Origin of the sequence: Kamptonema sp. UHCC 0994 (assembly GCF_029167235.1) — a bacterium.
Classification (GTDB): Bacteria; Cyanobacteriota; Cyanobacteriia; order Cyanobacteriales; family Microcoleaceae; genus Kamptonema.
The window spans coordinates 1-50,331 of the sequence record NZ_JARFTR010000302.1 but is presented as its reverse complement, the minus strand read 5'-3'; the positions used below and the strand labels follow the sequence as shown (position 1 = coordinate 50,331).

General features: G+C 44.0%; 57 protein-coding genes and 3 pseudogenes. 12 read left to right on the top strand and 48 right to left on the bottom strand.

What is annotated here, in order from left to right:
* Positions 1 to 154 precede the first annotated feature (154 nt).
* Positions 155 to 400: pseudogene (locus PY364_RS27570) on the top strand (transposase); the annotation flags it as partial.
* A 32-nt stretch (positions 401 to 432) separates the two neighbouring features.
* Here PY364_RS27570 and PY364_RS27565 read toward each other — a convergent pair.
* Positions 433 to 567 carry a hypothetical protein gene (locus tag PY364_RS27565; RefSeq protein ID WP_275570895.1) on the bottom strand — a complete coding sequence of 45 codons (135 nt, stop codon included), beginning with the start codon at positions 565 to 567 and terminating at the stop codon, positions 433 to 435.
* A gap of 17 nt (positions 568 to 584) precedes the next feature.
* Positions 585 to 953 carry a formylglycine-generating enzyme family protein gene (locus tag PY364_RS27560; protein WP_275570894.1) on the bottom strand — a complete coding sequence of 123 codons (369 nt, stop codon included), beginning with the start codon at positions 951 to 953 and terminating at the stop codon, positions 585 to 587.
* 64 nt (positions 954 to 1,017) lie between these two features.
* On the opposite strand from PY364_RS27560, the gene PY364_RS27555 reads away from it, so the two are divergent.
* Positions 1,018 to 1,191, top strand: coding sequence for a hypothetical protein (locus tag PY364_RS27555; protein WP_275570893.1), 174 nt, complete (start codon positions 1,018 to 1,020; stop codon positions 1,189 to 1,191).
* 2 nt (positions 1,192 to 1,193) lie between these two features.
* Here the strand turns inward: PY364_RS27555 and PY364_RS27550 are convergent, their stop codons facing one another.
* On the bottom strand, positions 1,194 to 1,847 hold the full coding sequence (locus tag PY364_RS27550) for a hypothetical protein (protein ID WP_275570892.1): 654 nt from the start codon (positions 1,845 to 1,847) through the stop codon (positions 1,194 to 1,196).
* Positions 1,848 to 2,058: 211 nt separating this feature from the next.
* On the opposite strand from PY364_RS27550, the pseudogene PY364_RS27545 reads away from it, so the two are divergent.
* The 4 genes and pseudogenes from PY364_RS27545 to PY364_RS27530 form a co-directional block, all read left to right on the top strand.
* Positions 2,059 to 2,412, top strand: a pseudogene (locus PY364_RS27545) (response regulator); the annotation flags it as partial.
* A gap of 245 nt (positions 2,413 to 2,657) precedes the next feature.
* On the top strand, positions 2,658 to 4,070 hold the full coding sequence (locus tag PY364_RS27540) for a sensor histidine kinase (RefSeq protein ID WP_275570890.1): 1,413 nt from the start codon (positions 2,658 to 2,660) through the stop codon (positions 4,068 to 4,070).
* Between the two features lie 147 nt (positions 4,071 to 4,217).
* Positions 4,218 to 5,669: a DUF697 domain-containing protein gene (locus PY364_RS27535; protein ID WP_275570889.1), complete on the top strand. Its 1,452-nt coding sequence runs from the start codon at positions 4,218 to 4,220 to the stop codon at positions 5,667 to 5,669.
* Between the two features lie 443 nt (positions 5,670 to 6,112).
* Complete coding sequence (locus PY364_RS27530) at positions 6,113 to 7,534, top strand: DUF697 domain-containing protein (protein ID WP_275570888.1); 1,422 nt, start codon at positions 6,113 to 6,115, stop codon at positions 7,532 to 7,534.
* A 237-nt stretch (positions 7,535 to 7,771) separates the two neighbouring features.
* Here PY364_RS27530 and prfA read toward each other — a convergent pair whose 3' ends face one another.
* From prfA to PY364_RS27360, 34 genes are all read right to left on the bottom strand, one after another.
* Complete coding sequence (gene prfA / locus PY364_RS27525; protein ID WP_275570887.1) at positions 7,772 to 8,869, bottom strand: peptide chain release factor 1; 1,098 nt, start codon at positions 8,867 to 8,869, stop codon at positions 7,772 to 7,774.
* Between the two features lie 325 nt (positions 8,870 to 9,194).
* On the bottom strand, positions 9,195 to 9,515 hold the full coding sequence (rpmE, locus tag PY364_RS27520; RefSeq protein ID WP_275570886.1) for a 50S ribosomal protein L31: 321 nt from the start codon (positions 9,513 to 9,515) through the stop codon (positions 9,195 to 9,197).
* 172 nt (positions 9,516 to 9,687) lie between these two features.
* Positions 9,688 to 10,101, bottom strand: coding sequence for a 30S ribosomal protein S9 (gene rpsI / locus PY364_RS27515; RefSeq protein ID WP_007356144.1), 414 nt, complete (start codon positions 10,099 to 10,101; stop codon positions 9,688 to 9,690).
* Entirely contained in the window at positions 10,101 to 10,556 is a 456-nt protein-coding gene (rplM, locus tag PY364_RS27510) for a 50S ribosomal protein L13 (RefSeq protein WP_275570885.1), read from the bottom strand. The genes rpsI and rplM overlap by 1 nt, the downstream gene beginning before the upstream one ends.
* A gap of 172 nt (positions 10,557 to 10,728) precedes the next feature.
* The gene (gene truA / locus PY364_RS27505; RefSeq protein WP_275570884.1) at positions 10,729 to 11,568 is read right to left on the bottom strand and encodes a tRNA pseudouridine(38-40) synthase TruA; all 840 of its coding nucleotides are present in this window, start codon (positions 11,566 to 11,568) and stop codon (positions 10,729 to 10,731) included.
* A gap of 27 nt (positions 11,569 to 11,595) precedes the next feature.
* On the bottom strand, positions 11,596 to 11,946 hold the full coding sequence (gene rplQ / locus PY364_RS27500; RefSeq protein ID WP_275570883.1) for a 50S ribosomal protein L17: 351 nt from the start codon (positions 11,944 to 11,946) through the stop codon (positions 11,596 to 11,598).
* 89 nt (positions 11,947 to 12,035) lie between these two features.
* Positions 12,036 to 12,977 (bottom strand): DNA-directed RNA polymerase subunit alpha, encoded by a 942-nt coding sequence (locus PY364_RS27495; protein WP_275570882.1) that lies wholly within the window; start codon positions 12,975 to 12,977, stop codon positions 12,036 to 12,038.
* Positions 12,978 to 13,091: 114 nt separating this feature from the next.
* Positions 13,092 to 13,487: a 30S ribosomal protein S11 gene (rpsK, locus tag PY364_RS27490; protein WP_007356149.1), complete on the bottom strand. Its 396-nt coding sequence runs from the start codon at positions 13,485 to 13,487 to the stop codon at positions 13,092 to 13,094.
* A gap of 81 nt (positions 13,488 to 13,568) precedes the next feature.
* On the bottom strand, positions 13,569 to 13,952 hold the full coding sequence (rpsM, locus tag PY364_RS27485; protein ID WP_272030898.1) for a 30S ribosomal protein S13: 384 nt from the start codon (positions 13,950 to 13,952) through the stop codon (positions 13,569 to 13,571).
* Between the two features lie 86 nt (positions 13,953 to 14,038).
* A complete protein-coding gene (gene rpmJ, locus PY364_RS27480) occupies positions 14,039 to 14,152 on the bottom strand; it encodes a 50S ribosomal protein L36 (RefSeq protein ID WP_015178722.1) in 114 nt (37 codons plus the stop codon).
* A 109-nt stretch (positions 14,153 to 14,261) separates the two neighbouring features.
* On the bottom strand, positions 14,262 to 14,486 hold the full coding sequence (gene infA / locus PY364_RS27475) for a translation initiation factor IF-1 (RefSeq protein ID WP_006276978.1): 225 nt from the start codon (positions 14,484 to 14,486) through the stop codon (positions 14,262 to 14,264).
* 208 nt (positions 14,487 to 14,694) lie between these two features.
* Complete coding sequence (locus PY364_RS27470) at positions 14,695 to 15,252, bottom strand: adenylate kinase (RefSeq protein ID WP_275570881.1); 558 nt, start codon at positions 15,250 to 15,252, stop codon at positions 14,695 to 14,697.
* Positions 15,253 to 15,254: 2 nt separating this feature from the next.
* Entirely contained in the window at positions 15,255 to 16,562 is a 1,308-nt protein-coding gene (gene secY / locus PY364_RS27465; protein WP_275570880.1) for a preprotein translocase subunit SecY, read from the bottom strand.
* A gap of 130 nt (positions 16,563 to 16,692) precedes the next feature.
* Positions 16,693 to 17,136, bottom strand: coding sequence for a 50S ribosomal protein L15 (gene rplO, locus PY364_RS27460; RefSeq protein WP_272030893.1), 444 nt, complete (start codon positions 17,134 to 17,136; stop codon positions 16,693 to 16,695).
* Between the two features lie 182 nt (positions 17,137 to 17,318).
* The gene (rpsE, locus tag PY364_RS27455) at positions 17,319 to 17,870 is read right to left on the bottom strand and encodes a 30S ribosomal protein S5 (RefSeq protein ID WP_007356154.1); all 552 of its coding nucleotides are present in this window, start codon (positions 17,868 to 17,870) and stop codon (positions 17,319 to 17,321) included.
* 118 nt (positions 17,871 to 17,988) lie between these two features.
* Entirely contained in the window at positions 17,989 to 18,351 is a 363-nt protein-coding gene (gene rplR / locus PY364_RS27450; RefSeq protein WP_275570879.1) for a 50S ribosomal protein L18, read from the bottom strand.
* A 2-nt stretch (positions 18,352 to 18,353) separates the two neighbouring features.
* Entirely contained in the window at positions 18,354 to 18,899 is a 546-nt protein-coding gene (gene rplF, locus PY364_RS27445) for a 50S ribosomal protein L6 (protein ID WP_275570878.1), read from the bottom strand.
* Positions 18,900 to 19,044: 145 nt separating this feature from the next.
* Entirely contained in the window at positions 19,045 to 19,446 is a 402-nt protein-coding gene (rpsH, locus tag PY364_RS27440; protein WP_275570877.1) for a 30S ribosomal protein S8, read from the bottom strand.
* 21 nt (positions 19,447 to 19,467) lie between these two features.
* On the bottom strand, positions 19,468 to 20,010 hold the full coding sequence (rplE, locus tag PY364_RS27435; protein WP_007354592.1) for a 50S ribosomal protein L5: 543 nt from the start codon (positions 20,008 to 20,010) through the stop codon (positions 19,468 to 19,470).
* A gap of 101 nt (positions 20,011 to 20,111) precedes the next feature.
* Positions 20,112 to 20,471 (bottom strand): 50S ribosomal protein L24, encoded by a 360-nt coding sequence (gene rplX, locus PY364_RS27430; protein ID WP_007354591.1) that lies wholly within the window; start codon positions 20,469 to 20,471, stop codon positions 20,112 to 20,114.
* Positions 20,471 to 20,839 carry a 50S ribosomal protein L14 gene (rplN, locus tag PY364_RS27425; RefSeq protein WP_007354590.1) on the bottom strand — a complete coding sequence of 123 codons (369 nt, stop codon included), beginning with the start codon at positions 20,837 to 20,839 and terminating at the stop codon, positions 20,471 to 20,473. Before rplN ends, rplX begins: the two co-directional genes overlap by 1 nt.
* 74 nt (positions 20,840 to 20,913) lie before the next feature.
* A complete protein-coding gene (rpsQ, locus tag PY364_RS27420) occupies positions 20,914 to 21,162 on the bottom strand; it encodes a 30S ribosomal protein S17 (protein ID WP_007354589.1) in 249 nt (82 codons plus the stop codon).
* A gap of 66 nt (positions 21,163 to 21,228) precedes the next feature.
* Positions 21,229 to 21,468 (bottom strand): 50S ribosomal protein L29, encoded by a 240-nt coding sequence (gene rpmC / locus PY364_RS27415; RefSeq protein WP_007354588.1) that lies wholly within the window; start codon positions 21,466 to 21,468, stop codon positions 21,229 to 21,231.
* 1 nt (position 21,469) lies between these two features.
* Positions 21,470 to 21,889: a 50S ribosomal protein L16 gene (rplP, locus tag PY364_RS27410; RefSeq protein ID WP_019487908.1), complete on the bottom strand. Its 420-nt coding sequence runs from the start codon at positions 21,887 to 21,889 to the stop codon at positions 21,470 to 21,472.
* Positions 21,890 to 21,944: 55 nt separating this feature from the next.
* Positions 21,945 to 22,673: a 30S ribosomal protein S3 gene (gene rpsC, locus PY364_RS27405; RefSeq protein ID WP_272030890.1), complete on the bottom strand. Its 729-nt coding sequence runs from the start codon at positions 22,671 to 22,673 to the stop codon at positions 21,945 to 21,947.
* Positions 22,674 to 22,774: 101 nt separating this feature from the next.
* The gene (rplV, locus tag PY364_RS27400) at positions 22,775 to 23,131 is read right to left on the bottom strand and encodes a 50S ribosomal protein L22 (RefSeq protein ID WP_275570876.1); all 357 of its coding nucleotides are present in this window, start codon (positions 23,129 to 23,131) and stop codon (positions 22,775 to 22,777) included.
* Between the two features lie 59 nt (positions 23,132 to 23,190).
* Entirely contained in the window at positions 23,191 to 23,469 is a 279-nt protein-coding gene (gene rpsS / locus PY364_RS27395; RefSeq protein WP_019487907.1) for a 30S ribosomal protein S19, read from the bottom strand.
* Between the two features lie 67 nt (positions 23,470 to 23,536).
* On the bottom strand, positions 23,537 to 24,400 hold the full coding sequence (gene rplB / locus PY364_RS27390) for a 50S ribosomal protein L2 (RefSeq protein WP_275570875.1): 864 nt from the start codon (positions 24,398 to 24,400) through the stop codon (positions 23,537 to 23,539).
* Positions 24,401 to 24,485: 85 nt separating this feature from the next.
* On the bottom strand, positions 24,486 to 24,794 hold the full coding sequence (locus tag PY364_RS27385; protein ID WP_272030888.1) for a 50S ribosomal protein L23: 309 nt from the start codon (positions 24,792 to 24,794) through the stop codon (positions 24,486 to 24,488).
* On the bottom strand, positions 24,787 to 25,422 hold the full coding sequence (rplD, locus tag PY364_RS27380; RefSeq protein ID WP_007354581.1) for a 50S ribosomal protein L4: 636 nt from the start codon (positions 25,420 to 25,422) through the stop codon (positions 24,787 to 24,789). The genes PY364_RS27385 and rplD overlap by 8 nt, the downstream gene beginning before the upstream one ends.
* 157 nt (positions 25,423 to 25,579) lie before the next feature.
* Positions 25,580 to 26,215, bottom strand: a complete 636-nt coding sequence (rplC, locus tag PY364_RS27375; protein ID WP_275570874.1) for a 50S ribosomal protein L3 — start codon at positions 26,213 to 26,215, stop codon at positions 25,580 to 25,582.
* A 567-nt stretch (positions 26,216 to 26,782) separates the two neighbouring features.
* A complete protein-coding gene (locus tag PY364_RS27370) occupies positions 26,783 to 28,405 on the bottom strand; it encodes an adenylate/guanylate cyclase domain-containing protein (RefSeq protein ID WP_275570873.1) in 1,623 nt (540 codons plus the stop codon).
* Between the two features lie 167 nt (positions 28,406 to 28,572).
* Positions 28,573 to 29,427, bottom strand: a complete 855-nt coding sequence (gene ylqF / locus PY364_RS27365) for a ribosome biogenesis GTPase YlqF (RefSeq protein ID WP_275570872.1) — start codon at positions 29,425 to 29,427, stop codon at positions 28,573 to 28,575.
* Between the two features lie 292 nt (positions 29,428 to 29,719).
* Complete coding sequence (locus PY364_RS27360; RefSeq protein WP_275570871.1) at positions 29,720 to 30,133, bottom strand: universal stress protein; 414 nt, start codon at positions 30,131 to 30,133, stop codon at positions 29,720 to 29,722.
* A 187-nt stretch (positions 30,134 to 30,320) separates the two neighbouring features.
* Here PY364_RS27360 and PY364_RS27355 point away from each other — a divergent pair, with 187 nt between their 5' ends.
* The 3 genes from PY364_RS27355 to PY364_RS27345 are packed head-to-tail and all read left to right on the top strand — an operon-like array spanning position 30,321 to position 32,891.
* Positions 30,321 to 31,520, top strand: coding sequence for a phosphoglycerate kinase (locus tag PY364_RS27355; RefSeq protein WP_275570870.1), 1,200 nt, complete (start codon positions 30,321 to 30,323; stop codon positions 31,518 to 31,520).
* Between the two features lie 52 nt (positions 31,521 to 31,572).
* Positions 31,573 to 32,154 carry a Uma2 family endonuclease gene (locus tag PY364_RS27350; protein ID WP_275570869.1) on the top strand — a complete coding sequence of 194 codons (582 nt, stop codon included), beginning with the start codon at positions 31,573 to 31,575 and terminating at the stop codon, positions 32,152 to 32,154.
* A 20-nt stretch (positions 32,155 to 32,174) separates the two neighbouring features.
* Complete coding sequence (locus PY364_RS27345) at positions 32,175 to 32,891, top strand: pentapeptide repeat-containing protein (RefSeq protein ID WP_275570868.1); 717 nt, start codon at positions 32,175 to 32,177, stop codon at positions 32,889 to 32,891.
* 93 nt (positions 32,892 to 32,984) lie between these two features.
* Here PY364_RS27345 and rppB read toward each other — a convergent pair whose 3' ends face one another.
* The 4 genes and pseudogenes from rppB to PY364_RS27325 all read right to left on the bottom strand — a co-directional run.
* Positions 32,985 to 34,331: a two-component system sensor histidine kinase RppB gene (rppB, locus tag PY364_RS27340; RefSeq protein WP_275570867.1), complete on the bottom strand. Its 1,347-nt coding sequence runs from the start codon at positions 34,329 to 34,331 to the stop codon at positions 32,985 to 32,987.
* Positions 34,328 to 35,026, bottom strand: a complete 699-nt coding sequence (rppA, locus tag PY364_RS27335; protein ID WP_275570866.1) for a two-component system response regulator RppA — start codon at positions 35,024 to 35,026, stop codon at positions 34,328 to 34,330. Before rppA ends, rppB begins: the two co-directional genes overlap by 4 nt.
* A gap of 288 nt (positions 35,027 to 35,314) precedes the next feature.
* A complete protein-coding gene (locus tag PY364_RS27330; RefSeq protein WP_275570865.1) occupies positions 35,315 to 36,247 on the bottom strand; it encodes a hypothetical protein in 933 nt (310 codons plus the stop codon).
* Between the two features lie 112 nt (positions 36,248 to 36,359).
* Positions 36,360 to 36,701 (bottom strand): annotated as a pseudogene (locus tag PY364_RS27325) (transposase); the annotation flags it as partial.
* 416 nt (positions 36,702 to 37,117) lie between these two features.
* On the opposite strand from PY364_RS27325, the gene PY364_RS27320 reads away from it, so the two are divergent.
* The gene (locus tag PY364_RS27320) at positions 37,118 to 38,947 is read left to right on the top strand and encodes an ATP-binding protein (RefSeq protein WP_275570863.1); all 1,830 of its coding nucleotides are present in this window, start codon (positions 37,118 to 37,120) and stop codon (positions 38,945 to 38,947) included.
* Between the two features lie 43 nt (positions 38,948 to 38,990).
* Here PY364_RS27320 and PY364_RS27315 read toward each other — a convergent pair whose 3' ends face one another.
* Positions 38,991 to 40,862 (bottom strand): serine/threonine-protein kinase, encoded by a 1,872-nt coding sequence (locus PY364_RS27315; RefSeq protein WP_275570862.1) that lies wholly within the window; start codon positions 40,860 to 40,862, stop codon positions 38,991 to 38,993.
* A 77-nt stretch (positions 40,863 to 40,939) separates the two neighbouring features.
* Positions 40,940 to 42,028 carry a Rho termination factor N-terminal domain-containing protein gene (locus PY364_RS27310; protein ID WP_275570861.1) on the bottom strand — a complete coding sequence of 363 codons (1,089 nt, stop codon included), beginning with the start codon at positions 42,026 to 42,028 and terminating at the stop codon, positions 40,940 to 40,942.
* Positions 42,029 to 42,143: 115 nt separating this feature from the next.
* On the opposite strand from PY364_RS27310, the gene PY364_RS27305 reads away from it, so the two are divergent.
* Complete coding sequence (locus PY364_RS27305; protein ID WP_275570860.1) at positions 42,144 to 42,293, top strand: hypothetical protein; 150 nt, start codon at positions 42,144 to 42,146, stop codon at positions 42,291 to 42,293.
* Between the two features lie 3 nt (positions 42,294 to 42,296).
* Here PY364_RS27305 and PY364_RS27300 read toward each other — a convergent pair whose 3' ends face one another.
* The 4 genes from PY364_RS27300 to PY364_RS27285 all read right to left on the bottom strand — a co-directional run bounded on the left by PY364_RS27300 (position 42,297) and on the right by PY364_RS27285 (position 46,394).
* Positions 42,297 to 43,148, bottom strand: a complete 852-nt coding sequence (locus PY364_RS27300; RefSeq protein ID WP_275570859.1) for a hypothetical protein — start codon at positions 43,146 to 43,148, stop codon at positions 42,297 to 42,299.
* Between the two features lie 7 nt (positions 43,149 to 43,155).
* Positions 43,156 to 44,604 carry an AAA family ATPase gene (locus PY364_RS27295; protein WP_275570858.1) on the bottom strand — a complete coding sequence of 483 codons (1,449 nt, stop codon included), beginning with the start codon at positions 44,602 to 44,604 and terminating at the stop codon, positions 43,156 to 43,158.
* A gap of 210 nt (positions 44,605 to 44,814) precedes the next feature.
* On the bottom strand, positions 44,815 to 45,864 hold the full coding sequence (locus PY364_RS27290; RefSeq protein WP_275570857.1) for a fatty acid desaturase: 1,050 nt from the start codon (positions 45,862 to 45,864) through the stop codon (positions 44,815 to 44,817).
* 242 nt (positions 45,865 to 46,106) lie between these two features.
* Complete coding sequence (locus PY364_RS27285) at positions 46,107 to 46,394, bottom strand: hypothetical protein (protein ID WP_275570856.1); 288 nt, start codon at positions 46,392 to 46,394, stop codon at positions 46,107 to 46,109.
* Positions 46,395 to 46,523: 129 nt separating this feature from the next.
* On the opposite strand from PY364_RS27285, the gene thrC reads away from it, so the two are divergent.
* Positions 46,524 to 47,627: a threonine synthase gene (gene thrC / locus PY364_RS27280; RefSeq protein WP_275570896.1), complete on the top strand. Its 1,104-nt coding sequence runs from the start codon at positions 46,524 to 46,526 to the stop codon at positions 47,625 to 47,627.
* Between the two features lie 127 nt (positions 47,628 to 47,754).
* Here the strand turns inward: thrC and PY364_RS27275 are convergent, their stop codons facing one another.
* Entirely contained in the window at positions 47,755 to 49,914 is a 2,160-nt protein-coding gene (locus PY364_RS27275) for a lipoxygenase family protein (protein WP_275570855.1), read from the bottom strand.
* Positions 49,915 to 50,331: the final 417 nt, after the last annotated feature.

Sequence of the window (50,331 nt, the reverse complement as noted above, 5' to 3'; positions counted from 1 at the left end):
ATCGTGGTATTAGTAGATTTAGAAACACATAAACTTTTAGGGTTGGTGTCAGAAAGAAAACAATCATCAATCGAAAAAGTTTTGCTAAAATGGGGAGAAGAAGTCTTAGAGCAAATAGAAGAAGTCAACAAAGAGTAAAAATTTAAGTGCAGGAATATTAGAACTAATCGATTGGTTGAAAAAAGCAGAACCGTACTATAAAAAGAGCGTAAACACCATTAAAAGGTGGTTTGGAGAGGTAGCAGGATATTTTGAACAAAGAACAAATAATGGAATAGTTGAAGGTATTAATAATAAGTTAAAGCTGTTAAAACGCAGTGGATTCGGGTTTAGAAATTTTAAAAACTTTGAAATACGAGCTTTGCTTTTTTGGCATTTTCCTAAAGAATTAGCATACTAAGTACGGAAGAACCGAGCGGCGACGCTTGAACCTTACCCGACAGAGATAGAGGTAGCAATGCCTCTATCGACTCTAACAGACTGCAACGTAGAGCCAAGAGCTACCACGCTCCACTCGGTATTCAGATGTAACTGTTTCCCAGGAACTTCAGTCAGTTGGTGCGCCATTGTAGTTATCGTGCCATTTATCGCTCATAATTAACTAAATCCGGGGTAATTGTTTCGCCAAAATAGAAAGGTGTTTTAGTGCCAGCGCGACAAGCATATTCCCATTCCGCTTCTGAAGGTAAGCGATAATTCTTGCCTGTTTTTTGACTCAGTTTTTGGCAGAATGCCACAGCATCATCCCAGCTTACTTGTTCTACAGGACGTTTCGCGCCTTTGAAATTAGAAGGGTTGTTTCCCATCACGGCTTCATATTGTTCTTGAGTTACCTCATATTTACCCATAAAAAAAGGGGCGACAGTAACATTATGCTGCGGCCCTTCATCGTTATCTCGCCCTGCTTCTGTATCGGGGGAACCCATCACGAAACTACCCCCTGGAATTGACATCGTATCTATGCTGATACCATTGCCGAGATTATCTGTAAAATATTCTGCTTGACTTTGGCGGCGATTGGCAATTTGCCCCGTTGAATTAAGTGTTACTATTTCAAAATTAAAGGTTTTTAGGGAACTTGAAGGTGATGGAGACGATGGATTTTCTGGTGGTGGTAATTCTTCTTCTAGTGAAGGTGATGGAGATGGCGAATTATCATCTGGTGGGAGTGAAGGACTTGAAGAAGGTTGAGGCTATTTATTACCCAAATTTTGACTCACTAATCCACCCACTACCGAAGCCACAAACCCAACTCCAGCAAAAACCGCTAATTGTAAAAAACCTCGCCTTGTCGTATTAGTTGGTGGTGGTGGTGGTGGCGGTGGCGGCGGTGACAAAGATAAAATTGCTTGCAATGCTTCATTTGCATTTTGATAACGCTGACTAAAACGATCGCACACCATTTGATCTAAAACATTCGCTAAATTATTACTAACTTTCGCCTGATTTCGCCAAACTACTTCCCCCGTCTGCCGATCTTCTGGTAAATTAAAAGGATGTTCACCCGTTAACGCTTGAATCCCAATCATTCCCACTGCATAAACATCGCTAGCAAGTTGAGGTTTCCCCTTCGCTTGTTCGCTAGGCATATAACCAGCAGTCCCGATTACAATTGATACGGTTGTTTGCCCTTGGGCATTCACAACCATTGTGCTAATTTCCTTAACTGCCCCAAAGGTAGGTGTCGCCAAATCCACCACTTCCCAGTAGTTCGATGATATGATAGCGATCGCGCAGCTTTTGACCAAGCATAGTTTTCTGACGATGCAGTGGAGATTAGGATTTATTTTGGCATAAAATAGCGACCCCTGCCTCATCGTAAAAGGCAGGCAAGATGCCTGCTCCACAGGAGTTATTAGAGAATTATTAGATTACAAGTTGTTCTGCATACAATTTGACAGTCAATTTTTGTGAAATTATTGTGGGACGCTGCACCCTGCCCGTCCCTTGATTTGATTTATATACAAAACAGCTTATTCTTGAGCTTTATTCCTAAAGGGGGATACTTCAAAAGCGAGACTGTGGCAGTCTCAAAATAAGAGTTAGCGGTAAGAAACAATGCCTCAAATCTTATTAGTAGATGACGAACCAGCCCTGCGCGATAGCCTTACCTACACGCTGCAAAAAGAAGGTTATGAAGTGATGACAGCAGTAGATGGCTTGAGCGCGATCAAACAATTCCACAAACAAGTACCAGATGTGATTTTACTAGATTTAATGCTGCCAGAAGTGAGCGGTATGGAAGTCTGCTGGCGGATTCGGGCATTTTCAAATGTGCCAATTGTGATGCTGACTGCTAAAGACCAAGATATTGATAAGGTTTGGGGTTTAGAGGCGGGAGCAGATGACTATGTAACAAAACCGTTCAATACTCGCGAACTTTTAGCGCGGATCAAAGCAGTGTTACGCCGCCGTTCTACGGAGCAGTCTTTAGAGAGTAAATAAATAAAATTTTACAGCTTTTCTCTGTCTGCTGAGGTACAATAACTCTACCCCCAACCCCCTTAGAAAGGGGGCTTTTTCGGTTCCCCAACCCCCTTAGAAAGAGGGCTTTTCCGGTTCCCCCCCTTAACAAGGGGGGCTAGGGGGGTGCTTTTGTACCTCATATAATTGAGAAATGCTATAGGTTTTTTCATAAATCTAAAATCTATTAAGAAATGAAATGGTTGCCCAAAATTAAATTAAATTCTATTCATTCCAAGCTGTTAGCTACCTATCTGCTGCTAACAACGCTGGGAACTTCGCTGATGGCGGGGTACATTCTGTGGTCGTTTTATGATTATTTCATGCAGGCGCGACAGACAGATTTAGAAAATTGGACTGCGGCTTTGAGCGAGAGTGTGGCGGATGCTTTGGAGGAAGGCAAAATTGAGCGAGTAAAACTGGTGGTGGAACGCTACGGAGCACCAGAAACCGTTACGCTGCGGGTTTTTGACCCTAAAGGTCGCTTGCTGGCTACTTCCGATCCTCAGTTAGATAAACTGATTACGAACTGGTACGAGGTGGCTGGGATGAAGGAGGCGTTCCAAAATCGCTCGGCGCGAGGGATCGCAAAAGGGGTTTTGTCCGGGGAGGATCGACTCTACATTGCTCGACCGATCGATCGGAATGGTGAGATGCTAGGTGTGCTGCGGATGTCGATTACTTTGAAACAGTTTCAGCGCCAGTTTGCGAAGGTGATTTGGACGGTTTGGGGGAGTTTGATGCTGACGCTGTTGCTGTGTGCGGTAATTAGCGATCGCTTTGCGCGAAGTCTTTCTAAACCTGTCGAAACAATGCGGAATTTTGCGATCCGCCTGGGAAGCGGTCATTTTGGTGATAAGCTGGTGATTCGTCAAAGCAATGAGTTGGATCAGTTGGCCTCGGAACTTAATCGGATGAGCGAAAGGCTGGCTTCGCTGGATCAGGAACGTAGAGCTTTTCTGGCAAATGTTTCTCACGAGCTCCGCACTCCTATTAGTAATGTGTTGGTGACGGTGGAGGCGCTGAGAAGTGGTGCTGCTTATGAGCCGGAATTGCGCGATCGCTTCTTTCAAACTGTAGAGGATGAAACTAAACGCCTGTCTCGTCTGGTTCGCGATTTGCTGGATTTGGGACGGTTGGAGGCGGGTGTCACTCAATTAGAACAGCAAAGTTTGGTACTCAGCAATTTAATTAACCGCGCTGTTGGTGCTGTCAAACCCCGGATGGAAGCGCGAGGTGTGTCTGCGATCGTGGATGTGGCTGATATTATGTTGTTTGGCGATCCAGAACGGCTGTTGCAGGCAATTTTGAACGTACTCGACAATGCGATTAAGCATTCCCCAGCGGATTCTCAGGTGTTGATTTCTGGATGTAAGGAAGGAAAACAAGCTGTTATTAAAGTTGAGGATCGGGGGCCTGGGATTAGTTCTAGCGATTTACCGCGCATTTTTGAGCAATTCTATACTACAGATCCCTCGCGTTCGGGTAGCGGTACGGGTTTGGGGTTAGCGATCGCTAAGCGGATTGTAGAAGCACACGGCGGTAGCATTACGGCTGAAAGTAGAATTGGTAAGGGGGCAATTTTTACTATTTGCTTGCCCCTTTGAGTGTTATAGATTTGGAAAAATTTTGGTCTGGGAATTGAGAAGTTTTTTGCGATCGTTTGTCTTACCAGAGATTAGCATAGAGAGAGGGATGGATGCCAAGCTTTGGGTTGTTGAAGCTGGGCCTTAACTACCTAAAGGAAGGGACAAATGACACTTAACTTGCGGCGACCGATTTTAGTTGGCGGGATTGGCTTATCGTTAGCGCTTTGGCTGTTAGATAGCCTTCAGCACTCTGTTGCAGAACTCGGTGAAGTGGCGCTGTTGGGCGTGGCTGTAGCTGGTGCGGGGTGGTGGTGGTGGCAAGGGCGATCGCCCTCTATTGACTTTACACCTGCATCTGCACCTGTGGATCGGGAAATGGCGCTGAAGGCGATCGCGATCGCTAAAACTGCGATTAATTTACTAGCAGCAGAAGCACCAAATTGTGATGCTAATTCCAGTTTAAAACAACAACTCAGCCAGTTGACAGCAGAATTAGATCGGCAAGATTTACACCTCTGCGTTGCTGGTGGTAAAGCTGTCGGCAAAACTGTGTTAATTCAAGAGTTACAATCTAACTGGAAAGAGCAAGACTCCCAACAGTTAAGTTTTTGGGAAGCAGCACCATTATTTATCAGTAAAGATGAGGCGAAAATCTCCTCCGATTTAGTCTTATTTGTCACCGCTGGCGATATCACCGATCCAGAATTTCAAATATTATCGCAGCTCATTGCCGCAGGTCAGCGCTTAGTCCTAGTTTGGAATAAACTTGACCAATATTTGCCAGAACAAAAAGCACAGGTGTTGCAGCAATTACGGCAAAGAATGGCGGGAATATTAGCAGCAGAAGATATCGTTGCGATCGCATCTTCCCCAAGTCCAATTAAAGTCCGACAACACCAACCAGACGGCACAATTAAAGAATGGAACGAGCCACAAACCTCACAAATTCAACCTTTGACTGACAGATTAAGTCAAATCTTAACTCAAGAAAGTCAAAAGTTAGTCTGGGCTAATACTATTAGAGCTGTAGATAATCTAAAATCTCAGGTAAAAACGGCATTAAATGGAGTGAGACGCGATCGCGCTTTACCCATAATTGAACAATATCAATATATTGCCGCCGCCGCCGCTTTTGCCAACCCCATAGCCGCCTTAGACTTATTAGCAACCGCCGCCATCAGCACCCAAATGGTAATCGATATCGGAGCAATTTATCAGCAAAAATTCTCCGTAGATCAAGCTAAAACAGTAGCAGGCACTTTAGCAAATCAGATGCTAAAATTGGGATTGGTAGAACTTTCAACCCAGACTATTACTACTCTTCTCAAAAGCAATACAATCACCTTTGTTGCAGGTGGAGTTGTCCAAGGTGTGAGTGCTGCTTATTTTACCCGAATAGCAGGTTTAAGCTTAATTGAGTATTTCCAAACTCAAGATATAAGTACAGACACAACAGATGTTAATAATCTGAAACTGAATCTGACAAAAACTCTACAAACCGTATTTCAACAAAATCAGCAAGTCACCGTTTTGCAAACCTTCATTAAGCAAGTTATGCAGCGAATTGTGCCAGAATCGCCTAAGCCTGAAAACGCAATTGCGGCTGAAGTTTCTTAAATTCCTTGACTTTCTGAACCAATTATTGTTTGATTGTGGGGTAAGCTGAAAAGCCTACCCCAATTTTTTTTGCAAGTGCCAGAATTTTTTGGTAGGATCGGCTTAAAATTAGCTCATTCAGGGTAAATACGGCATCTCTTTCTGGATTTATGTTATTTCCAACCTATCAATTTTTAGTGTTTTTTATCATTATTTTTAGCTTGGCAATTTCTTTAAACAAGTTTCTTAATCTTACTGCTGTCATCTCGCTTTGCATTTGTCTTGAGATGAGAGTGTTTGGATTGACGAATTCAACATCTGCTAGAGTTGGCTGTTTCTTAGATTGTTGAGTTTGGTCTACGATTTTTGGCTCTGGTGTTGTCTTAATTTTTAATTAGTAACTAGCTACACCAAAATCACGAAGATTCGCTAAACTAACAATAGTTTCTCCCCCTGATTAAACCTTGACTCATTCTCCCCCTTCTCAACCTCATAAGGTTCTTACGCCTGAAACACCCTCAGCGCGGCCAAATCAACAAGGCGAACTGCACTTATCCCTCGCTCGTGCTAGTTTAAGACAAGCATTAGCGCGGTATTCTCCTCTTGAGCGCAGACAACAGACTGCGAATACAGAATTACAAGCAGAATTACAAACTCAATTAGATGTCTTAACTTCAACCTTAGAAAAGCTTGACCAGAATGTAATTCGCATTGCTACTTTTGGCCTTGTCAGTCGCGGTAAATCGGCAGTTTTAAATGCTCTTTTAGGTCAGAAAATTTTGCAAACTGGCCCTCTCAATGGTGTCACCCAGTGGCCAAGATCCGTGAGATGGACGCTTCCTCAAAACCTTCTCAAGGGAGATATACAAGTTGAATTAATTGATACTCCCGGACTTGATGAAATTGGCGGTGAAGTGCGAGGTGAAATGGCGAAACAAGTGACTCGCCAAGCTGATTTTATTTTGTTTGTGGTGGCGGGTGATATTACTAGAACTGAATATGACGCTATCCGAGAACTACAAAAATCTCAGAAACTATTGATTTTAATTTTTAACAAAATTGACCTCTATCCAGAGGTAGATCGGCAAGCTATTTACCAAAATTTACAAGCATTAGGGAATGACAAAGAAGGAGAACAAAAGGGAGAATTTCTCAATCCTAAATCCCTAGAAATTGTGATGGCGGCCGCTGAACCAGCACCAGTTCAAGTACGAGTTGAATGGCCTGACGATCGCGTTACTTATGAATGGGAGTCGCCGCCATCTCAAGTAGATGAACTTAAGCAAAAATTGATTACAATTATCAACAGGGAAGGACGATCTATCCTTGCTCTCAATGCGCTAATTCAAGCCAGAGAATCCGAGGTAAATATTGCCCATAAAACTATTAAGTTACGGCAATCAGAGGCGGAAAATTTGATTTGGCAATTCGCAAAATATAAGGGTTTAGCTATTGGCTTAAATCCTATTGCTTTTTTAGATATACTAGCAGCGCCTATGGCGGACTTAGCTCTAATTCGGTCTTTAGCTAGACTTTATGGTTTACCGATGACTGGTTACGAAGCTGGCAAACTTTGGAAGACAATTATTTTTAGTGCGGGTGGTGTACTTTTTGGTGAATTGGGCAGTGGTTTAATTTTAGGTTTGGGGAAAAGTACAGCGGGAATTGTCGCCGATTTTTCTACGTTTGCGGGAGTTGCTGTTACTCAAGCTAGTTTAGCTGCTTACGGAAGTTATGCTGTAGGTCGCGCTTCTCAGGTTTATCTGGAAAAGGGTTGTACTTGGGGGCCTTTGGGGCAAGATAGAGTTATTCAAGATATTCTTAACCAAGTTGAACGGAATTCTATTATCTATCGCTTGCAACAGGAATTTATAGCTAAGGACTAGGAGCTAGGGGAAGAAGGGAAGAAGGGAATAGAATCAATGTAGGACTTACGCACGGACAACATAATTCTGTCATTGCGACCGTAGGGAAGCAATATTCTGTCATTGCGACCGTAGGGAAGCAATCTCAAATCTAGGTTGATGTTACAGTACGTAAGTCCTGTGAAGTAAGAAGGAAAAGACAAGAAAGATAGGGAACAAAAGCTTAGTCAAAAATATCCCTAGTTCCCTATCAATCTATTAGTTAGAAGTCGAAGCAGCTAATTCCGCTAAACGTTCTTGCTGATCCAGAGAAATACAAGCCTGAATCACATCATCAATATCCCCCTCTAAGATCGTAGTTAGAGAGAAATTCTCACCCAAACGGTGATCTGTAGCTCGATTATCCTTATAGTTATAAGTCCTAATCTTCTCCGATCGCGAACCAGTACCAACCTGCGATCGCCGCCTCGAAGTCACCTCATCCTGCTGCTCTCGCAACTTCATCTCATAAAGCTTAGCCCGCAGAATCTGCATCGCCCGCTCCTTATTCTGCAACTGACTCCGCTCCTCAGTACAAAAAATCCGAATCCCCGTCGGCTTGTGGAACAAATCAGCCGCAGTCTCCACCTTATTCACATTTTGACCGCCAGCCCCACCAGATCGAGCCGTACTCATCTCAATATCCTTCGGATCGATGTGAATCTCCACATCATCCACCTCCGGCATCACCGCCACCGTCGCCGTCGAAGTATGCACCCGGCCACCCGCCTCCGTCACCGGCACCCGCTGCACCCGATGCACTCCTGCCTCAAACTTCAACTTACTATAAACACTGTCACCTTGAATTTCCAGAATCGCCTCTTTAAAACCCCTACTCTCCCCCACTGACTCACTCAGCATCTTCACTTGCCAATTCTGACTTTGAGCATAGCGAGAGTACATCCGAACCAAATCAGCCGCCCAAATACTCGCCTCATCACCGCCAGTACCCGCCCGAATTTCTAGCATAATATTCTTATCATCATTCGGATCTCGCGGCAGCAACAAAACCTTCAAACGGCTTTCCAAATAATCTGACTTATCCTCAAGTTCACTCACTTCTAAAGATGCCATCTCCTGCATCTCAGGATCGCTCGCCGACTCCTTTAAAATCTGACGCGCACCAGCTAAATTATCCTGAGTCTCCTTCCAAAGCTCAAAAGTATTAACCACTTCCTCCAAAGAAGATCGAGCCTTAGCCACTCGTTGAAACTCATTCGGTTCCTTCGCCACATCAGGATCGGCCATCCGTCGAGTCAACTCATTAAAAGTTTGCTCAACGGACTTCAACTTATCCAGCAAATAAGATTCAGCCATTGTACTTGTCCTTTGTCCTTTGTTAGTTGGCAGCACAGGCCTTTAAGCCTGCTTTATTAACACCACAGACCAAAAAGCCTGTGTTATTTTGCAACACAGGCTAGAAAACCCGTGTCATTTTGCGCCGATTTTCGATCGAGAACTTGAGATTTTGGATTTAGATTAAATATTCGCGATACTTACCATTAGCTTCGCCTACGCAGACTTCTTAAATCGCCCACCAACCCGTCAATCTAAAATCCAAAATCTTCGCTTCCCAATCCCACAGAGGTATGTTGTCGGTAGAAAAAACCACCCTCAACAGACTGCGGACAAATGACAATAGCTACTTCTTCTTTTTGCCGCCCTTACCACCCTTAGCAGGAGTCGCATCTGTTTTGGGAGCCTCTACAATCGGCCCACTCGCTTGAGGATCGACTGGTGGGGGCATTTGACCGCCATCCATCATCCCGTACTTACGTAAGAACCTTTCAACTCGTCCTTCCGTGTCAATAATCTTCTGAGTCCCAGTGTAATAGGGATGATTGCCAGACCAGACATCAACATTAAGTTGTGGCTTCGTCGAGCCAACCGTCATTACCATTTCCCCGTTACAGTAAACCTTCGCTTCGGGATACCACTTGGGATGAATACCATCCTTTGCCATTTTTTTCTACTCTCTAATCTTGCAAATCTACTACTATTTTAGCTGACCTATGGAGCAGGGGAGCAGGGGAGCGGGGGGGCAGGGGAGCGGGGGAGCAGGGGAGATTTTCTTCTTCCCTTTTCCCTCTTCCTTCTTCCTTCTTCCTTCTTCCTTCTTCCTTCTTCCTTCGCGCCTACCGTTTCGAGTATTGAGGAGCCTTACGAGCTTTCCGTAAACCGTACTTCTTCCGTTCTTTAGCACGGGGATCGCGAGTCAAGTAACCCTCACTCTTTAAAGGCTTGCGGTTTTCTGGGTCTAATTGACACAAAGCTCTAGCAACACCTAAGCGAATAGAGTCAGCCTGGCCAGTCAATCCACCGCCCTCAGCCTTCACCAGAATATCGTACTCATTTTCCAGGCCCAAAGTTTCCAAAGGAGCCTTAGCAAGAGCTAAATAACCTGCATTAAATTGCAGATAAAGATCGCCCTTTTTACCATTGATCGTCAATTCACCTGTACCCGGTACTAAACGCACCCGTGCGATCGAAGATTTGCGGCGGCCTGTACCCCAGTACATAGCGCGACCTGATGTATCTACAACTTGCATTAATCATTTCCTCCCGGAATCGTATTAATAATTAACTGTTCTGGTTTTTGAGCTGCGTGGGGATGGTCAGGGCCAGCGTACACTTTTAACTTAGTAAATAGCTGTCTTCCCAGAGAATTATGGGGTAGCATCCCACGCACAGCTTCTTCAACAATTCTTTGGGGTAAACGGACTTGCAATTTAGCAAAAGTTTCCGTTTTCATACCACCTGGTCTTCCAGAATGGCGGCGATAGATTTTCTGGCTACGTTTTTTGCCAGTAACAGCTACCTTTTCGGCATTGATCACAATTATGAAATCGCCGGTATCCATGTGGGGAGTAAAAGTAGGCTTATTTTTTCCCCGAAGGCGGGAGGCAATTTCAGTGGCAAGACGACCTAGACGCTGATCCGTCGCATCTACGACGTACCAGTTATGTTCTAGGGTATTTACAGGAGGGACATAAGTTGTGTTCATCGGTAATTGTTAGTTGTTAGTTGTTAGTTGTTAGTGGCTAATTGCTAATTGCTAATTGCTAATTGCTAATTGCTAATTGCTAATTGCTAATTGCTAATTGCTAATTGCTAATTGGTGAAACAACCAACAACTAACCGTTATCAGTTAACAGTTAACAGTTAACAGTTAACAGTTAACCAAAGACAAATTTAGGTTGGGTGTCGTACCAGACTTGGGGGGGAAATGGAAATTCTGGATAGCCAACTCGCAGCAGGCATAAACCATGAGCAGGGGCAGAATATTTTACCATTTCTCGACGTTCTTGAACCCAGATGTCTTTAAAATTCTCAAGCGATCGCTCTCCTCTACCCACCTGCACCAGCAGCCCCACTAGCAGCCGCATCATCCCGTACAGAAACCCACTCGCCTGAACTTCTATGTGAATGAACGACCCAAATCGCTGACACTCTGCTACTTGCACGTCTACCCAGGAATGAGGGCGTGACGACCCAGCGCGGTGAAAAGCTGCCAAGTGAAAGCGCCCAATCAAGGGAGTCAAAGCCGCCTGGATTAAAGATTCATCCAGAGGTGCATGATAATAGTGCCAAGCAAAGGGACGGACAAACAAGTTAGGTACTGGGTCTGTATAAAGGGTGTAGCGATAGCGCCGCCAAGTGGCTGAAAACCGAGCGTGCCAGGTGGGTTCCACCTTAGCGGAGGCTCGAATTAAAATATCTTTAGGCAGTCGCGAGTTGAGAATATCTTTCCAGCGATGGGCTGGAACTGGGCCTTCGGCATCAAAGTGGGCTACTTGAGCAGCGGCATGAACTCCAGAGTCGGTTCTTCCGGCCCCATGCAGCGTTACCGGACGTTGCAGCACTGTTGAGATAGTTGTTTCGATCTCTTCCTGTACTGTACGCTGATGCGGCTGCCGCTGCCAACCGTGCAGATCTGTGCCGATATATTGGATGACTAAAGCAATGCGCTGCATCGATTTGGGATTTTCGACTGTCAATTTTGGATTGTCAATCATAAAATCTCAAATCCTTGCTGCACTGCATCAGACTAATTCAATAATGGCCATTTCGGCATGATCTCCAGTCCGGGGGACAGTCCGCAGGACGCGGGTATATCCACCGTTACGATTGCCATACCGTTCTTGAGCTTGTTCAAACAGCGCGTGTACTAGCTGTTTGTCGTAGATATAGCCCATAGCCCGCCGACGAGCCGCGAGGGAGCCATCTTTTGCCAAGGTAATCATCCGATCCACTTCCGGCCGCACAGCTTTGGCGCGGATCAGAGTGGTGGTGATTTTACCGTGACGGATTAATTCTGTTGTCAGCGATCGCAGCAGGGCTTTGCGCTGGTCAGCAGGTTTACTTAGTTGTGGAACACGACAACGGTGACGCATATCAATTGATTAATGGTTATTTGTTGGTTGTTAGTGGTTAGTTGTTAACAGTTAACCGTTAACAGTTAACCGTTAACAGTTAACCGTTACTAAGTTTTAGCCTTTTCTTGAGGCAAAGTAATGCCCAAGCGTTTCTGCAAAGCTTCTATTACTTCTTCTGCGGACTTTTGACCAAAGTTCTTGATTTCTAACAAGTCTTCTTGGGTATAGTCCAACAAATCCGCAACTGAATTGATTTGCGCCCGCTTTAGACAGTTGTAAGCCCGGACTGACAACTGCAACTCTTCAATAGGAATCTGACTGGTGGGATCTGCATCTGAGCCAGTATCGCTTCTGAGTGACTCTAAAGTGATGTCTTTCAGAGGAGAGAACAGATCGACCAAGATGCTAGCAGCTTGACTGAGAGCCTCTTGAGGTGTCAAACTGCCATTAGTCCAGATTTCCATGATCAGCCGATCTTTCTCTGTAGAACCGCCTACGCGGGCATCCTCAACGCTGTAGTTGACTTTGCGAACCGGCATAAAAATCGCGTCAATCGCGAGAAAATCTAGAGCTCCCCCATCGTCACGGCTTCGATCTACTGCCCGATACCCTACCCCTCTTTCAATGCGGAATTCCATTTCCAGCGTTGAGCCTGGGGACAGAGTAGCTATGTACTGGCTGCGGTCGATCACGTCAACCTCAGAGGGTACATCGAAGCGGTCTGCGGTGACTGTTGCAGGCCCTTCTACTCGCAGTCTGCCAATTTGCGGCTGGGAAGAATGGCTTTTAAGGACAACCTCCTTCATGTTGAGCAGGATCTCTAGAACATCCTCCCGTACCCCCTCAATTGTGGCAAACTCGTGATTGACTCCGGCAATACGGACTGAAGTTACAGCCGTCCCTTCTAGGTTTGACAGCATCACGCGCCTGAGCGCATTTCCAACAGTCGTTCCTTGACCCCGGTCGAGCGGTTCAAGGATAAATTTTCCGTACTGACTTCGGTCTTTATCAGTGTTGGACTCTATACACTCAATCTGAAATTGCGCCACAGAGTGACCTCCCTTTTCCATTGAACCCCACAGTGAATTAAAAATTAAAAATTAAAAATGCAAAATTTAATTATTGCGTTTATTTTTAATTTTTAATTTTGCATTTTTAATTAATTAGACTCGTCGCCGTTTGGGAGGGCGGCAGCCATTGTGAGGAATGGGGGTGACATCTCGAATCAGAGTGATTTCCAGACCCGCACCCTGGAGAGCCCGAATTGCTGTTTCGCGACCTGCTCCCGGCCCGCTAACCATGACTTCAACTTGGCGCATACCTTGGTCGTTGGCGCGGCGAGCCGCACTTTCGGCTGCTGTTTGAGCTGCGAAGGGAGTGCCCTTCTTGGCTCCTTTAAAGCCGCTCGAACCTGCTGAAGCCCAAGAAATCACTTCGCCGTTGAGATCGGTGATAGTGACAATCGTATTGTTAAAGGTAGACTGGATAAAGGCTTGGCCGTTGGGTACATTCCTTTTTTGCTTTTTGGCTCCAGCTTTTTTGGTTGTTTGTCTCGCCATATGAGTCTCTTTAACGGCATTTGAATTTGACTGCCTGCTGGCTTTGTGCCAGCCTGCACGGAAAGTAGATTGAAAAAAAGGTTACTTCTTGGAAGGTGCCTTTTTCTTGCCTGCAACAGTGCGGCGAACGCCCCGACGAGTCCGGGCATTGGTACGGGTTCGCTGACCCCGCACGGGCAAGCCCAAGCGATGCCGTCTACCCCGGTAAGTCCCGATATCCATCAAGCGCTTGATGTTCATGGACTCCAAGCGCCGGAGATCCCCTTCAACTTGATAGTTGGTTTCTACCTCTCCCCGCAGAGCCGTCACGTCAGCGTCGCTTAAATCCTTAACGCGAGTGTCAGGATTTACGCCTGTGGCGCTTAGAATCTCTTGGGATCTGGTTAGTCCAATTCCATAAATGTATGTCAGACCAATCTCTACGCGCTTATCGCGTGGAAGGTCTACCCCGGCAATCCGTGCCACGCTTTTACTCCCTACTGAATGCTAATTAGCTACAATGTTGTTGAATCAGGCAGCAGATTGCTCCGATGCCTGGGATAAGAACCCTCCTAACCCTGGCGTTGCTTATGTTTCGGGTTAGTACATATCACCATCACTCGACCGCGACGGCGGATGACGCGACACTTTTCACAAATCTTCTTAACAGATGCTCGAACTTTCATGCCTTTCTGGGCAACACTACAAACGTAGCATTATAGCATTTACTTGGGTGAATTTACAACAATCTATCTAACTAAATTGGAATTTAGTATTTAGAAAGTTTATCTAAGGCTACTTTTTCCGCAGGCGATAAGTAATTCGCCCTTTGGTCAAGTCATAAGGGGTTAACTCGACCTTGACGCGATCGCCTGGAAGGATTTTGATGTAATTACGGCGGATCTTGCCAGAAATGTGAGCCAGAACATTAAACCCATTATCTAGGTCAACGCGGAACATCGCATTGGGCAGTGATTCCGTCACCGTCCCTTCCATTTCAATTAAATCTTGCTTAGACAAGTGGTAGTTTCCTCAACTCAACAACTAATTCACTCAGAGAGCCAAGCCTTGAACTCTCTTGAGTACCCGTTCAACAATTGGCATTTTTACCTACTCGCTGTAACGGGCAGACTTAACATCAAGCCAACTAGCAAAAAGGTTCCTAGTTAACATATCTTAGCAAAAGTTGTTAGCGCCAAGAGGTTCAAAGCAAGAGGCAATACCAAAACTATAGGGAAGGAGAAGCAGGCTCAAGCAATTTTTTAAGCTCTACCGTGACTGTTTCCAGAGAGCGATCGCCATCAACAGTAATTAACTGGTTGCGATCGCCATAAAAGCCAATCAAAGGGGCAGTTTGTTCCCGGTAAACCTCCAGGCGACGGCGGATCGTCTCCTCGGTGTCATCCTTGCGGCCCCTTGCTAACAAGCGCACCACCAAAATTTCATCGGGAACATCCAAATTAACCGCCCGCAGCCCTCCCCCATCCAACAATTCCTCTAAAAAAGTTGCCTGGGGTACAGTGCGAGGAAAACCATCCAAAATCCAGCCATCGCTAGCATCTGGTTCCTTCAGGCGTTCCTGCACCATATCCATCAGCACTCGATCCGGCACCAACTCCCCGCGATCCATATAGGCTTGCGCCTTTAGACCCAAATCAGTTTTGGCGATCGCACAGGCCCGTAAAATCTCACCCGTAGAAATATGGGGAATTTTCCAGAAAGCCGCTAAAAGCTGAGCCTGAGTTCCCTTTCCGGCCCCTGGAGGCCCCAAGAAAATCAATTGCATTGCTATTGCTTGACCATTCCTTCATATCGCTGGGATATGACGTAAGTTTGAATTTGTTTAGCCGTATCGATCGCCACCCCGACCAGAATCAACAGCGAAGTCGCCCCCAACCCTCTAAAAGTCGTAACATTAGTAGCACTTTCCACAGCCGTAGGCACGATCGCCACTAAGCCCAGAAAAATCGCTCCCAAAAATGTCAGCCGATTCAAAACCTTCTCTATATAATCGCTCGTCTGTTGACCGGGGCGGATACTTGGAATACTCGCGCCCATTTTCTTTAAGTTCTGAGACATATCTACAGGGTTGACAATCAACGAAGCGTAGAAATAGCTAAAGAACAAGATCAAAACCAGATAAACGATCGCATAGAGCCAAGGCATAGAGCCATTTGGGTTCAAAGCATTAGCCACCTGCACCAAGATCGGATTATTTGTAAACTGCCCTAGGGAAGCTGGCAGAATCAAAACAGCCGAAGCAAAAATAATCGGCATCACCCCACCTTGGTTCAACCGTAGCGGCAAATAGCTGCTTTTTTCCCGGTAAACCTTGCGACCAACTTGGCGACGAGCTGAAATAATCGGGATGCGGCGCGTTCCTTCCTGAACGAAAACAATCCCAACAATCATCACCAAAAAAACCAGCAACAAAACGATAACTTGACCGACAATTTGGCTATTACCGCTCTGAGCCAACTCCACAGTTTGACCCAAAGAACGGGGCAAAACCGCCACAATGTTGATAAAGATCAGCAGAGATGCACCATTGCCAATTCCCCGTTCCGTCACCAACTCCGACACCCACATGACAAACATCGACCCCGCCGTTAAAGCTAAGGCAGTCTGAGCAATGAATAAAGGCGATGGTTCCTGTGCAAACGGGCTGACCCAGATCGCAATCCCTACACTTTGAAGCACCGCCCAACCCAGTGCCACATAGCGAGTAATCTGAGAAATCTTACGCCGCCCCGCTTCCCCTTCATTCTTCTGCAACTCCTCTAAACTGGGGAGAGCCGCAGTCAGCAATTGAATGATAATTGAAGCATTAATATAGGGCAAAATCCCTAGGGCAAAAATCCCTAAAGCAGATAGACCTCCGCCAGAGAAAAGATCCAAAAAGCCAATTAAAGGGCTATTCTGAACGTTTTGGGCAAAAGCAACGCGGTCAATGCCGGGGACTGGCAAATGGACACCCAAGCGGACTAAAATCAGCAAGCCGATTGTCACCAGGATGCGCCCCCGCAAACCAGCAGCTTGAGCCATCTGCAAGAATGTCTCTTGTGCAGTTGGCGCTTTATCTCGACTAACGTCCATAAACAAGTTTTAAGTTGTGAGTTTGAGTCTTAAATCAGTTTTATAGAGGGGCGACTTGGCGCAGTTGGATTTGCCAATCTCAACGCATCGCGATGCTTACGGCTGGCGTAGCCTACCCAAGAGCGCACCCCTAAACCACTTCACAGCTTCCGCCTGCGGCCTCAATTTTGGCGCGGGCCCCGGCTGTAAAACCAGCAGCTTTCACTTGCAGGGCCACATTTAATTCCCCATCTCCTAAGATTTTCAGCGGCCCATCATCAGTAGTGACGATTTTTGCCTCGATCAAAGAAGCTAAAGTTACTTCTGTGTTTGGTGGCAGTTCGGCAAGTTTACTTACATTAATCGTAGTGTACTCTTTCCGGTTAACGCGGGGAAAACTCTTTAACTTGGGTAAGCGGCGGTACAGAGGATTTTGACCGCCTTCAAAACCCGGTCGAGTGCCACTCCCTGACCGAGATTTTTGACCGCGCATCCCCTTACCTGAGCTAGCGCCTTGACCGGCGGAAATACCCCGACCTAAGCGGCGGGGGCGCTTTTGGGAGCCTGCTTTTGGCAGAGCGTCTTGTAATCTCATAGTTTTGGTAATAGGTAATTGGTAATCGGTAATTGCTACTTGCTAACTGCTAATTGCTAATTGCTAATTGCTAATTGTTAGTCTTTGGTTTTCAGTTGTATTTTCCTACTAACCACTAACCATTAGCTATTAACCATTAGCTATTAGCCATTAGCTATTAGCCATTAGCTATTAGCCATTGACTAAGCATAAAGGTGTTCAACAGGAACTCCTCGCTCTTGGGCCACCTCAGAAAAGGTTCGTAGAGAGGAAAGAGCATTGACGGCGGCTCTAGCGTTGTTTAAAGGATTGCCAGAACCTAGTTGTTTGGCGAGAATATTGCGAACGCCTGCTAATTCAAGCACTGTTCGCACTGCTCCCCCAGCAATTACCCCAGTACCGGGAGATGCTGGTCGCATCATTACTTTGGCTCCGCCACCTTCGCCGTTGACAGGATGGGGGATGGAATTAGCCTTAGTCAGAGGAACTTCTATCAGGTGCTTTTTGCCATCGGCAACGCCCTTTTTAACTGCTCCAATTACGTCACTGGCTTTGCCAACACCGACTCCAACTTGACCCCGTTCGTTACCAATGATCACGATGGCGCGGAAGCTAAGCTTTTTACCGCCTTTGACTACTTTGGTAACGCGGCGAATTTGAACGACGCGCTCTTGCCATTCGGGTTCTTTGTCGCGAGATTTGTTGCTTTTTTTCTTGTTGGTGTTGCTGTTGCGCTGCTCTTTTTGTTCTGCCATTATTTTGTCCTTTAGAAATTGTTAACTGTTAACTGTTAACTGTTAACCGTTAACCGTTAACTGGTAATTACTAATTAGCAATTAGCTATTAGCAATTAGCCATTAGCAAATGACCGCTCTAAAAGTCTAAACCCGCTTCGCGAGCTGCTTCTGCTAGAGCTTTTACGCGACCGTGATAGAGGTTGCCTCCCCGGTCAAAGACAACTTTGGAGATACCAGCGCTAGAGCAGCGCTTGGCAATCAATTGACCGACTTGGACGGAAGCGTTACAGTTACCGCCGCTCTTGAGGTCAGATTTTAATTCGGGATCGAGGGTTGACGCAGATACCAAAGTGTGCTGCTTGGTGTCGTCAATGACCTGTGCATAGATATGCTGGTGAGATCGAAACACCGCCAACCGGGGGCGTTCGGGAGTACCAGATACCTTGCGCCGCACTCGGCGGTGACGGCGCTCTATTGATTCTTTACGAGTAAGTTTCATTTTTACTTCTTCTTCCCTGCTGTCTTGCCAGCCTTGCGTCTGACTACTTCGCCGGTGTAGCGAATGCCTTTGCCTTTGTAGACTTCAGGTGGGCGGACTGCCCGGATGCGGGCGGCGGTGTTTCCCACCAATTCTTTATCAATACCGCTGACAATCACGTTGACGTTGCCTTCAACTGCCACTTGAATGCCTTCTGGGGGCGGCATTTCGACGGGTTTGCTGTAACCCACGTTTAAGATCAGGTTGCGACCTTGAACTTGAGCCCGATAGCCCACGCCTTGAATTTCCAGACGACGCTGAAAGCCGTTTGAGACTCCCTCTACCATATTAGATACGAGGGTGCGGCACAGACCGTGCAACTGGCGGGCGGCACGGGATTCATCCCGGCGTGTTACTAGCAAGGTTTCCCCTTCAAGTGCTAAGACGACTTCCGCCGGCAAGAGTCGAGAAAGTTCACCTTTAGGCCCTTTAACTGCAACGTGCTGACCGTCAATGGTGACGGTTACTTTACTAGGTATGCTAATTGGGCGCTTACCAATTCGAGACATAATTTTTTGTCCTTTGTCTTTTGTCCTTTGTCTGTTGGTAATTAGTAATTGGTAATTGGTAATTGGTAATTGGTAATTGGTAATTGGTAATTGCTGTTAACAACTAACAACTAACAACCAACAGTTAACAGTTAACTGTTAACAATTACCATACATAACAAAGCACTTCACCGCCTAAACCTTGCCGTCTGGCTTCTCTATCGGTCATAATGCCGCTGGAGGTGGAGATGATGGCTATGCCAATTCCGCCTAAAACTCGCGGCAATTCTTTGCGATTAGAGTAAACACGCAAGCCGGGTTTGCTGACTCGCTTGAGGGCGGTGATGATCGGGCGGCGAGTTTTGCCTTTGTACTTTAAAGAGAGCACTAAATGCCGATTGATGCCTTCGCCTGCCTCTTCAATTTCAGCGATAAAGCCTTCACTTTTAAGGACTTCAGCAATGCTGCGAGTCATTTTTGTGGAGGGAATCTCAGTAGTTTGGTGCCGCGCCATGCAGGAGTTGCGAATGCGCGTCAGCATATCTGCAATAGTATCGTTAGCTGCCATCTGTTGTTCTTTACTTTACTACTAATACCTGAATGGCATACCCATTTCTTTGAGCAATGCGCGACCTTCTTCGTCGGTGTTGGCTGTGGTGATGATTGAAATGTCCATCCCGCGAATTTGATCGATGCTGTCGTATTCTATTTCGGGAAAAATTAACTGTTCTCTCAATCCCAAGCTATAGTTACCGCGCCCGTCAAAACTTTTGGCGCTAACGCCACGAAAGTCGCGAATGCGGGGCAGAGTAAGATTGATCAACCGTTCCAGAAAAGCATACATCCGGTCTGAACGCAGCGTGACCATCACGCCGACGGGTACTCCTTTACGGATTTTGAAGCCTGCGATCGCTTTTTTTGCTCTTGTCACTACAGGTTTTTGACCTGCGATGATGCCAATTTCAGTGATTGAGGATTCGAGAGCTTTAGCGTTTTGAGATGCTTCGCCCAATCCTCTGTTTATAGTGACTTTCACCACTTTGGGGACTTGATGGATATTAGTGTATTTAAACTGATCCATCAGTTTCGGGACAATTTTTTCTTGGTACGTGGTCTTGAGTTGTATTGCCATAATTGCTTTGTGTCTTTGCTGTTCCTGGGCGTGGTCAGGAAATTGCTAATTGTTAATTGTTAACTGTTAACTGTTAACTGTTAACTGTTAACTGTTAACTGTTAGTCGATGATTTCACCAGTTTTCTTGAGCTTGCGGACTTTGCGACCATCTTCGGTGAAGGTGAAGCAAACGCGGCTAGCTACTTTTTCTTTGGTGGAATAGAGCATTACATTGGAGCTGTGGATGGGGCCTTCAAAGGTAGTAATTTTACCTGATTCGCCTTCCTGCTGGGGTTTAACGTGCTTAGTTTTGACGTTAATTCCTTGGACAACTACTTTGCTAGCTTGAGGATATGTCTTTAAGATTTCACCGACTTTGCCCTTATCTTTGCCAGTAATGACTTGAACGGTGTCGCCTTTTTTGACGTGCATTTTGTGGCGGACTTGGGTGCCACTTTTTTTGCCTTGTTTGCTGTACATTAAAGTACCTCCGGCGCTAAAGAAACGATTTTAGTAAAGTTTTTGTCGCGCAATTCGCGGGCGACAGGGCCGAAAACGCGAGTGCCTTTCGGGTTGCCGTCAGCGTTGATAATCACAGCAGCATTGTCATCAAAACGGATGCTCATGCCGCTGTCCCGGCGCTCACCTTTGCGAGTACGGACAACGACGGCCCGGACGACATCGGATTTCTTAACTGCCATGTTAGGAATGGCATCTTTGACAACGGCGATAATGACATCGCCGACTCCAGCGTAGCGGCGGTTGCCTCCACCTAATACGCGGATGCACATTAATTTTCTGGCTCCGCTATTGTCGGCTACGTTGAGGTAAGTTTGAGGTTGAATCATGATTTCGATTCCTGCTAATTGCTAATTGCTAATGGTTAACCGTTAACTGTTAACTGTTAACTGTTAACAATTTGTCACCCGTTTTTTGTGGTGAGAATTTCGGCAACGATCCAGTGTTTGGTTTTGCTCAGGGGGCGCGTTTCGGTAATGCGGACGCGATCGCCTGGTTTGCACTGATTCTCTTCGTCGTGAGCTTTATATTTTTTGGTGTTCACGACGGTTTTGCCGTATTTGGTGTGGGAAGCGCGGTTTTCGACTGCTACCACTACCGTTTTATTCATTTTGTCGCTGACGACTAAGCCAACTCTTTCTTTAACTGCCATAGCAACCATTCCTACTGTGCAACTGACTCTGGTTATTTATAGGGGCTTTCACACTCCTAGCTTTTGCTAAGAAGCGCTTTTCGCAGCAGCAAGAGCCTCGGCGGCGGCGGCTCGCGATCGCTCCCCTTCAACTGTCATTAACTGAGCCAGCCGATGCTTAGCGTGCTTGAACTGGTGAGGCTTTTCTAAGCGGCCAGTTGCTTGCAACATTCGCAGTTCCATCAGTTGGCGTTTAATAGCTAAAATCTGCTCTGTGATTTCAGCATCAGTCAAATCTTTAGATTCTTGAATCTTTGATAAAGACATTCTAAGACTGCTCCTCTTCGCGGGTGATGAACTTAGTCTTAATGGGCAATTTAAAGGATGCTAAACGCATCGCTTCGCGAGCAGTTACTTCGGGAACGCCGCCAATTTCAAACAGCACGCGACCCGGCTTAATTACTGCTACCCAAAACTCAGGCGCACCTTTACCTGAACCCATCCGGGTTTCAGCGGCTCGTTGAGTAACTGGTTTATCTGGAAACACGCGAATCCAAATTTTGCCGCCTCTGCGAATATAGCGAGTCATGGCGCGACGACTGGCCTCTATTTGACGGGAAGTGATCCAAGCGGGTTCGAGGGCTTGGAGAGCAAATTCGCCAAAGCTAACATTGTTACCGCGAGTGGCAACTCCATTCATCCGCCCGCGTTGCTGCTTGCGGAATTTTGTTCTTTTAGGACTTAACATGGCGTGGGTAAAGCAAATTGCTAATTGCTAACTGTTAACGGTTAACTGTTAACGGTTAACCTTCGTTTGAACGATCTTCAAATTTATGGCGGCGACCCTTATTTTTAGTGCGGGGCGGGCCTGCATTGGGGGCAGGAATGTCTTCCTGTCCGGGGATGATTTCGCCTTTGAAAACCCAAACTTTAACGCCCAAAATTCCATAGATGGTTTTGGCGGTGCAGTAAGAATAATCAATGTCTGCACGCAATGTGTGCAGGGGGACTCGACCTTCCCGCGTCCACTCTGTACGGGCAATTTCTGCTCCGTTTAAGCGACCGCTGACTTGAATTTTAATGCCTTCAATCCCAGCTTTTTGAGCGCGGGTGATGGCTTGGCGGACAACTCGACGGAAGGAAACGCGGCGCTCTAATTGCTGGGCGATATATTCAGCAATTAAGGTAGCGTCAGCATCTACACGCTGCACTTCTACAACGTTGATCCGAATCTGACGGTTGCTGCCTAATTGTTGCTGCAAACCTACTCGCAATTGTTCGATTCCCGTCCCGCCACGACCGACGACTACGCCAGGTCTAGCTGTTTGTACCTCAAGATCGATTTGGTCAGCTTTCCGGTCAATTTTGACTGAGGAAATACCTGCGTTGCTGAGGTTTTTTTGGACGTACTGACGAATTTTCGAGTCTTCTTGTAAAAGCTCTGGATAGTTTCTGGCATCAGCAAACCACCGCGAACGGTGTTCCTGAGTGATGCCAAGTCTAAAACCAACTGGATGAATTTTCTGTCCCATAAGAGTCAAGAAAGAATTAATTAAAGAAGTAAAGAAGACCGCTTCTTAGCTCTTACAGTTAACAATTAACAGTTAAAAGTTAACAGTTAACCTGGTATTCGTTACTCTGCTTGCGTTGCCACTGCAACAGTGATGTGACAAGTGGGTTTGCGAATTTGATAAGCGCGACCTTGAGCTCTGGGTCTAAAGCGTTTCAAGACTGGGCCTTGATCGGCGAAAGCTTGAGAAACCATGAGTTGCGCTCGATCCATGCCTGCGTTATGTTCGGCATTTGCCGCCGCTGAACGCAGAACCTTGAGAATTGGTTCGCAGGCGCGGTAAGGCATGAATTCCAGTAAAACCAGCGCTTCCCGATAAGATTTGCCGCGAATTTGGTCGAGGACTCGCCGCACTTTGTGGGGGGACATTCGGATGTAACGCGCGATCGCTTTTACTTCTGAATTTGTATCAATAGCCATTTAGCTCTTCTCTCTACTTTTCAACAGTTAACAGTTAACAGTTAACAGTTAACAACAATCTATCTTTTTGCCTTTTTATCGCCTTTAGCGTGACCTCTAAAGGTACGAGTCGGGACAAATTCTCCTAATTTATGTCCGACCATTTGCTCGGTTAGATAAACTGGAACGTGCTGGCGGCCGTTATGAACTGCGATCGTGTGACCTACCATCAGAGGTAAAATGGTAGAAGCTCTCGACCAAGTTTTAATAACTTGTCTTTGACCTAGAGAGTTCAGTTTTTCTATTTTGGTGAGCAGGTGATCGGCCACAAATGGGCCTTTTTTTAGCGATCGTGACATGGTAATTGGTAGTTGGTAATTGGTTAACAGTTAACAGTTAACTGTTGACTGTTAACTGTTATTAGAATTAACTTTGCCGTCCGCCTTTTCCACGCTTGGAGGCCTTGCGGCGGCGACGCACGATTAGGGAGTCGCTGCGCTTGTTTTTGCGCCGTGTTTTGGCCCCCAAAGCTGGTTTACCCCAAGGTGTGACGGGGCCGGAGCGACCGATGGGCGCTCTGCCTTCGCCACCACCGTGCGGGTGGTCTACGGGGTTCATAACGCTACCTCGGACGGTAGGCCGGCGGCCTTTCCAGCGAGTACGACCTGCTTTGCCGATACTGATGTTTCTGGCTTCGACGTTACCGACTTGACCGATGGTGGCGTAGCATTTGGCGCGGATTTTGCGCTGTTCGCCGGAAGGTAGTTTGAGGGTAACGTAGTCACCTTCTTTTGCCATTAACTGAGCGGTTGCGCCGGCACAGCGGACAATTTGCCCACCTTTTCCTGGTACTAATTCGACGTTGTGAACGCTGGTACCCAGGGGAATATTAATCAGAGGTAAGGCGTTACCAATTTCGATGGGAGATTCGGGGCCAGAGGTGATGACTGTACCGACTTTCAAGCCTACGGGATGGAGGATGTACCGCTTTTCGCCATCTTTGTAGAAAACGAGGGCAATTCTCGCGTTACGGTTAGGGTCGTACTCAATGGCTTGGACGGTTCCAGGGACGTTGAGTTTGTCGCGGCGGAAGTCGATAGTCCGGTAAAGACGCTTGTGGCCGCCGCCTCGGTGACGACAGGTGATGACACCGCGATTGTTGCGACCTTGTTTGGTGTGCTTGTTTGCCGTCAGCGACTTTTCGGGTTCTGAGCGTGTAATCTCAGCAAAGTCGGAGACGGTGTGCTGTCTGGTGCTTGGGGTATAGGGTCGGTAGGAACGGATGCCCATAATTTTGTAATTGGTAATTGGTAATTGGTAATTGGCTAACTGTTAACTGTTAACAGTTAACCGTCAACTGACAAATTACCGATGTTTACACTTCTGGGAAGAGAATTTTTCTCAAGGGTTCGCCGTCTGCGAGGGTGACGACTGCTCGTTTGTAACGGGGTTTAAATCCCATGAATTTGCCGACTCTACGCTTTTTGCGGGGCGGATTTTGGGTGTTCATGCCGATAACTTTGACATTGAACATCTGCTCGACTGCGGCTTTGATAATCGGCTTTGTGGCTTTGGGAGCTACGTCAAAGGTGAACTGGTTGAGTTCCATCATCCGAGTAGCTTTCTCAGTGAGAATGGGCTTATGTAAAACGTCCGCTAAATCGCGGGGATTAAATTCACTCACCGTAAACCTCCTGCATTTTGGCAATGGCTGTGGCTGTGGTAACAATTTTGTCGGCGGCAAGAATGTCGTAGATGTTCAGGGAGCCTGCCAATATAATTTTGAGGGTGGGGACGTTGCGGCCGGATAAATAGATGTTTTCCTGTTTTTCTGGCAGGATTAACAATATTCTTGATTCCGGGTTGGCTCCCCATCGGGCGAGGGCTGTGATTAATTCTTTGGTTTTGGGTCTAGCTATTTGTTCGCTGAAGTCTTCTACCACGATGAAGTCTTCGGCGGCGCGGCTTTGGAGGGCTGTCCGCAATGCTAAACGCCGTTCCTTTTTATTCATTTTGATGTCGAAGTCTCTCGGCTTGGGGCCGAAGCTGACACCGCCGCCACGCCACAGGGGGGAACGGATGGAACCGGCTCTGGCTCTACCTGTTCCTTTTTGCCGCCAAGGTTTGCGACCGCCACCTCTGACTTCTGCTCTGGTTTTGGTGCTGGCTGTTCCTTGACGGGCGTTAACCATTTGCCGTCTTAAGGCTCTATGGACGATGTGAGAGGCATTTTCTTCTTTGGCTACGCGCAATTCTAGGGTGGTTTCCCCTACTTCTTCGCCTTGCCAATTTCGTACTACGCAGTTAACCATAATTTTTGGTAATTGGTAATTGGTAATTGGTAATTGGTAATTGGTAATTGGCAATTGGTAATTGGTAATTGGTAATTGGCAATTGGTAATTAATTAACCAACTAACCGCTAACAATTAACCACTAACAACTAACTACTAACAACCAACTACTAACGATTACCGACCTACTTTTTTCTCAGGGACTACATTGACTAATGCGCCTGCTTTGCCGGGAACTGCTCCTTTGATGAGCAATAAGTTGCGCTCGGTATCTACTCGCAATACTGTTAGTTTGCGGACGGTGATTTGCACGTTACCTAAACGTCCGGCCATCCTTTTTCCGGGATAGACGCGACCAGGTGTGGTTCCGGGCCCGATGGAACCTGGTTGGCGGTGGTTTTTGGAACCGTGAGCCATTGGCCCGCGTTTGAAGTTATGTCGTTTTTGGAAGCCGGCAAAGCCTTTACCGATGCTGGTACCGATGACATCGACGATTTGACCTGGTGTGAACAGGTCGGCTTTTACTTGTTGGCCTAATTGAAATTCACCGACATCTTCCAAGCGATATTCTTGTAGGTGGCGAACTGGGGTTGCTCCTGATTTGGCTAGGTGTCCTAGTTCTGGCTTGTTAAGGGCCTTTGGTTTCACGTCGCCGTAACCGACTTGGATGGCAATATAGCCATCGGTCTGTTTTGTTTTAATTTGAGTTACTGTGCATGGCCCGGCTTGAATGACGGTGACGGGAATGGCTCTTCCCTGTTCGTCAAATACTTGAGTCATGCCTAGTTTTGTGCCGAGAATACCGACAGACACGGTTTGTCTCCCTATTTTTTACGCATTACAACATTTTCGGACTGGTAGTTTTCCACGAGCCCGCTTGCTTTGATGTAGATACATTACTGAGAATATTTCTACAAGTTATTAACTCAACCAAATTTTTGACCCTAATGTTTTTGGGTCAATTTTAATGGAAGTCTCGCAAGGTTTTAGACTAGCAACGTTTAAGGTGTTTTGCGACCGAGGTTTACTTCGGTGCGGTCTGTTGGTGCCTGGACTTGAACAGCAAGCTGTTCAGTATCCTAAATTTGGTCTGCTTTCACAATTGGGAGTTAGCTCGCAAGCTGGTTCGCTCCGGTTTGCTTGTTTTTCCTGGCTTTGAGCTTTATGACTCGCCTGGGAAGGTGGCAGCTTTTGTTTTTTGGCGACAATTTCTGATTATATAGGCGATCTTAAGTTTTGTCTAGCTTTTTTTAAATCTTTTTTTGAAGGGGGCGATGTTTGCTTGCTCAGGACTTACGCATTACCTACCTAACGTCCCTAACAGGCGTGGTTCTTTGACTACCAGGAGGTCGTACTGCTGCGATTTTGCGTAAGTCCTGCTCAAGAATTTTCATGTCTCTTGGTTTGATATACTACTACTGGTCTGTCAATACCTTTAAAACGGAAGTCTCCGATCGATTCAAAACCTTCGCGCGATCGCAACATAGCATAAGTATTTTCACTTACCACACATTCTCCTGGAGGACAAACTTTTTCCATGCGAGAGGCGAGGTTAATCGTCGAACCCAATACTGTATAATCTACCCTTTTAATACTACCGACATCGCCAACAACAGCCTTACCGCTATTAATAGAAATGCGAAGTTGTAGAGGTTCACCTAAAGTACCGCTGGCATTAAGTTCATCTAAGCGCTCTAACATTCCTACAGCAGCTTCTACAGCTCTTTCAGCATGATCTAACTGCGGTTCAGGAGCGCCAAAAAATGCCATAATACAATCTCCAATAAATTTATCTAAAGTTCCGCCAGCAGCAAAAACTTCCCGTAGCATTTCCTCGAAAAAATTATTGAGTAATTTGGCAACTTCTGCTGGACTTAAGCGTTCTGACATGGCAGTAAAGCCAACAATATCAGCAAACAAAATGCTAATTTCGCGCTCTACTGGCGGTAAGCGATCGTCTACAAGTGCCGAAGCTGCTATTAACTGTTGTACCACTGCTGGAGAATGATATCGCTCTAATCTTTGTCGCATTGTTTCTTCGCTTCTGAGTTTCTGTGCTAACAGCCACCGCTGCACGCTGGAAGCTACCAAATTGCCTAAAGCCGAAAAAAAGCTCAGGTCTTCATCACCTCCCCTTTGCCATTCCTCAGAAGACAATTGAGCGTGTCCGTAAAGTACACCAAAAACTTTATGTTCGTTCCATAAAGGGACTGCGATCGCGCTACGAATCCCTTTAACAATAATACTCATCTCTTCTTCAAAACGTTCGTCCATCTGAGCGTCAGCAGTTTTAATAGCAACTTGCTCTGCAAATACTTTTTGACAAATTGTACGGCTAATCCAACTACCATCGGCAGGCATCTCTTCTTGTTCAGCAAGGGTTTTAGCAGCAGCATTAACTACTTCTAGTTTCCCAGTACCAGTAACATCAATTAATAGTGCCAACCGTTCAATATTTTTATTATCGCGGAATACAACTTCCTGCACCTGGGAAAAAATAGCTTCTATAGATTCAGCACTGTTCAGAAACTTAGCAATATCTACCAAGTATTTAAGGCGGTCTATAGCTTGTCGGTAATTGCTGATATTTTCAATTTTTGTATCCGGTTCTATCCACTGTTCTTGCAGTTCTTTAGCCTTAACTAGAATTGTCATTCCTTCCCCCAGACTTCCTATTTCTGGAGGATGGGGTTGGGGGCGACTATCTAAAACAACAATTATGCTAATATTATGTCCCAAATTTACATTGTCACCCTGATTGAGTTTTTGAGGATAGGTAATCTGGACATCATTCAATCTAGTTCCATTTTTGCTGCCCATATCTTCTACTAGCCATTCCCCTGAAGCTGTTTTATAAAAACGGGTGTGGCGGCGAGAAATATCTGCAAATGGTACTTGTAAATCGCATTCTGGCAAGCGACCAACGATATAATCATCGCGGTTTACCGCTACTGTTTTTTCTATTAGACCATCTATTTGCAGTTTTAGTTTGAGGTCATCCATAATATCAAATTCAGCAGCAAAAGTGCTAGTTATAACGGTTAATGCTAAGGATGTAATTTATAAATCTATAACTACTCATAGAAAGATCGCGGCCGTGCATATTTGGAACTCCAGTCGTTTGAGATGATTAAATTTATCTCCCTTTTACAATCAGGATAATCTTCAATTCAATTGGGCGGCAATTCCAAAGCAAGCTGACCTAAAACACCTGTCCGAAAATCATTTAACATCTTCCGCGCTGTACGCTCGACATCTCCCTTATAACGCAGTTTTGCTACCTCATGCAAATAGCTTTCACCATTAACGGATGTAGAGTCTAATTCATAGCGAGACTTTAAAACAGATGCGGATATCAAACCATCACTGGTAGCCTCAAGATATGTTAATAGATCGACCATCGCTGCTGCTATACCCTGATTATCATAAGCAGCCTCGCCTATATCTTCACAAATGGCTAATTTCTCAGCGTCCTCTTGATTCTCAATTCTAGTCGGAATTACCCCTGGAGCGTCTAGTAATTCAATTTCATCAGAAATGCGAATCCATTGGAGCGATCGCGTCACTCCGGCCCGGCGAGCACTATCGGCCACCCGCCGCCCCAATAACCGATTAATTAAAGCAGATTTGCCGACATTGGGGAAGCCGATCGCCACAGCACGAACTGGACGAGGAAGCATCCCCCGATCGCGCCGCCGTTGATTCAACTTTACCCCAGCATCCCGCGCCGCGATCGCCACCGCCTCGACACTCTGACCATGCTGAGCATTAGTAAAATAAGGAATCTCACCCTGGGCCTCAAACCATTCTTCCCAGACTTTTCGCACTCGCGGCGAAATCATATCCATGCGGTTAATGACCAAAACTCGCGCCTTATCGCCCACCCAAATCGGTATTTGAGGATGATGAGTAGCCAAAGGAATTCGGGCATCTCGGACTTCTAGCACCACATCCACGCGCTTTAGCTGTTCTTTGAGTTTCCGCTCAGCCTTAGCAATATGACCCGGATACCATTGAATTTTCATAATAAATTGTTAGTTGTTAGTTGTTAGTTGTTAGTTGTTAATTGTTAGTTGTTAGTTGTTAGTTGGTTTGATAGCAACCTTCTTGATAGTTGTCGGGGAGATCGCCTTACAAGTTATAGAAGCGTTATTTATGTTCACCTACTTATGCCATTGCAAGGATCGCGAAGCGATCGCCAAGAATTGAGATTGCTGAACGACGCTCACAATGACAGGGAAATATATCTATTCAGGCAATTAACAGTTAACCGTTAACCGTTAACAGTTAACCGTTAACCGTTAACCGTTAACAATGCTAGGGAACAATCAAAATCGGACAGGGAGAGAGATTAATCACCCGATTGGTGACACTATCTGCCGCCCCCTCTTCAGTTAAACCGACTCCCCGACAGCCCATTACAATTAAATCCGCCCCAATCTCATCGGCCACATCACAGATCGTGAAAGCAGGCTTGCCTTCGCGCTCGATAGTTTCGGCTTCGATCCCCTGCTGTGCAAACATAGATTGAGCGCTCTTAAGCAGTTGGGCTACTGCATCCGCAGAAGTCATCTTCTCAGGGGCTGAGGATTCCCCCTCCGGTGCGGGCGCTTCCACCACCGACAGGATAATCAAGCGAGAGCTGTAGTTTTTCACAATGTGAACAACCATTTCAGCAGCTTCGCGGGCTTCTCGGCTTTGATCGACAGGAAATAAAACAGTCTTAAACATGATCGCATCTCCAAGACGCGGACTTCGATAAAATGTTTACGGTGAACCAGTCAGTGGAGCTTGCTCCATCTGCCTGTTTGTTTGACTAGACGCGAGGAATCGCGTCAGGGGCCAAGCGTGCGAGTGACCCGCGCCGGCCTGATTCAAAGGAAATTAGACAAAAACACACTTAAAGGAGGGTGATCCTGTGACAAAAAAGACTCTAGCAAATTTATCAGCATCAGATTTATCCGGCAAACGGGTACTCGTGCGGGCTGACTTTAATGTGCCGCTCGACAACGGCAACATCACAGATGATACTCGTATCCGGGCTGCTCTGCCCACGATTGAGGATTTAACTTCTAAAGGCGCTAAAGTGATTCTCTGTAGCCACTTCGGTCGTCCCAAGGGCGTGAGTGATAAGCTGCGCTTGACTCCTGTGGCGGCGCGTCTCTCGGAATTGCTGGGAAAAGAGGTTAAAAAGCCTAGTGACTGTATTGGTGAAGAAGTCACTGCGGTGGTGGGGGCGATGCAAAATGGTGATGTAATTTTGCTGGAAAATGTCCGTTTCTATCCAGAGGAAGAGGCGAATGACCCGGAATTTGCTAAAAAGTTAGCTTCTGTTGCGGATTTGTACGTAAATGATGCTTTTGGCACGGCTCACCGCGCCCATGCTTCAACGGAGGGTGTGACTAAATATCTGAGTCCTTCTGTGGCCGGAAAGTTGATTGAGAAAGAGCTGGAATACCTGCAAGGTGCGATCGAAAATCCTCAACGTCCTTTGGCTGCTATTATCGGCGGTTCTAAGGTTTCGAGTAAGATTGGTGTGATTGAAAAGCTGCTAGAAAAATGCGACAAGTTGATCTTAGGCGGCGGCATGGTTTTCACTTTTTATAAGGCTCGTGGTTTGAATGTTGGTAAGTCTTTGGTGGAAGATGACAAGCTAGAATTAGCTAAGTCTTTGGAAGCTAAGGCGAAGGAACGCGGTGTTACTTTCTTATTGCCTACGGATGTCGTAGTTGCTGATAAGTTTGCGGCTGATGCTAATACTCAAATTGTCAGTGTTGAGGAGATTCCTGATGGTTGGATGGGTTTAGATATTGGCCCGGATTCAGTCAAGACTTTCCAAGATGCTTTGGCGGATTGCAAGACGGTAATCTGGAATGGGCCGATGGGCGTATTTGAGATGGAAAAATTTGCTGCGGGAACGGAAGGGATCGCGCGAACTCTTGCTGGTTTGACTAAGACTGGTACTAGCACTATTATCGGCGGCGGTGACTCGGTTGCTGCTGTGGAAATGTTGAATTTGGGCGCAGAAATGAGCCACATTTCAACGGGTGGCGGTGCAAGTTTGGAGTTGTTGGAAGGTAAGGAATTGCCAGGAATTGCAGCTTTAGACGAGGCTTAATTTTGAGTTTGGGCGGGCTTTGTCCGCCCTACTATTTGGAGCAAAAAAAACTATGACTTTATCGACTTTAGTTGTGAAAATGCCCTCGACTTTTCAGATGACTGACGAACAGTTTTTTGACTTCTGCCAAATTAATCAAGATTTACGCATTGAACGGACTAAAACAGGAGATGTGATTATTATGCCGCCCACTGGTTCGGAAACGGGAAATCGTAATGGCGATCTATTTGGTCAGTTGTGGATATGGACAAAGAAAGATAAAACTGGCATTACTTTTGATTCTAGTACAGGATTTACCTTTCCTTCGGGACAAACTCTTTCACCTGATGTTTCTTGGATTAAGTTAGAAAGGTGGAATGCTTTATCGCCTGAAGAAAAAGATAGATTTGCACCGATTTGTCCTGATTTTGTAATTGAATTAAGGTCGCCTAGCGATAGTTTGAAATTGCTTAAGGAAAAGATGCAGGAGTATATTAAGGAAGGAGTAAAACTGGGTCTATTGATTGACAGAAAACAGCGAAAAGTTTATATTTACCGTCCCGAAGTTCCAGAGGAATGTTTAGATAATCCGGCGACGGTTAGCGGTGAGCCGATATTGCCGGGATTTGTGTTAGAGTTGAGTGAGATTTGGTAGTCTAATAGAGGTTATCGCTTATGAAGCTTACAGCATTGGCAATGGTCGGGATTTTAGCACCACTTTCTATAGCAAGTGCTGTCAAGGCGGAGAATCCACAGCACGTTAGACAATTGCTGGAAACTAGGAGCTGTGTTGGCTGCGACTTGAGTAATGCTAATTTGTTTAAGGCTAACCTATTTGAGGCTGATTTGGAAGGAGCGGATTTAAGTGGAGCAAACCTCTATGAAGCTAAGTTAATGGGAGCTAATTTGAGGGGTGCTAATTTATCGAATAGTAACTTATTTAATGCTGATTTATCTGCGGCTAAGCTGGGAGGGGCTGACTTGCGAGGGGCGGATTTATCCTATGCTTTTTTGGGGAAAGCAAATTTAACAAGAGCTAATCTCCAAAATGCAAAACTTTATACAGCAAATTTTGGCGAATCTCAGATGAGTGGAGCTAATTTATCGAATACGGATTTGAGAAGGGCTTTTTTGTTTAGAGTGAATTTAGAAAGGGCTAATTTAAGTGGGGCTAACTTAACTTATACCGATCTACGGGATACAAATTTGAAGGATGCAGATTTGTCACAAGCGAGGCTTCCTCAAGGACAATTGAGCGGTACAAATATAGACCTTACTTTGCGTGAGAATACTGATTTGAAGAGTACAAATTTACGCGATACGAGGTTTGGTTCTTTTCCCTGCGTGTTGACTGAGGTTATATATTGTGTTAATGAGTTGCCGATGAATTAGCGATCGGTTAGATATTAGGTAGGTTGTTGGGCTTTAGCCCCCCAAGCGCACAAGCGGAACAACCTACCTAAAAATCAACCTACTTACGGTAATTTAGAAATTAACTCGCAATGGTAATCGTAGGGTGAAAGTGCTACCTGTACCCAATTGACTCTGTACGCTCAGGCTACCGCGATGTGCTAAGGCTATAGCTTGTGCGATCGCTAACCCCAATCCCGATCCGCCACTGTTGCGATCGCGCGAAATATTGACTCGATAGAAACGGTCAAAAATATGCTTCCGATCTTGTGCTGGAATCCCAATACCTGTATCTTGAACATGAATTATAACTAAATAGTCACTTTTATCTAAAATAACAGTTACTTTCCCCTCCGGGGGAGTATATTGAATAGCATTAATAATTAAATTAGAAATTACGCGATAAAGTTGGTCAGAATCACCAACAACAGTCAATGTCTGATGCACTCTCACTTCAGATTTTAGTACAACTTTAGCGGCAATTGCTAATACTGCTAATTCCTCTATTAAGTCGCTAACAATGTCATTAATAGAACATAACTGGTGGCGCACTGATGCAGATTGTCTGTCCATGCGAGCTAGCAACAATAAATCAACAACTAACTGAGTCAATCGCTGGTTTTGACGCTCCACTGTTCGCAACATCTCTCGCGCTTCTTTTTCATCTAATTTAGGCATCAAAAGTGCAGATTCTACTGTAGCTAAGGTTGCCGCTAAAGGCGTTCGCAATTCGTGGGCGGCATCGGCTGTAAACTGTTGGATTTGTTGGTAGGATTGGTAAATAGGTTTCATTGCTAATCCGGCTAACCACCAACTAGCAACTCCGATCAAGATTAAGGCTGCGGGCAACCCTAATTGTAAAATCCATTTAACTGTACTAAGATAATTGTTGAAGTCTTGAAGGCTCCGCCCTACTTGAAAGTAGCCCCAATCTTGTTGAGATTGAGTATGGAGCGACACGGAAATTTGATGATAAATATTACCTTTAGTATCAGTTATAGTTTGCCACGTTTGGGTTCTAAATGTTTGTGGTAATTGGTTAAAATCTGTGCCTGCGATCGCAATTAAATTCCCGGCAGTATCAAATAAACGCATATAATAATAACCTTGATTAATTGCGCTTAAAATATGGCGATTATATACAGAATTTTTTTGACTATTATTAACCCCAATTAGGCGGAGATTTGGTAAAAGCTCATGTACAATAGGCTCTAAACGTCCAGGCTGTTTTAATTTGAGTTCTAGGCTGTCGTGCAAAGTTCCTGCTACAGATTCTAACTCGCGGTCTAAAGCTACCCAATGAGCATGGGCAATTGCTTTATAAACGCCAAATTCTAATAAGCTTAAAATCAAGCCCATAACTCCAGCAATTGAGAGAGCTAATCGCCACCGAGTCTGATTAAATAGTTTATTTTGATTCATAGCCCTAGATTCAGGCGATATCCTACACCGTGTACGGTTCCGATTAGATTCGCCGCACAACCAACGGATTCTAGTTTGCGCCGTAGCAAACGCATTTGAGCTGCTACTACATTACTAAATGCGTCTGCATCTGCCTCCCATATCTGATTCCGAATTTGGTCGCTAGTGATAACTTGGTTTGGGTGTCTCATCAAATATTCTAGTAGTTGAAATTCCTTATTAGTTAATGAGATTATCTGTTTATCGCTGTTTGGATTGAGATGATAAACCGTGCGCGTTCCGTAGTCAAGAGTCAGGTTTGTAACTGTCAGTTGTTCGGGCTGTAATTGAGGCGATCGCCGTTGCAATGCCCGCAATCTTGCTAAGAGTTCTGCCATGCCAAAAGGCTTTACTAAATAGTCATCTGCTCCTGCATCTAAGCCAGCAACTTTATCTTCCATCCGGTCTTTAGCTGTTAACATTAAGATAGGCAAATGGTTATTTTTAGCACGTAGCCGCTGACACAATTCTAATCCCGATAATCCCGGTAGGAGCCAGTCGAAAATAGCGAGGGTGTATTGCGTCCATTGACTTTCTAGATATTCCCAAGCTTCATTACCATTTTGTGCCCAGTCAACAATATATTTTTCCTGATTTAAGGTGCGTTTGATAGCTTTCCCTAAATCTGGCTCATCTTCAACTAGAAGGACTCTCATAGAATTAATCAGTGATTTAAGTTTTTGGTCTGCTTTTCTATCAAAAACTCAATGTAATGAAGCACTTCTATCTGAAGAGACTCAGCGAGTTATTCTAATTTTTCTAAAATGACTGGCTGTATCATAGTTTTTGATTGCGATCGCGACCCATTTACCCGATCATAACACCAACACCTAATGTCAGCAACAGGACACCAGCCGCCCCAACAAAGAACACTCAGATGTCACCACTTTTGTCAAAACTATCTAACAAACTAGATAATTTGATAGATAAATTTTGAATGCTAGCTACTCAAGAACATTCACCCAAAAATCAGCAATCACAATCTTACCATTGCGATTGAACTGACCCCACAACTTGTATTTTCCAGGCTGAGGAAAACTGGTCATAAACTGCACTTGACCATCAGGAGAATTTTTCATCGCATGAGCATGAATGTAGTCTGTTCTTGTCAATGGAGATGACTGTTTGAGGATAACCAAATGCCCCCGTTCTCCTAAATAAGGCTGTAAATCTGTAATGGGTTGATTGTTAGACTTATGTTGCAAGTCAAACATTATACTAACTTCTTCACCTGCTTTGAGCTTGGGTTGAGAGAAGGCGAGATTAACTTTAGTATCCTCAAATGTCTTAGCATGGTTAAAATCAAGTTTAGGGGCTGCCGGACTATTTCCAGGAACTTGTTTTTTCATTACTGAAACTTGTTCTTTTTGCCCCGCTGGTTTATAATCACTTAAGAGAGTGTAATTTCCAGGGTAAGGAAAATTTGCCTCGACTTCAAAGCGACCATTTTCTTTATAGTTGGGATGAAGATGACTGAAAAACTGAAGGTTGTCGCTGACAATAATCAAGTGCATCAGCTTTTCTTGGAAAGTCTCAAAATTTGTAATTGATTTACCCGTTGAATCTTGAACATCAATCAACAACTTAACTGGTATTTTTAGGGCAATATCTCTTGAAGCAGTGAGTTTTGCCTGAGTGGTTATTGTCTGAACCTCTGTCGAATGTCCCTCATGGGTATTTTCTGAACTTTTCCCATGCTGCATTCCCTCCATCGAGGATTTTTCGTGCTGCATTTCACCCATTGAAGAGTCTCCGTGCTGCATATTTGGCATCTGAGAGCCTTGATTTTGGGCTTTAGTATTGGTTACTGAGATGGCTGCGATCGCACTGGCTGCCAGTAAACCAGCAAAACTGTAAATCATTAATTTTTTGTTCATTTTTTTACCTTATTAATTCACAACTTTTGCTCCTTAACTAAATGTTTGCATTCAGAAATGAAATCTGGATGAAATTTTTAATATAGGCACGGACGATCTGCCGCGTCTATCTTTAATGCGGTTCTTCCGTATTTAGTATGCTAAATATGCTAGGAAAATGCCAAAAAAGCAAAGCTCGCATTTCAAAATTTTTAAAATTTCTAAACTCAAATTCACTGCATTTTAGCAGCTTTAATTTATTATTAATTCCCTCAACTATTCCATTGTTTGTTCTTTGTTCAAAATATCCTACTATCTCTGAAAACCACGTTTTAATAGTGTTTGCACTCTTTTTATAGTAAGGTTCTGCTTTTTTTAACCAATCAATTAATTCTAATATTCCCGAACCTAAATTCTTAGTGTTTTCAAATAAATCATGAAATTCTTCTTTTAAAGAGTGCATTATTTTCACCCGTGGTGAAGCCGATTTTACCTAGCCTGGGCTTAGCACAATCACCCTCCCGTTCCCGGAAGATTTCACAAATTTTAAAATTATTCAAAAAAATAAAATGCAGAGCCAGAATATGAGCTAATTGTGGCTGTAACGATCGATAATTGCGATGGCGATCGCTTCAATGAAGGCAGAAGGGCTAAAAATCGGTTGAATTATATTATAAACTATTGTATAATAGTAGTTCTTAATAATAAATCAATAAATGACGTAAAGGCGCACGTACCTAGAGAGCCAAAATATTTAACTTAAGATAGAGCCATCTCTGCATTTGAGAAGAGCACAATATTTAAACTAGCCAAGTAACAGGATGAGCCATTACTAGCCTGTGGCTACCATCTGTGGAAGGCAAATATTTTTAGTGGAGTTAATCTCTTCTTATGCAGCTTCAAAAGCCTTACCCAACTGAGAAGGTAGAAACCAGTTTAGCAGCAAAACAGTCGCAGATGTCAATCAAGAGGCATTACTCAGTGCATTTCTTAAAACGAATCCCACAATTCCTCAGTAGCTTGAGCATAAGCCAAAAAATTGGCTACGGTTATGCGGTATCAATCGGAATTGCTGTACTCGGAACAGGAGCAGGACTGATGCTAGGAGACTATTACCAGCGACAGGCTAAGGAAAAACTCGATCGCACGCACCAGCAACAAGCTCTCCTAAGCGAACTGCAAAATGAAGTGCTAATAGCGAGATCCCATTCGGAACGGCTAGTACCTATGTTGGGGAATTCAGTTTGGATTAAATCGGAAGCTGATAATTTTTATGAAAGTGTTTTACGGGGGAATAAACTGCTGTCTGAGTTACAAGATTTAGTCGAGAGGGAGGTTAAAAATTACGGTCGAGATGGTGCCGAGATTAAAGCTTTATTGAAAACTTATGAAATAACTTTAGCATCTTATGTCGAGTTAGTAAATTCTCTCTTGGAGACAATCAATCCGCAACAATTGTCGCCACAAGAAGTGGAGCTAACCCAGAAAAGACTCCGTGTTTCTATAAATGGCGTAGGATCTATTAGATTTGAACAACTCTACGAAGAACTAACCAAAGTCATTGCAAAAGCTAAAATCCAAGAAGTACAAGCTAAACTTACCTTTAATAAAGCTGAGTCACTGCGGATTCAAATTACATTTGCCAGCATGATGCTTTCTGCTGCTTTTGCTGTAATTTTAGCATATTATACTAGCCGTGCAATTGCTCTTCCTATCAAATGGGTGACTCAGGTAGCTCAACGTGCATCCGAGCAATCTAATTATAACTTACGTGCGCCTGTACTCACTGAAGATGAAGTTGGTTTATTGGCAACTGCACTCAATCAACTGATTGAAAGAATAGCAACACAGATCAATGAATTGAAAGAAACTCAATCCCAACTAATCCAGACAGAAAAGATGTCATCTTTAGGGAGTATGGTCGCAGGGGTTGCTCACGAAATTAATAACCCAGTGAACTTCATCTATGGCAACCTTAATTATACTAATCGCTACGTCAAGGAATTGATGGAATTAGTGGTACTATACGAGAAAGATTATCCAGAGCCTACTGCAACTATTCACGATAAAATTGAAGCGATTGATCTTGAATTTTTGCTAATTGATTTGCCCAAAGTTTTAGCTTCTATGCAGAATGGTGCTGAGCGCATTCGGCAGATAGTTGTATCTTTGCGAAATTTTTCTCGCCTTGATGAAGCTGAGATGAAACGGGTTAATATCCACGAAGGTATTGACAGTACGCTATTAATTCTCAATTATCGGCTAAATTCAAGAATTGAAGCGATTAATAACTATGGGGATTTACCCGAAATTCATTGCTATCCAGCGCAACTGAATCAGGTGTTTATTAATATTCTCACTAATGCAATTGACGTGCTAGAAGAATTTGAAAGTAAGCTTGCTGAAAAAACAGAGGAAGCTGATTTATTTCCAGTCAAATCTAGCTTTTCGCCTACTATTATTATTCGGACGGAAAAGATAGATAACAATAATATTCGGGTGGGAATTTGGAATAATGGCCCTGGGATTCCCTCGGAAATTCAAGGTAAATTGTTTGACCCATTTTTCACGACGAAGCCACCGGGTAAAGGTACGGGTTTAGGTTTAGCAATTGCTTACCAAATTATTGCTAAGCATTGTGGTAAAATAGAGGTAGTTTCAGAGACGGATCGGGGAGTGGAATTTGGTATTATTTTGCCAATAAGAGCAGAAAGTAATTAGTTAACAGTTAACAGTTAACGGTTAACAGTTAACGGTTAACGGCTTATTTTGTAACCAAATTTAACTCATAAGAAATGGACTCACGAGCCTGAGAAACAACTACAAATTCGTAGTAACCATAATCGTCTAGGCGCTCGGAAAAACTTACTTCTTGAGAATCTTCTAATAAAGCTCGCGACTTTTGCCGATTACCGGGAGTATAAATTGATAACAGAGTTGATTGAGGGGTGGCTTCCAAATTCATCCGCAAAGTTTGACCTCTTTTAAATCGAGCAATGTAAGCTTTTCCTTGTCCAGGTTTTAGAGTATTGCTAACTTTTTCACCAGAAGAGTTGGAGGCAAATTTAATTTCCTCTAGCTGAGTTCCATTTTGCAAGGCTTTGAGTTTATCTGTAGTAATTGCCTGCCAAATCTGACCAATAGGCAGATCGATTAAGTTGCGATTGCGTGGCTGTTCGGGAAATAAATAAAAGAACTGACCATCAGCAAGATCGTAGAGAGCGCGGCTGCTCAAATTTAATTTATTAACTTCAACTTTCCAGCGGTTGATATCTGAAGTATCATAATTTCCTAATCTTTTGCGAGATTCTGCGCTGATGCTTTCTAATTTATTTAGCAAATTGTCAGCGCTCTGATACCAGCGTTCGCGCCAGACTCGATCGGCTGCGTCTTTGCTCAATGGCTTTCCTCCTAATTCGGGATATTGAGCATAAAAAATCTCATCTACAAAGGTGACAAAAAAGTTGCCGTCTATGCTCATTTTTTGCAGGCGATCGCGCAAAGCATCTTGCCGGTTCTGCTCCGATCCGGTTTCTTGGGTTATTTTCTCTGGACGAGCAGAGTATTTTAACCAGTAATTACCTGCAAACCAACCAACTACACCCATTCCCGCCATCACCAGCAATACTAGGATCGCTGCTAGCAAGGGAGAGGACTTGCGAGGAGTTAGAGGAACGGGAGAAGGAGACGGCGATGAAACTGGTTGCGCGATCGCGGAGAGTTCTGGCGGTGGCTGAGTAGCGGGTAAATAAGGTTGAGGAGAGGGTATGGGGCCACCACCGTTGAGAGCTTGAAGTACGTCACCGGCTCTCTGGTAGCGATCGCTTGGACGCTGAGCTAGCATCCGATCTAAAACTGCTCCCAAAGTTGGTGACAGGGAACATTCCCGCCGCCAGTTCCAGGTAAGGGTGTAGCCATCGATCAGTTGTTGTGGTTCCTTACCAGTTAGTAACACCAAAATTGTCGCCGCTAGAGCGTATAAATCGCTGTGAGGAAATACAATTCCCATTTGCATCTGTTCGTCGGGAGCATAACCGACTTTACCTAGTCGGGTGGCTGCGATCGCAGCACCATGTTGTTGGCCGTATTGAGACTCTACAGTTGCGGCCACTTGCTTAACGCCACCAAAGTCAATCAGGACGGGTAAACCGTCAGCAATCCGCAGGATCAGATTATCCGGGGAAATGTCGCGGTGAATCACCCCTAGAGAGTGGATATAATCGATCACTGGCAGGAGTTTGAGCAGCAATGACGTGCATTCCGCCTCACTAAACCGCAACCCCTGACGCTGGCGATCGCTTAGTAGAGTGCGGTAATTTTGTCCTTCCACATAGTCTTGCACTAAAAATATGTATCCCTGATTATGAAGCGTGACGCGGAATAGCTCTCGAAATCGGGGGATTTGAGGGTGTTCTAGCTTGTAGAGAACCCCTGCTTCCCGCTCGAAGAGTTCCTGAGATTTTTCCAAAGCGTAACTACCTTGGACTTGAGGGGCAAATTCTTTTAAAACGCAGAGTTCATTAAATCTGTAGGTATCTTCAGACAAATAGGTGCGTCCAAAGCCGCCGTGTCCCAATTCGCGTACAATGCGGTAGCGGTTGCTGAGAATGATGCCGGAATAAATAGGATTACTCATTTTAATTACCTGTTAACTGCTAACTGTTAACTGTTAACCGCTAACTGTTAACTGTTAACTGTTAAATGTTAACAAATTTATTTTCCTTCTTCTTTTTGCAGAGCTGCCAGGATTTCTGGTCTTTTCATGCGTGCGTAGCCCCGCAGTTTTAGCTCTTTGCCGATAGCCTTGAGCTTCCTTAGCGAAAGAGATTCGTAGTCATCCTGTGGTAGCTGTGGCGGTGTCTTTGACTGAGATTTTGGCTGTGTTTTTGGCTCAGATTTGGACTGCGATCTTGACCTAGCTTTTGGTTTTAACTCTGGCTCTGTCTCCGGCTCAGACTTGGGTTTTAAGGCTAGCTTTGTAGTTATTTGAAGTTGGTGAAGAATCGCTTCTATTTGATTTTTTATGTCATTTTTAACACCCTTAATTGATTCTGAAACATACTGATTAATTTCTCGAACAGTTCCCTCAAGCTTACGCTCAATTAGTTTTTCTAGTTCTTCCAACTGTCCAATTGCATCTTCCTGATTCACTTCAGAAGCAATAGAGAAAGATGAAGTATTGCCAGGTTGTTCAATTTTTTTAGCCAAGTTATCTACCTTTTCGTGAAATGTTTTTTCAATCTTTGCCAGCAGATTTTTAATCTGTTCTATTTCGTCATTTTCAGGATTTCGCTCTGTCAGAGCCTTAACTTGCTTTTTAAGCAAGTCTTCATTTTTCTTAACAGATTGTTCTATCTTCTTAGTAAGATTTTCTACCTTCTCCTGAAATGATACCTCAAGTTGTTGCAACAAACTCTTAATCTGTATTCTTCCCTCAGCAGGAGCTGCAACTAATTGTTCCATCTGGGTTTTAGCGATTGTGGCTTCCTCGTCAGTCATCTCAAAAACCCATGCCCACAAGTGCTCTATGCCAAGTTCTTTTGCAACGATACACCAATCTGCACCGCAGACAACTTCATATTCTTCTTCGTTGCTGTAGGCTTCAGTGCGACGAATAATCAGCGGTATCAAGTTGCTACCTTGCTCAATCAAGCTTATCCTGAGAGCTTCGCGCCGCTCTTGAGGAATTTCCTCTTGTTGAGATTCTGGAATAGCTATTTGGAAAGTGTAAATCTGACTGTGACTAATTGGTTTGATCCGCAAATATTCAATAATTCGGCTGGGAGTGTCTGATCGATCCATCTTATTAGAAGTCCCCTTTTGTCTTTTGTGATGAGTTTAACTGCGGAAGTGACACAGGTATACGTTGCTTTACTCATCTTTACTTTTGTTGATTTTGAACAGGTGTCTTGAATTGATGGTACTGCTAGCGGGGTGGCGATCGCGCGATCGTGATTTGGCTGTGGTGAAGATTTTACAGTCAAGTCGCGATCAACTGGATATCGTCAGCGGAGTCATGTCGTTGAGTTGGGGATGGGGAGAGTGCGATCGCTCTTCAAAATACTGACGACTAGGTTACATCCTCATCAGGTATATCTGCAATCTCTTTTAACTTTTCATAACTCGGTTTTGCAAAGCCAGTAACTTTATCTGAACCAGATTTAGTGGATTTCTCAAGATTTTCCCAAGTTAAACTTTTGCCTGTTTTTTTCCAGTATTGAATAGCATTCCATGCAGCTTTTATTTGAGTAGAAGTAGCTTTGACTTTACTCAAAGCTTCCTTAATTTCTTTTTCGGTTACTATCCTTAAATTTAACTTAGGTGGCTTAGGTGGTTCAGGTGGTTTAGGCGCAGATAACCTTTCTTTAACTAAATTAGCCAGTTCATTAACTGTAGATTTCAACTCTTCTATTTGGCGCTTAACGTCTCTGATTTCTTCCGGCAAATTACCCTCATTGTCTACAGGCTTTTTAAGCAAAACCTGATCAATCTTCGCTGTAACAGGTCGGAGTTTCTTATCAAGCAAGCTTTCAATGTCGGTTGATCCTGTATCTGGTGGCATGACATTTTCTAGCTGTTCCATTTCTGCTTTTGCAGCAGCAGCTTGTTCATCATTCATATCAAAAAACCAAACCCAAAGCTTCTCAATGTTTATTTCTTTAGCGACAATACACCAATCAGAACCATAAACAACTTCATACTCTTCCTCTTCACTGTATGCTTCTGTCTGACGCACAATTAAAGGTATTAAATTAGTTTTGTGATTAGTAAGGCTATCTGCTAAGGCCTGATATCTTTCAATTGAAATATCATGCTTTTGAGATTCTGGGACTGCAATTTGAAATGTATGTATTTGTCCATGACTAATTGGTTCAAGACCTAAGTAGGATCTAATTTGTTGACGACGATCTGGTTTTTCCATTATTTTATTAACCTCCATGAGTAACTTTAATTAAGTATTCTGCTAATTCTGTATAGCACTCAACAGCTTTTTGAGCAGCTTCTTTATCTTGAAATCCTAGTTTGTCATCATATTCTACTTGTTGTATTGGATAACCTTTGTCTTGACAAATCGAAATAATATTGAGTCGTGGAATCCATGTGTTTTCTGGAAAAAAAGGTATATTAGTTGCTTCACTTCTTTCTAGGATCTCGACAAGCTTTTGAGTCATAGACGCATTAAAGCTAGACGATCTCTGATCGTACATACTGACTGCTATTCCCAAAACTTGTATTGGCTTTAACTCTTCTATTTCCTTGACTCTTTCTAAAACATACTCTAACGCTCTAATCGGGTAAGCTGATAGCTGAGTAGGAATAAGAACTCCTGATGATGCCATTAACGATACCCCAATAATTCTACCAAAAGAGGGAGGTGGATCGATTAATACAAAGTCATAATCATGGTTTTTGAGCTTTTTTTCCAAAGCTTGATCTATCCCCACAGTGGTATTTAGTACATTTTCCATCTTACTTAAACGAATATGAGAGGGAACAATATCTAACTTTATATCGCCCCATCTCTTTTTAATAATAGTATCTTCTAACTTGACTCTAGGTTCAGTTAATAAATGGGTAATATCTTTTTTCCCCTGGTTTTCTACATCAGTTAAAGGATCGATACCCAATCCTATTGTTAAATTAGCTTGAGCATCAACATCTATCAACAATACTCGTTTACCCATTTTGCTAAGTTCTGCACCTAGGTTAATGGTCAGTGTACTTTTCCCTACGCCACCTTTGTTATTAAAAACTGTAATAATCATCGATTTTTCCTCTTTTTTTTCCTTTACTGGCAGTTCTTCGATCTCAATGTTGTTCTGTTTTTTCTTAAATAATCCCAACATTTCTTCATTACCAAAAGCTTTAGATAACTGATTAGCTAAATCAAGGTGTATTCGCCGTTGATTCTTATAAAAACCTTGACTAACTTTTAAACAAGTCTCTTTACAAAGCAAGCGTTTAAATAAATTAAATTTTGTAACAACCTCCTCTTGAGAATATTCTATAATTGTTACAACATGACCATTATAGTTATAGAGCAAGTTAAATTGATAGCCATTAGTTAATACCCCCAAAATTGCTCCAGACTTTCGCATATATCCATTAATTTGCCAAGTATTGTAGACAATCTTTTTACTGGGAGCCTTGGCTTCAATCACTAAATACGGCGGATAAGGCGTAGCTGCATTTATCGGGTGAACTTGGAAGTCCAGCCGAACTTTACCTATTGCATTTTGAGCCTGCCAATCTTCCTGACTATAACCTAGAATACCTAAAAGCGGGACTATAACATTTTTCTCTACCTCCTCTTCACTACTGTGGGGGGTGATAGATGCAAATAAATTTGAGAGTGCCGAAGCAGTTGGAGGATTCATACCAACCATGACATAGATAGAATCAGCATAAATGTCGAACTGGTAGTTCCCAGCAATTGCTTCACAAATTGTTACGCTGAATTAGTCCGCGTAGGCGGACTTTGTTCGTGTAGCCGCGATTTCAATCGCCGGGATATTTTTGCTCACACAATCAAAAACCCGGCTTCTTAATGAAACCGGGTTTCGGAAATTATTTACCACACATCAAAACTACTTATTTTGAGCGTGAAAATCATTAAACGTCCGATAATTTGTCACAGGATCGTACAAATGACAATTCTCAGTGATCTCCTTCATCAAAGACCAAGAAAACTTACTCTCTTCCAAATATTCTCCCCAATTTTCCTTTAAACTACTGTGAGCTAACCGCAAGTTATACCAGGGAATAGCCGTTGAAAGGTGATGAGGAACATGAACATTAATATCGTGGCACAAAAACTCAACCCAACCAGGATAATCGCAATGTACAGTTCCCGATAATTGCGCTAAAGCTTCATTCCATTCTGAGGCCGGAGTGAAAGCAATCTTAGGCGTAGTGTGATGTACAATCGTAAATGTGCTCATCCAGAAATGGTAAACCAGCCAGGGTACAAGCCAAAATTTGACAACTCCCCAAATACCAGTTGTGGCAATCAAAATCGGCAATCCAATCGCACCACTAATCAACACAAATAAAACTGAAAACCGCACCTGTTCGCGCTGTTTCCCCTGAAACTGTGACCAATCAAAATGCAATTTTGCCCAGTGAGGAATTGACCCAATCCACCACATTGGCCCCATGATTAGCCGATAAAAGAATTGCAAAGGTTTTCCAGCTTTTGCATATTCTTCTTGAGGCCAAGGATGCCAAGCATTATCTTCACCTACTTTATTTGTATGTTTATGGTGGTGATTGTGTAATAACCGCCAAGCATGAAATGGATAAATTAAAGGCAAAAATGCTAAATGACCAACTAAATCATTTACCCAGCGACGCTTAGCAAATGACCGATGGCCGCAGTCGTGGCCAATCACAAAAAAACCGGTCAACGCTGTGCCGGTAAAAATCCACGCCAAAGGCAATAAATACCAAGGCAATACTGCTAAAAGCCAATAACCCAAACCAACAAGGGCAACATTAATTGCTACCTTTGTCCAAGCTTTGCGCGGGTTTTTGGCGAAAACTTCGCGGGGCAGAGTTTTGAGAATATCTTTGAGGCGCAAGTCTGTTGCGGCGGCAGTAGGTGCCAAATTCAGAGGTTTTGCGATCGATGCTGTCATAAATCGATTTCGTTTCTCCGTATGTCAGTAGAAGTTTGTCACAAATTTAACAAGAGCAAAATTTAGCCAGCTATAATTCCGCAGCAGACAGACGTTGCGATCGGCATGGCGTTTTAGCAAAGGCTAGGAAGTGCGCCGCGTTGGTAAATTGCTAGCGCTTTTGGTTAAAATCAAAACTGCGCTTAGCAAAACTTTACTTTTTATACCACAGTGTCGGAACACTTAAGACAAGTTTTTTAATGTTAGTTGCTGTCGTTGGCAGTATCAATTCGGCTGCTAGGATCTTGAGTCAATGCCGATAAGCGATGCTGTTTAAGGGTCTGGAGTTCTAACAGCAGGGTTTCTACTTCCGCTTGCAGGTGCAGAAACTTGACTTGCTGATCGGCTTGGTAAATGGATTTCATTGAGGTTTCATTATGGACAGGATTCGTCGATAAAGCCTGTGTAGTAACCATTTGAGGGTTACTACCTGTGGTTTGGCTCCGAGAAATAGTTGCTGAACGATTTGACATTAGTAGTTGGCTAGTCATTTGTACTTACTCACACCGTTAAGATATTTTAACCTGCAACTCCTTGCATTAAACATCAAATTAACCGATCGAGTTAAAATTTATGTAAATCCAAGGCTCAGCCTAAAAATTGTTGAAATCGTGACATCTATTCTTTCTACTACTTATTCTCCTACCCCGGACGCGAAACCCAGACCCTCTGCTTGGCGTGGTCTCATAGAAGCTTATCGCCCCTATCTGCCGGTGACGGAAAACACCCCGACGGTGACGCTACATGAGGGTAATACTCCCCTGATTCCAGTTCCAGCGATCGCTGAACTCATTGGCCGAGGCGTACAAGTCTTAGTTAAATACGACGGCCTCAACCCTACGGGTAGTTTTAAAGACCGAGGGATGACGATGGCGATTTCTAAGGCAAAGGAGGAAGGCGCGAAGGCGGTGATTTGTGCCAGCACGGGTAATACTTCGGCCTCGGCCGCAGCCTATGCTTGTAGGGGCGGGATGGCAGCGTTTGTGCTGATCCCAGAAGGTTATGTAGCCTTGGGTAAGTTGGCCCAAGCTTTGCTTTATGGGGCAGAAGTTTTATCTATTAAGGGTAATTTTGACAAGGCGCTGGAAATTGTCCGGGATATCGCGGCACACTATCCGGTGACTTTGGTAAATTCGGTAAATCCTTATCGCTTGGAAGGTCAGAAAACTGCGGCTTTTGAGGTTGTGGATGCTTTGGGGAATGCCCCTGACTGGCTATGTATTCCGGTGGGCAATGCGGGCAATATTACTGCCTACTGGATGGGTTTTTGTCAATACCACCAGTTGGGAAATTGCGATCGCCTCCCTCGGATGATGGGATTTCAAGCCGCTGGGGCTGCACCGCTGGTGACTGGCCAGCCTGTAGATCATCCTGAAACGATCGCAACGGCAATTCGGATCGGGCATCCTGCTAGCTGGAAACAAGCGATCGCTGCCCAAGAAGCCAGTCGCGGCAGTTTTAACTCTGTAACTGACACAGAAATTTTGGAAGCATATAATTTATTAGCATCTTTGGAAGGTATTTTCTGCGAACCTGCAAGTGCAGCATCCGTAGCTGGTTTACTAAAGGTAAAAGATCGCGTTCCTAGTGAGGCAACTGTAGTTTGCGTACTAACTGGAAATGGACTTAAAGATCCTGATACGGCAATTACTTACAGCAAAAACCACTTTAAGAAGGGAATTGAGCCAACTTTAGAGGCTGTAGCTGGGGCAATGGGATTTTAACTTTTGAGTTGTGAATTAATAAGTACAGAACTTACGGAAGATCGCAGTAACGCCGCCTTCTAGGCGGTATTCTAACCGCCTAGAAGGCGGCGTTACATAAGCCATAGATAAGTCCTTTCTGTACTTATTAAATATTTATGCTTTGAGGAATATTTGAGGGTAGCAAATATCTGTAAGATACAAGCCTTTGACTATCCTCATTCAGAATTATATTCTTGATTTCTGCTAGATTTACATTGAATTTGTCCAAAGCTATTTTCACTTGTGGATTCTGAAAAGATGAGCCAGAATAATCCCCTAGTTGTGTATAGTAAACTGAGCCAAGTAAATAAAGGACTTGTACTTGCAATTCAGCCCTCTGTAATTGCGGTAGTAAACTCATAAAGTTTTGCTGCTGTTGCGGGTTTGTCAGTGCTGGAGAATAGCAACCTAAAGGAAATGCCGGCACATAAGTCATCATGCCACTTTGAGGAAAGTTAACAGCAGCGTGTTGAGCGCTAGCTGTAAAAATAATCGTAGATATGGCCTCAACTAGATAATCTAAAGTTTTAATTCGACCGTCACCTTCTTCACCAATATGACAGTATCCTTTAGAAAATAACTCACCTGCCCAATTCTGTAGTTGTGCATCGCTCTCTACAGATGTATCGCTAGCATAGAAAAGACCTAAATAGTCCTTAACCCACTGAAAAATAGCATCCCAAATCCGTTGACCATCATCTCGGTAAGGATAAATTGGTAGTTGTTTAGAATTGTTAACGCCGCGTTTTTCTAAAGTCCGGGGGAAGGCAACTTGATTAAAGTTAGCTAAGTGGCTTTGGGCTTCTTTAATAGATAGCTGACAGTCACTACCAATAGTAGCACCTAATAGCGAGTCTATGGAGCCTCCTGGCGCTAATAAGTATTTATGTGCGCCATAATTAATCAAGATTGTACCTTCAAGATGAGGTTTCAACAAAACCCTGACAGGATGATTTTTATCCGTAAAGCAGCGATTAGTCGCCAGCACAAAAGGCTCAATAAATAAGTGAGTTTGAGCTAAGTGAGAGATTAATTCATGATAATTACTATCAGCCATTTGTAAGATGGTTTTAGCTGTTATCCAATTATCTCCGTCGAGAGGTGTAAATATAGAGTTTTGCTCCGCTGAAGTCTGTTGACAATAAATCGCTATCGGTAGCAAATTCCGATCTGAATAATCATCTGGTGGTACTGCAAATAAAGCTACTGGAGCATACATATACTTTTGAAGTCCACCATAACTACCATTGATTAGTGCCCCTAGCTTAGAATAGTCTGCTAGATAAAGTCGCCCTTCTCCTAGTGCTGCGTCTAGAGAATCCTGAGATACAATATTTTGGTATTGTTCGTTGGTAATTAACAGGCGAGAATCAAGTTTTTCTATTTGGTTGAGCATGACTGGGTTTGGCCCAGCTACTTGCATATAAGCAAAAACTCGATCTTGTTGGAAGTTACTTAAAGTTTCTGGCTTGATTTTTAAAGGCTCAGTTAACTGTTCGTAATCCTCTAAAGTAGGGCTAGGAGTAGAAGTAGTAGTTTCAGCTTGCTCTGAAAATTTGGGTTGATTTTTCTCTAATTTTTGCCCTAAAAATCTGGCAATTTCCTGAAGATGTCTGTATAATTCTTTGTCAACTTCCTCAACTTCGTCAGCCTTTAAATCGAGTTCATCAGGCTTTAAAAAAGTTGGAGGTTCTGGTAGATTCGGTTGTAAGCGTTGGCTTAAAAAAGCCCGTACTTCTCGATCGATAGTATCAAATCTATCCTGAATTTTACTGATATTGCTTCCTACTTTGATCTCGTTATCAGCATCAGGAAATAATTGTCTTGGTTGCTCAGTAATTCCTAAACCTAACACTGATTTCAACTTCAAAACTGCATTAGTTAAATCTTCTTGTCCCTTAGCTGCTTTAATTTCTTCATCAATCGACTTTAATGAATCAATTTTGTTTGAATCAATTTCATTTTCATTTGAAACCGAGTTATCGATCGAAGCAGTAGATTTTTTTATTTCAGCAAAAACACCTAATGCTAGTGTACTTAGAACTAAACTCAGCCATTTTTGCTTGGGAAGTTCATCTGCTGTAGGTAGTTGAGGTAGATATGATATTATACTAGGTAGTACACTTGTCATAGCTAGAGGAGCTAGAACTGTATAATCATATTCATATTTACCAGAGATAATTAATCTCTTAGCCAAAGGCACATTTGCTAAAAAACTTAAAAGACGATATAGCGTTTCAATGATTTCTTGAGTCCAAAAAGACATTGCTTTACTCCTTACAAAAGTATGGTTGTCAGAATTGTTGAAGCGAATGTAAATAGAAGACCCTTATGCTAAAATATATTTATAGCTCAAAAGGCTATCAAAGCACAGTAAGTAAGCCAGGTTTATACGCTTTTACCTCTCAAGGTTAGCTATCAATCCTGATGTGGTAAGTTATTGGGTAAGAGATAGGGAGGACAACTGAAAAATGAGTTAGGTTGGGTAACGAACGCAACTAATCTAACATCTCTCTCACGGGGCGTGTCAAGGAAATATAGTCTCTTTTACGTAAAGAATTACTAAGAGTTTGTGAATAAACATAAATCTAAAATATAGCAACCGCCAAGGCGGTTAAAACTTACGTAACGCCGCCTTCTAGGCGGTATTCTAACCGCCTAGAAGGCGGCGTTACGTATAGAT

What these genes read in the sequence shown, in the direction of transcription:
- PY364_RS27565 (WP_275570895.1), bottom strand. Translation starts at nt 567, where the DNA reads ATGGCGCACCAACTGACTGAAGTTCCTGGGAAACAGTTACATCTGAAT.
- PY364_RS27560 (WP_275570894.1), bottom strand. Translation starts at nt 953, where the DNA reads ATGTCAATTCCAGGGGGTAGTTTCGTGATGGGTTCCCCCGATACAGAA.
- PY364_RS27540 (WP_275570890.1), top strand. Translation starts at nt 2,658, where the DNA reads ATGAAATGGTTGCCCAAAATTAAATTAAATTCTATTCATTCCAAGCTG.
- PY364_RS27535 (WP_275570889.1), top strand. Translation starts at nt 4,218, where the DNA reads ATGACACTTAACTTGCGGCGACCGATTTTAGTTGGCGGGATTGGCTTA.
- prfA (WP_275570887.1), bottom strand. Translation starts at nt 8,869, where the DNA reads ATGGCTGAATCTTATTTGCTGGATAAGTTGAAGTCCGTTGAGCAAACT.
- rpmE (WP_275570886.1), bottom strand. Translation starts at nt 9,515, where the DNA reads ATGGCAAAGGATGGTATTCATCCCAAGTGGTATCCCGAAGCGAAGGTT.
- rpsI (WP_007356144.1), bottom strand. Translation starts at nt 10,101, where the DNA reads ATGCAAGTTGTAGATACATCAGGTCGCGCTATGTACTGGGGTACAGGC.
- rplM (WP_275570885.1), bottom strand. Translation starts at nt 10,556, where the DNA reads ATGAACACAACTTATGTCCCTCCTGTAAATACCCTAGAACATAACTGG.
- truA (WP_275570884.1), bottom strand. Translation starts at nt 11,568, where the DNA reads ATGATTGACAATCCAAAATTGACAGTCGAAAATCCCAAATCGATGCAG.
- rplQ (WP_275570883.1), bottom strand. Translation starts at nt 11,946, where the DNA reads ATGCGTCACCGTTGTCGTGTTCCACAACTAAGTAAACCTGCTGACCAG.
- rpsK (WP_007356149.1), bottom strand. Translation starts at nt 13,487, where the DNA reads ATGGCGAGACAAACAACCAAAAAAGCTGGAGCCAAAAAGCAAAAAAGG.
- rpmJ (WP_015178722.1), bottom strand. Translation starts at nt 14,152, where the DNA reads ATGAAAGTTCGAGCATCTGTTAAGAAGATTTGTGAAAAGTGTCGCGTC.
- PY364_RS27470 (WP_275570881.1), bottom strand. Translation starts at nt 15,252, where the DNA reads ATGCAATTGATTTTCTTGGGGCCTCCAGGGGCCGGAAAGGGAACTCAG.
- secY (WP_275570880.1), bottom strand. Translation starts at nt 16,562, where the DNA reads ATGGACGTTAGTCGAGATAAAGCGCCAACTGCACAAGAGACATTCTTG.
- rplO (WP_272030893.1), bottom strand. Translation starts at nt 17,136, where the DNA reads ATGAGATTACAAGACGCTCTGCCAAAAGCAGGCTCCCAAAAGCGCCCC.
- rpsE (WP_007356154.1), bottom strand. Translation starts at nt 17,870, where the DNA reads ATGGCAGAACAAAAAGAGCAGCGCAACAGCAACACCAACAAGAAAAAA.
- rplR (WP_275570879.1), bottom strand. Translation starts at nt 18,351, where the DNA reads ATGAAACTTACTCGTAAAGAATCAATAGAGCGCCGTCACCGCCGAGTG.
- rplF (WP_275570878.1), bottom strand. Translation starts at nt 18,899, where the DNA reads ATGTCTCGAATTGGTAAGCGCCCAATTAGCATACCTAGTAAAGTAACC.
- rpsH (WP_275570877.1), bottom strand. Translation starts at nt 19,446, where the DNA reads ATGGCAGCTAACGATACTATTGCAGATATGCTGACGCGCATTCGCAAC.
- rplE (WP_007354592.1), bottom strand. Translation starts at nt 20,010, where the DNA reads ATGGCAATACAACTCAAGACCACGTACCAAGAAAAAATTGTCCCGAAA.
- rplX (WP_007354591.1), bottom strand. Translation starts at nt 20,471, where the DNA reads ATGTACAGCAAACAAGGCAAAAAAAGTGGCACCCAAGTCCGCCACAAA.
- rplN (WP_007354590.1), bottom strand. Translation starts at nt 20,839, where the DNA reads ATGATTCAACCTCAAACTTACCTCAACGTAGCCGACAATAGCGGAGCC.
- rpsQ (WP_007354589.1), bottom strand. Translation starts at nt 21,162, where the DNA reads ATGGCAGTTAAAGAAAGAGTTGGCTTAGTCGTCAGCGACAAAATGAAT.
- rpmC (WP_007354588.1), bottom strand. Translation starts at nt 21,468, where the DNA reads ATGTCTTTATCAAAGATTCAAGAATCTAAAGATTTGACTGATGCTGAA.
- rplP (WP_019487908.1), bottom strand. Translation starts at nt 21,889, where the DNA reads ATGTTAAGTCCTAAAAGAACAAAATTCCGCAAGCAGCAACGCGGGCGG.
- rpsC (WP_272030890.1), bottom strand. Translation starts at nt 22,673, where the DNA reads ATGGGACAGAAAATTCATCCAGTTGGTTTTAGACTTGGCATCACTCAG.
- rplV (WP_275570876.1), bottom strand. Translation starts at nt 23,131, where the DNA reads ATGGCTATTGATACAAATTCAGAAGTAAAAGCGATCGCGCGTTACATC.
- rpsS (WP_019487907.1), bottom strand. Translation starts at nt 23,469, where the DNA reads ATGTCACGATCGCTAAAAAAAGGCCCATTTGTGGCCGATCACCTGCTC.
- rplB (WP_275570875.1), bottom strand. Translation starts at nt 24,400, where the DNA reads ATGGGCATCCGTTCCTACCGACCCTATACCCCAAGCACCAGACAGCAC.
- rplD (WP_007354581.1), bottom strand. Translation starts at nt 25,422, where the DNA reads ATGGTTAACTGCGTAGTACGAAATTGGCAAGGCGAAGAAGTAGGGGAA.
- PY364_RS27370 (WP_275570873.1), bottom strand. Translation starts at nt 28,405, where the DNA reads ATGGATGACCTCAAACTAAAACTGCAAATAGATGGTCTAATAGAAAAA.
- ylqF (WP_275570872.1), bottom strand. Translation starts at nt 29,427, where the DNA reads ATGAAAATTCAATGGTATCCGGGTCATATTGCTAAGGCTGAGCGGAAA.
- PY364_RS27360 (WP_275570871.1), bottom strand. Translation starts at nt 30,133, where the DNA reads ATGTTTAAGACTGTTTTATTTCCTGTCGATCAAAGCCGAGAAGCCCGC.
- PY364_RS27350 (WP_275570869.1), top strand. Translation starts at nt 31,573, where the DNA reads ATGACTTTATCGACTTTAGTTGTGAAAATGCCCTCGACTTTTCAGATG.
- PY364_RS27345 (WP_275570868.1), top strand. Translation starts at nt 32,175, where the DNA reads ATGAAGCTTACAGCATTGGCAATGGTCGGGATTTTAGCACCACTTTCT.
- rppB (WP_275570867.1), bottom strand. Translation starts at nt 34,331, where the DNA reads ATGAATCAAAATAAACTATTTAATCAGACTCGGTGGCGATTAGCTCTC.
- rppA (WP_275570866.1), bottom strand. Translation starts at nt 35,026, where the DNA reads ATGAGAGTCCTTCTAGTTGAAGATGAGCCAGATTTAGGGAAAGCTATC.
- PY364_RS27330 (WP_275570865.1), bottom strand. Translation starts at nt 36,247, where the DNA reads ATGAACAAAAAATTAATGATTTACAGTTTTGCTGGTTTACTGGCAGCC.
- PY364_RS27320 (WP_275570863.1), top strand. Translation starts at nt 37,118, where the DNA reads ATGCAGCTTCAAAAGCCTTACCCAACTGAGAAGGTAGAAACCAGTTTA.
- PY364_RS27315 (WP_275570862.1), bottom strand. Translation starts at nt 40,862, where the DNA reads ATGAGTAATCCTATTTATTCCGGCATCATTCTCAGCAACCGCTACCGC.
- PY364_RS27310 (WP_275570861.1), bottom strand. Translation starts at nt 42,028, where the DNA reads ATGGATCGATCAGACACTCCCAGCCGAATTATTGAATATTTGCGGATC.
- PY364_RS27305 (WP_275570860.1), top strand. Translation starts at nt 42,144, where the DNA reads ATGGTACTGCTAGCGGGGTGGCGATCGCGCGATCGTGATTTGGCTGTG.
- PY364_RS27300 (WP_275570859.1), bottom strand. Translation starts at nt 43,148, where the DNA reads ATGGAAAAACCAGATCGTCGTCAACAAATTAGATCCTACTTAGGTCTT.
- PY364_RS27295 (WP_275570858.1), bottom strand. Translation starts at nt 44,604, where the DNA reads ATGAATCCTCCAACTGCTTCGGCACTCTCAAATTTATTTGCATCTATC.
- PY364_RS27290 (WP_275570857.1), bottom strand. Translation starts at nt 45,864, where the DNA reads ATGACAGCATCGATCGCAAAACCTCTGAATTTGGCACCTACTGCCGCC.
- PY364_RS27285 (WP_275570856.1), bottom strand. Translation starts at nt 46,394, where the DNA reads ATGACTAGCCAACTACTAATGTCAAATCGTTCAGCAACTATTTCTCGG.
- PY364_RS27275 (WP_275570855.1), bottom strand. Translation starts at nt 49,914, where the DNA reads ATGTCTTTTTGGACTCAAGAAATCATTGAAACGCTATATCGTCTTTTA.